The organism is Streptomyces sp. NPDC002499, from assembly GCF_053595415.1.
Genome location: NZ_JBSFXO010000001.1, coordinates 905,249 through 962,919, shown reverse-complemented (window position 1 = coordinate 962,919; position 57,671 = coordinate 905,249). Strand labels below are relative to the sequence as shown.

Genomic DNA, 57,671 nt, shown 5'->3' with positions numbered 1-57,671 from the left:
GAGGTGCTCCCAGGTGTCAGGGGTGAACTGTTCCCAAGGGCCAGCGTGACTCAGGAACCACGTCGGCGCAGGGCGAACGCCATGTGCGGGGGAAGAACGACGGACCCGAGGGCCGACTCTAGATATGCCCTGCCCGCCGCTGTCGGCGCAGCAGCAGCCCCAGGTACAGCCCGCCGACCACCGCCGTGACCACGCCGACCGGCAACTGGGCCGTCTCGTGAATGCGTTGGGAGGCGAAGTCGGCGGTGACCACGAGGAAGGCACCGGTGCAGGTGGCGCCCACGAGGTTGGGGCCGGGGGCGTGGGTGAGGCGGCGGGCCAGTTGGGGTGCGATGAGGGCGACGAAGGGAACCGGTCCCGCGGCGGCCGTCGCCACCGCGCAGGCGGCTGTGGCCAGCACCAGCACCACCAGGCGGGTGCGCTGGACGGGCACGCCGAGACCACCCGCGACGTCGTCGCCCATCTCCAGGATCCGCAGCCGGCTCGCGGTGAGGGCGACCAGTGGCAGCAGCACGAGCAGCCCGAAGGCGGCCGGGCGGGCGTCCTGCCAACCCCGGCCGTTCAGACTGCCGTTGAGCCACACCATCGCCTGCGCGGCCTGCGTGAAACGGGCCTTGGCGAGCAGATAGGCATTCACGCCCTGGAGCAGCGCACTGATCCCGATGCCGACCAGGACCAGCCGGTAGCCGTGGATGCCGTGCCGCCAGGCGAGCAGATACACCAGCAGCGCGGTCGCGAGACCACCGCCCACCGCGCCCAACGCGACCTGCCCGCCGGTGCCGCCGATGACCAGCACGACCAACAGGCCGCCGGTGGCGGAGCCGTAGGTGAAGCCGACGATGTCGGGGCTGCCCAGCGGATTGCGGGTCAGGCTCTGGAACAGCGCCCCGCTCAGCCCGAGCGCCGCGCCGACCAGGACACCGGTCACCAGGCGGGGCAGGCGGAGTTCGTTGACGACGAAGTTCGTCTGCCGGCTGCCGTTGCCGAGCAGGGTGCGGATCACGTCGGCCGGGGAGATGGCGAACTCACCTGTCCCCAGGGCGAGTACACCCACCGCGAAGGTGGCGACCAGCACCAGTGCGCAGACCGTGACCGTACGGACGTCCACGCGCAACGACAGCCCGCGTGAGCGGCTGCGGACGACGTGTGTACGGCGGGGGAGGGTCTTGGTCGTGCCGGGCGGAGCTGTCGTCACGACGACACCACCTTGCCGAGGGAGAAGGCCGCGGTCACGACGACACCACCCGGCGATGCCGGACCAGCGCGATGAACACCGGCGCGCCGATCACCGCCGTCACCACACCCGCGTCGAGTTCGTCGGGCCGGACGACGACCCGGCCCAGGACGTCCGCGTAGAGCAGGAGCGCCGGTGCGAGGAGCATGGACAGCGGCAGCGTCCACCGCTGGTCGGTGCCGGCGATCATGCGGGCCATGTGCGGGACGGCGAGGCCCACGAAGACCAGGGGGCCGACGGCGGAGGTGGCCGCGCCGCACAGCAGGGTGACCGCCAACAGGCCCAGGAACCGCGTCCGGTTGAGGTGGGCGCCCAGGGCGCGGGCCGCGTCGTCGCCGAGGGCGAGCGCGTTGAGCGGGCGGACCAGGGAGAGGGCGAGGACCAGGCCGACCGCGACGAACGGTGTGATGGTCGTCAGCGTCTGATTGTCGGCGCGGGCGAGCGAACCCACGCTCCAGAACCGGAGTTGGTCCAGGGCCTGGGCGTCGAGCAGCATCACCGTCTGGCTCAGGCCGGTGAACACCGCGGCGATCACCGCGCCGCCCAGCGCGAGCCGTTCCGGGGTGGCGCCGCCGCGTCCGCCGGAGGCCAGCGAGTACGCCAGCAGACCGGCGATCACTGCCCCCGCCATGCCGAACCACACCCCGGCCCACAGGCTGGTCAGCCCCAACACCGTGATGGCGAAGACCACTCCGGTGGCCGCGCCCGCGTTGATGCCGAGCAGTCCGGGGTCGGCCAGCGGGTTGCGGGTGAGCGCCTGGATGAGCGCGCCCGCGACGCCCAGCGCGGCTCCGGCGGCGATCCCGGCGAGGGTGCGGGGCACGCGTACGTCCCAGACGACGGAACTCGCGATCGACCCGTCGTCGTGCAGCAGGGCGTGGAACACGGTGGCCGGTGCGAGCGAGCGCGAACCGATCGCCAGGCTGAGCACGATCGCCACGAACAGGAGCACCAACGCGCCCATGACAGCCAGCAGTCGGGTCCGGGCGCGCCGTCGAGGGGGTTGGTCCGCCTGCTCAAGTACGGGCGTGGCGACCTTAGTTGACACCGCCACCCTCCGCGCTGAGCCGTTCGGCGATCCGGCGACCGAGCGCCTTTTTGTCGATCTTACCGACCGAGGTACGGGGGAAGACGTCGACCACCTCCACCCGGTCGGGCAGCTTGTACGCAGCCACCCCGCGGTCGGCGAGGAAGGCGGCGAGTTCGCGCTGGGTCGGGGTGCCGGCCTCGCCGCGCGGGACCAGGTAGGCGCAGGTGCGTTCGCCCATCGTCGCGTCGGGCATGCCTACCACGGCCGCGTCGTGGACCGCGGGGTGGGCCAGGATGTGGTTCTCCAGCTCCTCGGCGGAGATCTTGTCACCGCCCCGGTTGATCTGGTCCTTGGCCCGGCCCTCGACGACCAGGTGTCCGCTGGGCAGGACCCGGACCAGGTCGCCGGTGCGGTAGTAGCCGTCGTCGGTGAAGGTGCGGGCGTTGTGCTCGGGCGCCCGGTAGTAGCCGCGCAGGGTGTAGGGGCCGCGGGTGAGCAACTCGCCGGTCTCGCCCGGGAGTACGTCGTGTCCGTCCTCGTCGACGACCCTGATCTCGTCGTCGGGGGACAGCGGCCGGCCCTGGGTGCCGATGACGAGGTCCGAAGGGTCGTCCAGGCGCGTGTAGTTGAGGAGTCCCTCGGCCATGCCGAAGACCTGCTGGAGGGTGCAGCCGAGGGTCGGCTCGACGCGGGCGGCGGGCTCGGCGCCGAGCTTGGAGCCGCCGACCTGGAGCAGGCTCAGCGAGGACAGGTCGGCCTCCTCCCACTCCACCGCGTCCAGCCACAGCAGGGCGATCGGCGGCACCACGGCCGTCGCGGTGACCTTCTCGCGCTCGATCAGCGCGAACGCGTCGTCCGGGCTGGGCGTGGGGGAGAGGACCACCGTGCCGCCGACCAGCAGCGTGCCGAGGATGCCCGGGCAGGCCAGCGCGAAGTTGTGCGCGGTCGGCAGGACCACCAGGTAGACGGTCGACTCGTCGAAGCCGCAGACCTCCACGCTGGCCCGGACGTTGTACGTGTAGTCGTCGTGGGTGCGCGGAATGAGCTTCGGCTTGCCCGTGGTCCCGCCGGACAGCAGCAGCACGGCCACATCCCCGGGGTCGGGCACGGGCAGCGGCACCGGCTCGGTGTCGAGGTCGTCGAGCGCGGTGAACTCCGCGGGATCGCCGGCCACCAGGACGTGCTCGACCGACGGCACCGCCTTGCGCACCGCGCGCGCCAGCCCACGGTGGTCGAATCCGTCGAGCAGGTCGGGGATCGCGTACGCCGTCGCGCCGGCCGTCTCGGCCACGTGCACGATCTCGCTCTCCCGGTGCGCGGGCAACGTCAACACCGGCACCGCGCCGGCCCGCAGCAGCGCGAAGAACAGCACCACGAAGGCGTCGGTGTTGGGGAGTTGGACGACCACCCGGTCGCCGGGGCCGATACCGAGCCGCCGCAGCCCCGCGGCCGTACGGTCGGCGCGCCGGTCGAGATCGGCGTACGACCACCGACGGCCCCCGGCGTCCACCAGCGCGATCCGCCCGGGGTCGCGCTCGGCCCGGTCCCGCAGCAGCCGGTCCAGCGGCCGGCCCTGCCAGTGACCGGCGTCCCGGTACCTCTGAACGAACGGTTCCGGCCAGGTCACCCACCCGTCGAGCATGCCCAACTCCCGCCGCTGCCTAGCTCCTTTGGTTTAGGAAAGGCTTGCCTAATAAGCGATCTCGGTCAAGCCTGAGGGTGGCTCTGGACGGGCGATCGATCCGGGGGCTAGGGTCGGCATGTAATTAGGTTAGGTTAACCTAAGTTCAGGGAGGTAGCTCGTTGCTGCGTTATCGGAGCGCGGAGACGGATCTGCCGGGTGACCCCCTCCTGTTGACCGCGGCACTGGCGGAGTCGGGCTTGTTCGACCAGTACGTGGTCTACGAACGGGAGGGTGACTTCTGCTTCGCCGGCGGTGTGCTCGGCGAGGTCGTGGTCGCTCGCTCCGGAATCCGCCGCAGATGGCTCGCCGATGAGACCAGGACCCCGATCGGACCGCACCCCCTCCGCCAAGTCCAGGAAAAACTCGCGGACATGGACATCCAGGACTGGAACGCGTACGGCTGGATGGCCTTCGAGTTCTCCCACCTGCACACCGACCGACCCGAGCGGGCCGGTGACGCCGACCTGCTCCATCTGGTCGTACCGCACAGCGAAGTGAGGTTCCGTCAGGGAAGCGTGCTGGTACGCAGCGCGGACCAGGAGACCCTCGACGCCCTGCTCACCCTCCTCGCCGAACCCGTCGACCGCCCGGCCGTCGAGGCCCGCCCGATCGACGTGGCGGACGACGCGGGCGGTTACCCGCGCATCGTGGGCCGGGCCATCGAGGAGATCCGGACGTCGACCGACCTCCAGAAAGTCATCCTCTCCCGCTCGGTCCCCGTGCCCTTCCCGGTCGACTTCGTCGCCACCTATGTGCACGGCCGCTCGCACAACACCCCGGCCCGCTCCTTCCTGGTGAACCTGGGCGGCCGACGCGTCGCCGGCTTCAGCCCCGAGACCGTCGCCGAGGTGAGCGCGGACGGCGAGGTCGTCACCCAGCCGCTCGCCGGCACCCGGGCCCGCGGCCTGGGCGGCGCGGAGGACGAGCGGCTGCGCGCCGAACTCCTCGCCGACCCCAAGGAGATCTCCGAGCACGTCCTGTCCGTGAAACTCGCGGAGGAGGAGATGGCCACCGTCTGCCGTCCGGGCACCGTCTCGGTGCGCGACCTGCTCAGCGTGCGCCAGCGCGGCAGCGTCCAGCACCTGGGCTCCAGCGTGCACGGACTGCTCGCCGACGACGCCACCGCCTGGGACGTCCTGCGCGCCGTCTTCCCGGCCGTCACCGCCTCGGGCATCCCCAAACTCCCGGCCTACGACTGCATCAGCCGACTGGAGAGCGGCCCCCGCGGCATCTACAGCGGGGCGGTCCTGGCGGCGAGCAGCGACGGGGCGCTGGACGCGGCCCTGGTGCTGCGCAGTCTCTTCGAGGAGGACGGCCGCACCTGGCTGCGGGCCGGCGCCGGCATCCTCTCCGGATCCACGCCGGAACGGGAGTTGGAGGAGACCTGCGAGAAACTGCGCAGCGTCGCCCCGTACGTCGTCCCCGCCCAGCCGGCGCCGCTGGCCGTACCGTCACTCCAGGGTTAGGGGCTCGCGTGCGCCTCGGAGAAATGGTCGTCGACGTCGCCCCGCTGCGCTCCAGCAGGGACTTCCGGCTGGTGTTCGCCACCCAGGCGATCTCCATGGTGGGCACCCAGCTCACCTCGGTGGCGGCGAGCCTCCAGATCTACGAGCTGACCGGATCCACCGTCCAGGTCGGCCTGATGAGTCTGGTGCTCGGCATGTCCCTGCTGGTCGGCCTGCTCGCGGGCGGTCTGCTCGCCGACCGGGCCGACCGGCGCCGCGTCGTCCTCGTCACCCGGTCGGTGACAGCGGTCGTGGTCACCGGACTCGCGGTGAACGCGGCCCTGCCCGACCCGCATGTGTGGTTCGTCTTCGTGGCGGCCGTCCTGGCCGGCGGCAGCGCCGGCCTCGGCGGCCCCGCGATGATGGCCGCCACCCCGAACCTGGTGCCCAAGAGCCAACTCGCCGCGGCGGGCGCGCTGACCACCCTCACCGCCCAACTGGGCGGTATGGCGGGCCCGTCGCTCGCCGGCGTGATCGCGGCGGGACCGGGTCTGGCCTGGTGCTTCGGGATCGACGCGGCCGTCTACGTCGTAGGACTCGCGCTCCTCGCACCCCTCCCCGCGATGCCGCCCGAAGGATCGGGCGAGGCCCAACACCCGCTCAAAGCAATGGCGGAGGGCCTGCACTTCCTGCGCGGCAACCAGGTGGTCGCGGGGCTGCTGCTCATCGACGTCTGCGCCATGGTCTTCGCGATGCCGTACGCGCTCTTCCCCGAACTCGGCACCGAGCACTTCGGCGGCGGCCCGTCCACCGTCGGGCTGCTCTACACCGCCCCCGCCGTCGGCTCGTTCTGCGGCGCGCTGGCCAGCGGTTGGACCGGCCGGATCCACCACACCGGGCGGGCACTGATCGGCGCGGTCGCGGTGTGGGGCGTGGCGATCACCTGCTTCGGCCTGAGTCCGAATCTGTGGCTCGGGCTGGCTTTCCTGGCCCTGGCGGGCCTGGGCGACACGGCCTCGGAGATCCTGCGCCGGGCGCTGCTCCAGCACTACACGCCGGACCGCCTCCAGGGCCGGGTCGGCAGCCTGTGGCTCGCCCAGGCCACCGCCGGACCCTCCGTGGGCAACCTCGAAGCCGGCCTGGTCGCACGGGCGTTGGGCTCGTCGGCCGGGGCCGCGGTGGTCGGGGGAGTGGTCTGTCTGGCCGGGGTGGCGGCGGTCGCGCTGGCCGTGCCGGGCCTGCGCAAGGCCACCCTGCACGGCCCTGCCGCCACCGAACCCGCGCCGGCCCCCGAGGTCTCCCCGGCGGCCGACTGACTCAGGAGGGACCCGTGCCGAGCGCGCAGGTCAACGGAATCCGACTCCACTACGACGATGAGGGCCACGGCGAGCCCGTGGTGCTGGTGATGGGCCAGGGCGCCCGCGGCCGGTCCTGGCACCTGCACCAGGTGCCGGACCTGGTGGCGGCGGGACACCGGGTCGTCACCTTCGACAACCGGGGCATCCCGCCCACAGACGAGTGCCCGGAGGGCTTCACGATCGACGACCTGGTGGCCGACACCACCGGACTCGTCGAGCACCTCGACCTCGGCCCGTGCCGGTTCGTCGGTGTTTCCCTGGGGGCGTACGTCGTCCAGGAGTTGCTCCTCGCCCGGCCCGAACTGGCCGTCCAGGGCGTCCTGATGGCCACCCGCGGCCGTACGGACGTCCTGCGCGCCGCCATGCGGGAGGCCGAACGCGCCCTGTACGACGGCGACTCGGAGCTGCCGCCCGTCTACTCGGCCTGGGTGCGGGCGCTGCAGAACCTGTCCCCGGCGACCCTCGACGACGCTCAGCGGATCCAGGACTGGCTGGAGCTCTTCGAGTTCTCTCCGCCCGCCTCGGGCCCCGGCGCCCGGGCCCAGCTCGACCTGACCGTCCCGCCCGGACGGCTCGACGCCTACCGCGCGATCACCACACCCTGCCTGGTCATCGGCTTCGCCGACGACCTCGTCCTGCCCCCGCACCTCGCCCGCGAGGTCGCCGACGCCATCCCCTCCGCCGGCTACCGGGAGATCAAGGACTGCGGCCACTACGGGTACTTGGAGCGCCCGGACGAGGTGAACCGGGTGCTTCTGGACTTCTTCCGCAGTGGTTCTTCCACGCCAGTCGATCTTAAATTAGGTTAGCCTCACCTAAGTATCTACTCCAGGGAGTAACCGGTGCAGCGCACCCTTCTCAATGGAAAGATCCATCGAGCCACCGTGACACAGGCCGATCTGCACTATGTGGGATCCCTGACGATCGATCAGGACCTCATGGAAGCCGCCGACATCGTCGAGGGCGAAGTGGTCCAGGTGGTCGACATCGACAACGGCGCACGGCTCACCACCTACGCCATCACCGGGGAACGCGGCAGCGGCGTCATCGGCATCAACGGGGCCGCAGCCCATCTCGTTCACCCCGGTCACCTCGTGATCATCATGTCCTTCGCCGCGCTCGACGAGCGCGAACGGGCCGCCCACGAACCCCGCGTGGTCCACGTGGACAAGGCCAACCGCATCGTCAAACTCGGCGCCGACCCGGCCGAGCCGGTGCCCGGCGCGCCGGACCAGTTCTCCGGCGCCTTCCCCGCCTCCGCCCCTGCCCCCGCCCCGCACCAGGAGAGGAACTGAGCCATGGCCAACCCGTTCGACGACGAGAACGGCGTCTTCCACGTGCTGGTCAATGACGAGGGCCAATACTCCCTCTGGCCGGACTTCGTGCCCGTCCCGGCCGGCTGGACCGGCGTCCACGGCCCCGACACCAGGGCCGCCTGCCTGGACCACATCGAACAGCACTGGACGGACATGCGCCCGCGCAGCCTGGCCGAGGCCATGAGCCGGACCGAGGCCTGATGGCGGCCCGCCCGGGCGTGGAGGACGTACTCCCCCTGTCGCCGATGCAGGAGGGAATGGTCTTCCACGCGCTCTACGACGATCACGCCCAGGACGTCTACACCGGGCAGCTCACCATCCGCCTCGAAGGCCCCCTGGACCCCGCCCGGATGCGTACCGCCGCCGAGGCGCTGGTCGCCCGGCACGCCAACCTGCGCGCCGCGTTCCGCACCCAGCGCTCCGGCCGTCCGGTCCAGGTGATCCGGAGCGAGGTCCGCGTCCCCTGGGCCGTGACCGACCTCTCCGCCCTGCCGGAACCGGAGCGCGACACGGCCTTCGGTCGGCTCCTGGCCGCGGACCTCGACCAGCGCTTCGACCTGGCCCGCCCGCCCCTGCTGCGGTTCCGCCTGGTCGTGTTCGGCGAGCGGGACCACCGACTGGTCGTCTCCTCGCACCACTTGCTCTGGGACGGCTGGTCGGCGCCTGTCCTGGTACGGGAGTTGTTCCAGCTGTACACCTCGGCAGGCGACCCTGCCGCGCTGCCCCGCGTCCGGCCCTACCGCGACTACCTGGCCTGGCTGGCCCGCCAGGACAGCGAGGCCGCGCGCACGGCATGGGCCGCCGCCCTGACCGGACTTGACGAACCGTCACTCGTCGCACCCGAGGCCCAGGGCAAACCCGCCGGGCAGCCCGACCGGTACGTCCTGGAACTTCCCGAACGGGACACCACGGCACTGACCGCCGCCGCCCGCGCCCACGGGCTCACCGTCAGCAGTGTGCTCCAAGGACTGTGGGCCGTCCTGCTCGCCCGGCTGACCGGCCGCACCGACGTGGTCCTGGGCGCCACCGTCTCCGGCCGCGACGCCGACGTGACCGGCATCGAGTCGATGATCGGCCTCTTCATCAACACCCTGCCGGTACGGGTCCGGCTGCGCCCCGCGGAACCCCTCGCGGACCTGCTTCGCCGGGTCCAGTCCGAGCAGTCCGCCCTGCTGGACCACCGCCACCTCGGCCTCGCGGACATCCAGCGCGCCGCCGGACACACCGTCCTCTTCGACACCCTGCTGGTCTTCGAGAGCTACCCGATTGACGACGACGGCATCGCCCGCGCCCTCGACGGCCTGCGCATGACGGACGTCTCCGTCCGTGACGCCACCCACTACCCCCTGGCCCTCACCGCGCTGCCGGGACCGGGCCTCACCCTCACGTTCAGCCACCAGCCGAGCGTCCTGGACCACACCGCGATCGTGCGCGTGGCCGAGCAACTCCTCCAGCTGCTGGACGACTTCACCCACCACCCCGAGCGGCCCGTCGCCCAGCTCTCCCTGCCGGACCAGGACGACCGGCCCGCCGCGGACACCACCCGCTCCCTGACCCACCCCGCGATCCGCGCCCTCTTCGAGGAACAGGCCGCTCGCACCCCCGACGCACCGGCCGTACTGCACGGCGACACCACCCTCACCTACGCCGAACTCAACGCCCGCGCCGACCGGTTGGCGGCAGCCGTGACCGCCCGCGGCGTCGGCCCCGAGTCCGTCGTCGCCGTCGCGCTGCACCGCGGCCCCGACCTGGTCACTGCACTCCTCGCGGTCCTCAAAGCAGGCGCCGCCTGTATGCCGGTGGACCCGTCCTACCCGGCGGACCGCATCGCCCTGATGCTCGGCGACGCCGGGCCGCGGCTGGTGATCTGCGAGCCGGACACGGCTCAACAGCTCGGTATCGCCCCGGACTTGGTGTGCGCCCCGGACGCGTCGACCGACCTCCGAGGACCGCGTCCGCCGCTGTCGCCCGAGAACCCCGCGTACCTCATCTTCACCTCCGGCTCCACCGGCCGCCCCAAGGGTGTGCTCGGCACCCAGCGCGCGCTCGCCAACAGGCTCGCCTGGGGGAGGGAGTTGCGGGAGGGAGGCGCCCCGGGGGTGCGTCTCGCCAAGAGCCCGATCAGCTTCATCGACGGACTGACCGAGCTGCTGGGCGCATTGGTCATCGGGGACGCCGTGGCGCTCGTCGACGACGACGCGACCGGCGACCCGGCCGCCCTCGCGGCGGTCACCGACCGGCACGGGGCCACCGTCTTCACCGCAGTCCCCAGCCTCTACTCCACCCTGGTCGAATCCGCCCCGACGGACGGCTTCGCCTCCGTCCGCGCCTGGATCGCCAGCGGCGAACCGCTCTCCGCCGAACTCGCCGAATCCATCGTGCGCCGCTGGCCGGCGGCCCGGCTCGTCAACCTGTACGGCTGCTCCGAAGCGGCCGGCGACAGCCTGATGCATGTGTACGAGGGCGGCGACGGACCGGTCCCGCTGGGGCAGTCCATCGCGAACACTCGCGTCCACGTCCTCGACCCGTTCCTGCGCCCCGTCCCGGTCGGCGGCACCGGCGAGCTGTATCTCGCCGGGGACGGACTGGCCCGCGGCTACCTGAACCAACCCGGCCGCACCGCCGAGCGCTTCGTTGCCGACCCCTTCGGCCCACCCGGCAGCCGCCTCTACCGCACCGGCGACCTGGCCCGCCAACAGGCCGACGGCACCGTCGAGTTCCTCGGCCGTGCCGACGACCAGGTCAAGATCAGGGGCTTCCGGGTGGAGCCGGGCGAGATCGAGGCGGCGGCCCGCGCGCTGCCGGGGGTGCGCCGGGCGGCGGTCGTGGCGAGGGAGGACGGGCCGGGGGCGCGGCGGCTGGTCGCGTATGTCGTACCGGGGACGCGCGACGCGGCTTCCGTTCCTTATGCCGATGCCGATGCCGATGCCGATGCCGATGCCGGTGCTGGTGCTGGTGCTGGTGCGGGTGCCGTTCCGGACACGGCTCCCGCGCTCGACGCCTTGGCCTTGCGCCGGGCGCTGGCCGAGCGGCTGCCCGCCCACCTCGTACCGTCCGCCGTCGTCCTGCTCGACGCCCTGCCGCTCACCCCCAGCGGCAAGGTGGACCGCCGGGCCCTGCCCGCCCCCGACTTCACGGGGGTGAGCACCTTCGAACCGCCGCGCACCGAACCGGAGAAGGTCCTGTGCGGACTCTTCGCCGAGGTGCTCGAGCTCGAACGGGTGGGTATCCACGACGACTTCTTCGAACTCGGCGGCGACAGCATCGTCTCGGTCCGACTGGCCGACCGGGCCCGCCGAGCCGGGCTCGGGCTCTCGCCCCGTGATGTGTTCACCCGGCGCACCCCGGCCGGTCTCGCCGAGGCCGTCGGGGACGAATCCGGGCCCCCGCAGGAGGAGTTCACCGCTACCGCCGCACCGCTCGTGAAGCTCAGCGCGACCCAGCTCGACAACGTCAAGGCCAGGTGGAGGAGTCGATGAGCAAGGAGCCCGGGGACGACGGTTCCCTGGTCGAGGACGTCCTGCCGCTGTCCCCGCTCCAGCAGGGACTGCTGTTCCACGCCCTGTTCGACGAGGGCGCCCAGGACGTCTACACGATGCAGACCCTGGTGGAGATCGAGGGACCCCTCCGCCCCGAACTGCTGCGCACCGCCGCCGAGGAGCTCTACGCCCGGCACGCCAACCTGCGCAGCGCCTTCCTCCACGAGGATCTCGACGAACCGGTGCAGGTCGTCCTCAAGCAGGTCGCCGTCGACTGGAAGGAGGTCCGCACCGGCGGACCGTCGTCAGGGTCCGGCGGAGAGTCGGCAGGTGCGAGCGGGGAGGAGGAGGGTGCGAGCCCGGAGGAGGCCGAGGTGGCCCGCCTGGCCACCGCCGACGCCACCGCCCGCTTCGACCTCACGGATCCGCCCCTCCTGCGCCTCACCCTGGTCGACCGCGGCGCCGACCGATGGCTCCTGATCCTCACCAACCACCACCTCCTGCTGGACGGTTGGTCGATCCCGCTGCTGGTCCGCGAACTCCTCCAGCTCTACGCTGCCCAGCTCGCCCCGGGTCGCACAGCACCCCTGCCCGCGGTACGCCCGTACCGCGACTTCCTCGCCTGGCTGGCTTCCAGGGACCGCGACGCGTCGGCGCGCGCCTGGCGCGAGGCCCTCGCCGGGGCCGCACCAACGCTGCTCTCGCCCGCCACCGCAGGCCTGGTGCCGGTCGCGCCCGAGCTGCACACCCTCCGCCTGACCGAGGAAATCACCGGCCAGGTGGCGGAGTTGGCACGGCGCCGGGGCGTCACCGTCAACACCGTCGTACAGGGAATGTGGGCGCTGCTCCTTGCCCGGCTCACTGGCCGGGACGACGTGGTGTTCGGCGCGACCGTGGCGGGGCGGCCCGCCGAACTGGCCGGTGCCGAGTCCATGATCGGACTCTTCATCAACACCGTGCCCGTACGGGTCGCCGTGCCGCCCGGTGAGACGGCGGGCGCGTTCCTGCGCCGACTCCAGGACGAACAGGCCCGGTTGATGGACCATCAGCACCTGGGCCTCACCGAGATCCAGCGCCTGGCCGGCGCGGGCGACCTCTTCGACACGCTGCTCGTCTTCGAGAACTACCCCATCGACCAGAAGGCGGTCGCCGAGGCCGAGGCACAGTCCGGCCTGCGGATCGTCGATGTCAAGGGCGCGGGCGCCACGCACTACCCGCTGACCCTGGCCGTGCTCGCCGAGCAACAGCTGGGTGTCGTCTTCGAGTTCAGGCCCGACTGCTACGAGCGACCGGCGGTCGAGGAACTGGCCGCACGCTTCGAACGACTCCTCCGTACGACCGTCTCGGCGCCCGACACCCCGTTGGCCGCACTGGACGTGCTCGCGCCCGAGGAGCGGGCCGAGCTGTTGGCGGCGGGCATCGGTGAGCGGCTGCCCGCGCCGTACGCCACCATGCCGGAGGCGTTGGAGGCGCAGGCGGCCCGTACGCCCGACGCGGTCGCGGTGGTTGGGGCGGGGGAGCGGCTGACCTTCGCCGAGCTGAACTCCCGGGCCAATCAACTGGCCCGGCTGCTGGTCGAGTCGGGCGCCGGGCCGGAGCGGTTGGTCGCGTTGGCGCTGCCGCCGACGCCGGACACCCTCGTCGCGCTGCTGGCGGTGCAGAAGGCCGGTGCGGCCTATCTGCCGCTCGACCCGGCCTGGCCGGGCGAGCGGATCGCCGGGATGCTCGCGGACTCCCGCCCGGTCGCGCTGCTCGCCACCGAGGACACCGTGCCGGACCGGGACGCCCTCGTCGGCGTGCCGCTGCTCCTCCTCGACGACATCGGTGTCGGGCGGCGCCTCGACGCCACGGACGACACCGACCTCACCGACGCCGAACGGTCGGCGCCGGTGCACCCCGAACACCCCGCCTACGTCATCTACACCTCCGGCTCCACCGGGCGCCCCAAGGCCGTCGTGATCCCGCAGCGGGCCATCGCCAACCTCTTCGCCGCCCACAACGCGGCCCTGCACACCCCGGCCAGCGCGGCCGTCGGCGGCCGGCCGCTGCGGATCGGGCACGCCTGGCCGACCGCCTTCGACGCGTCCTGGCAGCCCATGCTGTGGATGTTCGCCGGACACGAACTGCACCTCGTGCCCGAGGACGTCCGCCGCGACCCCGACGCGCTGCGCGCCTTCCTCGCCGAACACGGCATCGAGTTCATCGAGCTGTCGCCGTCCCTGCTCGCCGAGGTGGTCGCCCAAGGCGGCGACTGGCAGGACGAGTTGAAGGTGCTCGGCGTCGGCGGCGAGGCCGTACCGCCGGACCTGTGGCGCACGCTGCGGGCCACCGAGGGACTGGCCGCCCACAATCTCTACGGCCCCACCGAATGCACCGTCGACTCGGCCGACTGCGACCTCGCCCTCAGCGACCGTCCCGCGATCGGCCGCCCGGTGGCCGGCGGCACCCTGTACGTCCTCGACGGACACCTCAACCCGGTGCCCACCGGAGTCGACGGCGAGCTCTACATCGCCGGCGAGGGACTGGCCCGCGGCTACCTCGGCCGCCCCGGCGCCACCGCGGGGCGCTTCGTAGCCGACCCGTTCACCGACCGGCCCGGCGCCCGCATGTACCGCACCGGTGACATCGCGCGGTGGACCGAGGACGGCCTGGTGGAGTGCCTGGGCCGGGTCGACGACCAGGTGAAGATCAGGGGCTACCGGATCGAGCCCGGCGAGATCGAGGCGGTGCTCCTGGACCACGAGTCGGTGGAGCGGGCCGCGGTGATCGTGCGGGAGGACACGCCGGGGGTACGGCGGCTGGTCGCGTATGTCGTGCCCGCGAGTGCGAGTGCGAGTGCGCGTGCGGGTGCAGGTACGTCGGCTGGTGCCGGCCCTGCGGCCGCGCCGGACGGCTCGGGCGTCGCCCCTGCTGCGGCTCCCGAGGACACGGCCGAGGTGCTGCGCCGGGACGTGGCCGCCGTACTCCCCGACTACATGGTCCCGTCCGCCTTCGTCACGGTCGACGCCTTCCCGCTCACCCTGAACGGGAAGCTGGACACCGCCGCGCTGCCCGCCCCGACCCGGTCGGCCGGGCCTGGGACGCAGCCCCCGCGCACCCCGGTCGAGGAACGGCTCGCCGCGCTCTTCGCCGATGTCCTCGGGCTGGACACGGTCGGCGTGCACGACAGCTTCTTCGTCCTCGGCGGCGACAGCATCGTGTCGATGCGACTGGTCTCCCAGGCCCGCGCCGCCGGTCTGGGCATCTCGCCGAGGGACGTCTTCGAGCAGCCCACGGTCGCGGGACTCGCCGAGCGCGCGGGCAGCAACGGCACCCGGGAGCGGACCGTCGACCCCGACGCCGGGACCGGCGAGATCCCGCTGACCCCGATGCTGACGTGGCTCGTCGAGCAGGGCGGCCCGTTCCGCGCGCTCAGCCAGGCCCGGTTCCTGCGGACGCCGGCCGGCATGGACCTCGACGGACTGCACCGCACCGTCCAGACCGTCCTGGACCGGCACGACCTCCTGCGCGCGTCCTTCGCCCAGGCCGACGACGGGACGTGGAGCTTCCGTGCCGGGCCCGTCGGTACGGCCCGCGCCGCGGACTGCGTACGCCGGATCGACGCCGAGCACCTCGACCACACGGCCGTCGGGACGCTGGTCCCCGACGCGTTCGATGAACTGGTCGCCGAACTCGACCCGGCGGCCGGGGCGGTGGCCCGCTTCCTGTGGTTCGACCCCGGAGAGGGCCGCGAGGGACGGCTGTTGGTCGTGCTGCACCACCTGGTCACCGATGCCGCCTCTTGGGGCGTCCTGGTGGCCGAACTCGCCGCGGCCTGGGACGGATCACCGGTCGCGCCACCCGGTACGTCCTTCAAGGAGTGGGCCGAGGCTCTGCGGACCGAGGCACGGTCGCCCCGCCGCACGGCCGAACTCCCGCTGTGGCAAGGCATCTTGAACCGTCCCGAGCCGTCCCTCGGCTCCTCCCCGCTGAACCCCGCCCAGGACACCAGAGCGACGATCCAGCGGCTGTGGACCACCCTCGGCCCCGACGTCACCACCCCGCTGACCGCCGCCCCCGTCCAGGAAGCGCTGCTGACCGCGCTGGCGCTCGCCGTCCCGGACTGGCGGCGCGCCCTCGGCCGCCCGACACCGGACGGGGACACCTCGCTCCTGATCGCCCTGGAGGGCCACGGCCGGGAGGAACAACTCCTGCCCGACGCCGACCTGTCCGGCACCCTCGGCTGGTTCACCAGCGTCTTCCCCGTCCGACTGGACCCGGGCGACGGTTCCGGCCCGGACCAGGTCCGGCGCATCGGCGACCAGCTCACCGCGCTCCCCGACAAGGGGATCGGATACGGCCTGCTGCACCACCTCAACCCGGACACGGCCGCCGTGCTTGCCGAACTCCCGCAGCCCCAGATCGAGTTCAACTACCTGGGCCGGATGACCATGGGTGAACGCAGGGACAGCGATGTGTTCACCAGCGCTCCCGAGACCGGCGCCATGGGCAGTGGAGCCGACCCGAACATGCCGGCCCCGTACCCGCTGGTCGTCGACGCGGTGATCACCGGCGAGGAACTGAGCGTCTGCTGGCAGTGGCCGGACCGGCTCTTCGCCGAGCCGGAGATCCAGCGGCTGGCCGATGCGTGGGCGACTGCACTCGAACAGCTGCTGAGGACGCCCTCAGGAGACCAGCGGCTGACAACGCCCGCCCCCGACCAGCTGCCGACGACGACCCCACCCGACCAGCGGCTGACAACGCCCGCCCCCGACCAGCTGCCGACGACGACCCCACCCGACCAGCGGCTGACAGCGACCCCACTCGACGAGCCGCTGAAAGGCGGAGACCTGTGACGGAGACCCCCACGGCCGCCCCCGGCGACCTCGCCGCACGCAAGCGTGAACTGCTGCGCCGCAGGCTGGAGAACGCCGGCCTGGCCGACGCCCCCGCGCGCTCGGAGAGGATCCCGCGCCGCCCTGCCGACGCCGGCCGCCTCCCCCTGTCGTACGCCCAGTCCCGGATGTGGCTGCTCCAGCAGCTCGACCCGACCAGCCCCGCCTACAACGTGTGCCTGGCCATCCGGCTGCGCGGCCCGCTCGACGCGACCGCCCTGCGGACCGCTCTCCAGGGGTTGGTCGACCGGCACGAGGTGCTGCGCACCCGCTACCCGGCGTCGGGCGACGGCACGCCGGAGCAGGTGGTCGACGCGGGGGCGGAGGTGGCTTTCGAGACCGCCGACCTGAGCGGACTGTCCGAGGAGGAACAGGATCGCCGGGCCGAGGTGCTCGCGCGGACGGCTTCGGCGACCTCGTTCGACCTCGCCGCCGACCACCCCATGCGTACGCTGCTCGTCCGCCGCGGCGAACAGGACCACACGCTCGTCCTGACGGTCCATCACATCGCCTGGGACGGTGGCACGTTCAACGCCCTCTCCCGTGATCTCAGCGCGCTGTACCGAGCGGCAGCGAGCGGTGAGGCGGCCGATCTCGAACCTCTGCCCGTCCAGTACGCCGACTTCGCGCACTGGCAGCGCGACACCTGGACCGACGAGCGACTGGCCGACCACCTCGACCACTGGCGCACGGCACTCGTCCCGCCGCCCGCCCCGCTCGCCCTGCCCACCGATGCCGCCCGCACCGCCCTGCCCACCGCACAGGGTGACCGTCGCTTCCACACCTTCGCGCCCGACGTCACCGACCGGCTCACCGTCTTCGCCCGCAACGCCGGCGCGACCCCCTTCATGGTCCTCCTCGCCGGACTCACCGCCCTGCTGCACCGCACCACCGGCGCCACCGACATCCCGGTCGGCTCGGCCGTGATGAGCCGCGACCTGCCAGGGCTGGAGAAGCTGATCGGCAACTTCGGTAACACCCTGGCCCTCCGCGCCGACCTCGACGGCGACCCGGGCTTCGCCGAACTCGTCGAGCGCGTAAGGCAGTTGTGCACCGACGGCTACGCCCACCAGGACATGCCGTTCGATCTGCTGGTGGAGCGGCTGCGCCCGGAACGGCACCCCGACCGCGCCGTCTACTTCGACGTCATGCTGCTCTTCCTGACCCAAGGACTCGAAGGGCCGCGCCTGCCCGGAGTGACGGCCGAGTGGGAGACCGTCCACAACGACACCACACAGTTCGATCTCTCCCTTGAGGCGTTCCACACCGCGGGACGGCTGCGCGTCGAGGCCACCTACCGCAGCTCCCTCTTCACCCCGGAGACCGTCGACCGCCTGCTGCGGCAACTGGAGACGCTCCTTGCGGCCGCGCTCGCCGAACCCGAACTCGCCCTCTCCCGGCTGCCCTTGATGACAGCGGCCGAGGAAGCGCGGGTGCTGGCGGACTGGAACGCGACCACGCATCCCGTCCCCGCCACCACCCTCGCCGCCCTCCTCGACCGACAGGCGTACGCGGCCCCGGATGCCCTGGCCCTGATCGCGGAAGCCACCGAACTCGACCACGCCGAACTCCACGCCCGCGCCAACCGCCTCGCGCGCCTCCTCATCGCCCAAGGCGTGGGCCCCGAGCGGCTGGTCGGGGTCGCCCTGGACCGGGGCCCGGACCTGGTGGTCGCGCTCCTCGCCGTGCTGAAGGCGGGCGGCGCCTACGTCCCCCTGGACACCGGCTATCCCGCCGAACGACTGGCGTTCATGATCCAGGACGCCATGCCCGCACTCGTGGTCACCGCCGGCGACACCCTGCCGCCGCACACGGCACCGACCCTGCGGCTGGACGATCCCGACGTGCAGGCCCGGCTCACCGCCCTGGACCCCGCCCAACTCGCCGACGAGGAACGGCTGGAGCCCCTGCGCCCCGCCCACCCTGCCTACGTCATCTACACCTCCGGCTCCACCGGCCGCCCCAAGGGTGCGGTCGTCGCGCACGCCGCGATCGTCAACCGGCTGCTGTGGATGCAGGACACGTACGGACTGTGCCCCGAGGACCGGGTGCTGCAGAAGACCCCGGCCAGCTTCGACGTGTCCGTGTGGGAGTTCTTCTGGCCGCTGATCACCGGCGCGGCCCTGGTGCTCGCCCGCCCCGGTGGCCACCGTGACCCGGCCTACCTCGCCGAGCTGATCAGCCAACAACGGGTCACCACAGCCCACTTCGTCCCCTCGATGCTGCGCGTCTTCCTCGACGACCCCGCGGCGGAGCGCACGCGCGGCACCCTGCGCCGAGTGGTGTGCAGCGGCGAGGCCCTCCCGACCGAACTGGCCGACCGCTTCGCCCAACTCCTCGACGGCACCGAACTGCACAACCTCTACGGTCCGACCGAGGCCGCCGTGGACGTCACCGCTTGGCCGTGCGTCGAGGGCACCGGGTCCGCCGCCGGATCCGTACCGATCGGCCGACCGGTGTGGAACACCCGCACCCTGGTCCTGGACCCCACCCTGCGCCCGGTCCCGCCCGGCATCCCAGGCGAGCTGTATCTCGGCGGCAGCCAACTGGCCCGCGGCTACCTCGACCGCCCCGGCCTGACCGCCACCCGCTTCGTCGCCGACCCCTACGGCCCACCGGGTGCCCTCCTGTACCGCACCGGCGACCTGGTGCGCTGGACCGCGCAAGGGGCGTTGGAGTTCCTCGGCCGGGGCGACGACCAGGTCAAGATCCGGGGCTTCCGGGTCGAGCCCGGCGAGACAGAGGCCGCGACGGCCGCCCTGCCCGGCGTGTCCCAGGCCGCGGTGACCGTACGTCAGGATGTGCCCGGCGAACCGAGGTTGGTGGCGTACGTCGTCCCGCGTCCCGGCGTCCGACTGGACCCCCTCCAGGTCAGGCAGGACCTCAAGGCGACGCTGCCGGACCAGTCGCTGCCCGCGGTGGTCGTCGTCCTGGACGAGCTGCCGCTCACCCCCAACGGGAAGCTCGACCGCGCCGCCCTGCCCGCCCCCGACCTCGCGGCCCTCACCACGGCGACCGCGCCCCGCACCGAGGCGGAGGAGCAACTCTGCTCCCTCCTCGCCGAGTTGCTCGGACTGCCGACGGTCGGTGTCCACGACGACTTCTTCGCCCTCGGCGGCCACTCCGTCCTGGCTACCCGACTGGTCGCCCGGATCCGGGCCGACCTCGGCGCGGTCGTCCCGCTGCGCGCCGTCTTCGACACCCCGACGGTCGCCGAACTCGCCACGCTCCTCACGCCCGTCCTCGGCACCCCGGCCGAGCGCAGCCCCGCACTGCGTCCGACCCGGCGCCCCGACCCGGTCCCGCTGTCCTCCGCCCAGGCCAGGCTCTGGTTCCTGTACCGGCTTGAGGGCCCGAGCCCGACGTACAACATCCACACGGCCATCCAGCTGTCCGGTCCGCTCGACCCCACCGCGCTCCGGACCGCGCTGAACGACGTCGTGGCCCGCCACGAGTCCCTGCGCACGGTCTTCCCCGACGACGACGGCACTCCCCGACAGGTCGTGCTGCCGGCGCGGGACGCGGAGGTGCCCTTCAGCGTGCGGGCCGCCAGTGCGGCGGAACTCGACGCCCTCCTGCGCGAGGAGGCCGCGTACGCCTTCGCGCTGGACACCGAAATCCCCGTCCGCGCCACGCTGTTCGCCCTCGCGCCCGACGAGCACGTCCTGCTGCTGCTCGTCCACCACATCGCCACCGACGGCTGGTCGGCGGACCCGCTGCTCCGGGATCTGGAGACCGCCTACTCCGCGCGACTGGCCGACGCCGGCACCGCCCCGGACTGGCCGCCGCTCGCGGTGCAGTACGCCGACTACACGCTCTGGCAGCGGTCGCTCGGCGGGCAGGACGCCCAACTGGACTACTGGCGACAGGCGCTGGAGGGGCTCCCGGAGGAACTCCAGCTGCCCGTCGACCGGCCGCGCCCCGCCGTTCCCGGCTATCAGGCAGGCGCCATCGACTTCACCCTCGACGCCGACGTGCACACCGCGCTGCGCGACCTGGCCGCCGAGACCGGCGGCACCGTCTTCATGGCCCTCCAGTCCGCCCTCGCGGTCCTGCTCGGCCGGCTCGGCGCGGGTGACGACATCCCGCTCGGCACGCCGGTCGCCGGACGGGGTGACGCCGCACTCGACGACCTCGTCGGCCTCTTCGTCAACACGCTGGTGCTGCGCACCGACCTCTCCGGCGACCCGACGTTCCGTGCGCTCCTCGCCCGGGTGCGCGAGGCCGATGTGGACGCCTACGCCCATCAGGACCTGCCGTTCGAGCAGTTGGTGGACGCGCTCGCCCCGACCCGCTCGATGGGCCGCCACCCGCTCTTCCAGGTGATGCTCGCCCATCAGCAAGCGGCCGACGAGACAAGGGACTTCGCCGGACTGACCCTGCGGGAGCGGCGGGTCGACTTCTACACCGCGAAGACCGACCTCGCCTTCCACCTCTTCGAGCGCGCGAAGGCGGGCGGGATCAGCGGGGCGCTGGTCTTCAGCCGCGACCTCTACGACCTCGAGTCGGCGCGGGCCCTGGTGGAACGGTTTGTGCGGCTGGTGGGCGAGCTGTCCCGGCAGCCGGACCGCCCGGTGGGCGAGGCGGACGTACTCACCCCGAACGAGCGGTCGTTGCTGCTGGGGGAGTGGAACGACACCGCACGCCCCATGCCGTCCACCACCCTGACGGCCCTGTTCGAGGAGCAGGCCGCGGCGACGCCCGACCTCATGGCCGTGGAGTACGGCACCGAGGACGGGCCGTCGCTCACCTACGCGCATCTCAGTGCCCGCGCCAACGCCCTTGCGGTGAGGCTCATTTCCCTCGGCGTCGGTCCCGAGCACCGGGTCGGCATCCATCTCGAACGCTCGGTGGAGATGGTGGTCGCACTGGTCGCCGTCCTCAAGGCGGGCGGCGCCTTCGTGCCGCTGGAGCCGTCCTGGCCGGCCCGCCGGATCGAGGAGGTGTCGCGCAACGCGGGGCTCACGGCGGTACTGGGGCGCGTCGGTGACACGGCAACTCCCGGTGGGCCACCCCTGGTCGAGGTCGACCTGAGCGGTCCGGTTCCGGACGCGGCGGCCCCCGATGTCGTCGTCGATCCCGAGGGGCTCGCCTACGTCATTTACACCTCGGGCTCCACCGGCGTACCGAAGGGGGCGATGATCCGGCACCGGGCCATCGCGCACCGGCTGTTGTGGCAACGCGCCCTGCTCGACTTCGACACCGACGACGCCTCCTTGTTCAAGGCACCGCTCGGCTTCGATATCTCCATCAACGAGATCTTCCTCCCGCTGGTGCACGGCGGACGCGTGGTGATCGCCGAGCCCGGCGGCGAACGGGACGTCGACTATCTGCTGGAGACCGTCGAACGACACCGGGTGACCTTCACCTATCTGGTCTCCTCGATGCTCGATCTCCTTCTGGAACAGGACGGGTTCGCCCGACGAGCCGTGTCGCTGAAGCACGTGTGGTGCGGTGGCGAGGTGCTCACACCCGAGCTGTTCGCCCGCTTCAGGGCCGCGAGCCCGGCGATCATGTACCACGGGTACGGACCGGCCGAGGCGACCATCGGCGTCAGCCACGTCGTCTACCGCACGGGTGCGATGCGCAGCGCCGTCTCCATCGGCCGGCCCAACGGCAACACCCGTCTGTACGTGCTCGACGACCGGCTCCGGCCCACACCGGTCGGCGTCCCCGGCGAGCTGTACGCCGGTGGCGTCTACCTCGGCCGCGGCTATGTGAACGACCCGCGCCGCACCGCCGACCACTGGGTGGCCGACCCCTTCGGCCCGCCCGGCGAACGGCTCTACCGCACCGGTGACCTGGTGCGCTGGCAGCGTGACGGCACGCTGGAGTTCCTCGGCCGGGCCGACAACCAGGTCAAGATCCGCGGTATGCGGGTGGAGTTGGAGGAGATCGAGGCGGTCCTGGAGCAGCACCCGGCCGTGCGGCGCGCGGTCGTGGTGATCCGCGAGGACGCGCCGGGCGTCAAGCAACTCGCCGGATACTGCCTGGCAGTTGGTGACGTGGGTACCGAGGTGCGCAACTGGCTGCTGGAGCGGCTGCCCGAGCACATGGTCCCGCGCACGCTCACCGTTCTGGACGCCTTCCCGCTGCTTCCCTCCGGCAAGGTGAACCGCACCGGCCTGCCCGCCCCCGAGACCACGGCGACCACCGCGACCCGGGCACCCGCGAACGAACGCGAGGAGCAGCTCACCGAGTTGTTCGCGAGTGTCCTCGGGCTGGCGAGCGTCGACGTGGACGACAACTTCTTCGAGCTGGGCGGCGACAGCATCGTCTCCATCCGGCTGGTCACCCTCGCCCGCAAGGCAGGCCTCAACCTCAGTCCCCGGCAGGTCTTCCAGTCGCCGACCCCCGCCGGTCTGGCCACGGCGGCAGGCAACGCGGTCCGCTCCGAATCCGGCCCCGCCGACGAGCCGGTGGGCGAGCTGGACCTCACCCCGGTCATGCACTGGACGGCCGGCCCCGACGGCTCATACGGCGGCCTCGCCCAGGCGGTCCTGCTCACCACCCCGCCCGACCTCACCGACGAGGCGCTGATCGCCGTACTCCAAGCCGTCGTGGACCGCCACGACATGCTGCGGGCCCAACTGACGGACGCGCGGCGGCTGGTGGTGCCGCCGGAAGGGGCGGTACGGGCCGAGGACCTGCTGACCCGTGCGACCGGCGAAGACCTCGACGCGCAGCTCGCCGCGGCAGCCGCCCGCCTCGACCCGCGCGCCGGGCGCATGCTGCAAGCCGTCCGGTTCGAGGCGGCCGACGGCGGGCCCGGCCGACTGCTCCTCGTCGCCCACCACTTGGTCGTGGACGGCGTGTCCTGGCGGATCATCGGCACCGAACTGGCCGAGGCATGGGAGGCGGTGCGTGCCGGGACGGTCCCGCGGCCCCGGCGTACCGGCACTTCCTTCCGTACCTGGAGCGTCCTGCTCGCCGAGGAGGCCCGCAAGCCCGAGCGGCTGCGTGAACTGCCCTGGTGGCTCGAGGCGTTGGAGGGTGCGCGGCCCCTGCTGGAGCGCACGCTCGACCCGGACCGCGACACCGCGCGGACGGTACGGGAGCGGACCCTCGTCCTCCCCGAGGACATCACCGCGTCCCTCCTCACGTCCGTTCCCGCCGCCTACCACGCGGCCGTTCCCGACGTACTGCTCACCGCCCTCGCCCTGGCCACGGCGGCCTGGCGCGAGGAGCGCGGGGACCTGACGGGGCGGTCGCTGCTCGTCGGTGTGGAGGGGCACGGGCGCGAGGAGGACATCGCCGACGGTGTGGACCTGTCGACCACGGTGGGCTGGTTCACGACCTTCCACCCGGTCGGCATCGACCCGGGCCCACTCGACCTCGACGATGCCCTGGCCGGTGGTCCCGCCGTGGGTACGGCTCTCAAGCGCGTCAAGGAGCAGGTGCGCGCGGTACCCGAGCACGGCCTCGGCTTCGGCCTGTTGCGCCACCTCAACCCCGACACCGGGCCCGAACTGGAGAAACTGCCCCAGCCGCAGCTCGTCTTCAACTACCTGGGCAGGTTCAGCGCGGCCGAGTCGGCGGAAGTGGCCTGGGAGTTGGCGCCCGAGGCCCCGATGCTGCGCGTCCCGCCGGACCCCGACCGGCCCGCGGCCTTCGGTCTGGAGCTGAACGCGGTCGCCGTCGAGGAGGCGGGCGGCACCCGGCTGCACATCTCCGCCGCTTGGCCGGAGGCCTTCCTGACCGCCGACGAGTCGGACTCCCTGCTCGCCTTCTGGGAACGCGCCTTGCGCGGTCTCGCCCGGCACGCCGACGGCTCGCCCGCCGGTGGGCTCACCCCGTCCGACCTCCCCCTGGTCGAACTGACCCAGGAAGACATCGACGACTTCGAGAACGACGAGTTCTGAGAGACCCCGAGATGACACCCCAGACGCCCGTACGACCCCCGCAGCGGAGGAACCGGTGACCCAGCAGCCCCCGACACCCGACGAGTTGCTCCGCTCGGTCACCGACGCACTGAGCTCGGAGGAACCGCCGCCCGGTGAGGACGACAGTCTCATCGGGTTCGGACTGGACTCGATCACCCTGATGAAGATCGCCGGCGGCTGGCGCAAGCAGGGCGTCCGGATCGGCTTCTCCGACCTGGCCAAGGAACCGACCCTGCGCGCCTGGCGGGACCTGCTGGCGGCCGCCGTACCGGAGCCGGCCGTCCCGCCGACCCCACCGCCGCCGGTCGTGGCGACCGTCCCCGACGAGCCGTTCCCGCTCGCGGTCATGCAGCACGCCTACTGGATCGGCCGCGGCGACGACACCAACCTCGGCTCCGTCGCCGCGCATCTCTACGTCGAGTTCGACGGCGCGGACGTGGACCCGGAACGGCTCGACACCGCCGTACGGGCCCTCGTGGCGCGGCACGCGATGCTGCGGGCCCGGTTCACCGACGACGGACGGCAGGAGATCCTGCCCCAAGTCACCCGTCCGGTCACGGTCGTCGACGACCTGCGGGCCCTGGACGCGGAGGCCGTTTCCGCCGCGCTGGAGGAGACCCGGCACTCCTCCTCGCACGCCCGGCTGGACGTGGCCGCCGGTGAAGTGTTCCTCGTCCGGCTCTCCTTGCTGCCCGGCGGCCGGACCCGGCTGCATGTCGACGTCGACATGCTCGCCGCGGACGCGCTGAGCTACCGCGTGCTGCTCTCCGACCTCGCCGCGCTGTACGCGAAGCCCGATGTGGCGCTGCCCGCGATCCGCACCAGCTATCCGGAGTACCTCGCCGAGCGTGCGGAGGTGCGGCGGCTGAGCCGTGAGCAGTCGCAGGAGTGGTGGCTGCGGCGGGTGCCCGATCTGCCCACCGCGCCCGAACTCCCGCTCGTGCCCGAGGCGGAGCGCACCGACCCCACCCGGGTGACCCGCCGCCACCACTGGCTGCCGCCCGAGGAGAAGCAGCGCCTGACCAGGCGGGCCCACCGGCACGGGCTGACCCCCGCCATGGCCGTGGCGACCGCCTTCGCCGAGGTGCTCGCGGCCTGGAGCGGACAGCCGCGTTTCCTGCTCAACGTGCCGATGTTCGACCGCCGTGGTTCCCATCCCGATGTCGACCTGCTGGTCGGCGACTTCACCAGCTCGGTGCTGCTGGACGTCGACGTCGCCGAGCCCACGTCGTTCACCGACCACGCGCGGCGCCTCCAGGACCGTATGCACACCGATGCCGCACACGCCGACTACTCCGGTGTCGAGGTACTGCGGGACCTGACCCGGCACAACGGCGAACAGGTCCTGGCGCCGGTCGTGTTCACCAGCGCGCTCAACCTGGGGGAGCTGTTCGACTCCGGTGTCACGCACTCCTTCGGGAAGCCGGTCTGGATCATCTCCCAGGGGCCGCAGGTCCTGTTGGACGCCCAGGTGACCGAGGTCGACGGCGGTCTGCTCGTCAACTGGGACGTCCGCGAGGACGCGTTCCCCGCCGGGCTGATCGACGCGATGTTCGCCGCCTTCCACGGCCTGGTCACCCGGCTCGGCACCGACGACACCATCTGGGAGCAGCCGGTCCCGGCGCTGCTGCCCGCCGCACAGTCGGCCGTGCGTGCCGCCGCGAACGCGACCGACGGACCGCGCAGCCATCGCCTCCTGCACCAGGGGTTCTTCGAGCGGGCGGCCGAGCAGCCGGACGCACCCGCCGTGCTGTGGGGCGAGGGAAACGCCCTGTCCTATGGCGAGTTGGCGGACCGGGTGCTGCGCACCGCCGCCGCCCTGGTCGAGCGCGGCACCCGCCCCGGGGACACGGTCGCGGTCAGCCTGCCCAAGGGGCCCGAGCAGATCGTCGCCGCCCTGGGTGTGCTGGCGGCCGGCGCCGCTTACGTGCCGATCGGCATCGAGCAGCCCGCCGCCCGCCGCGACCGCATCCGCGCGACGGCCGGCTTCCGGCTCGCCCTGACCGACGGACGCCCGGTGGAGGGACTCGACACCCTCGCGGTCGCCGACGCCCTGTCGACCGAGCCGCTGTCGGAGCCGGTGCAGGTGGACGAGGAGCAGGCGGCCTATGTCCTGTTCACCTCGGGTTCCACCGGCGAGCCCAAGGGCGTCGAGGTGCCCCACCGGGCGGCCATGAACACGATCGACGACCTCAACGACCGCTTCTCGGTGGGCCCTTCCGACCGCTGCCTGGCCGTATCCGCCCTCGACTTCGACCTCTCCGTCTACGACCTGTTCGGGCTGCTGAGCGCGGGCGGGGCCGTGGTCCTGGTCGACGAGGCAGACCGGCTCGAAGCACGGCAGTGGGCGGAACTCGTCCGCACCCACCGGGTCACCCTCCTCAACTGCGCGCCCCCGCTGCTCGACATGCTCCTGCTGGCCACCGGACCCGGTGAACTGGCCGGACTGTGCACGGTGTTGCTCGGTGGCGACTGGGTCGGCACCGATCTGCCCGGGCGGCTCGCCGAACGGGCGCCGGGCTGCCGGTTCATCGGTCTGGGCGGGACCACCGAGACCGCGATCCACTCCACCGTCTGCGAGGTGACGGACGCTCAGGTCCCCGCGCACTGGCGGGCGGTGCCCTACGGGACCCCGCTGCGCAATGTGCGCTGCCGGGTGGTCGACGCCCAGGGCCGGGACTGCCCGGACTGGGTGCCGGGGGAGCTGTGGATCGGCGGGGACGGAGTGGCGCTCGGCTACCGGCGCGATCCGGAGCGCACCGCCGAGAAGTTCCCCGAGGGCGACGGCATCCGCTGGTACCGGACCGGCGACCTCGCCCGGTACTGGCCCGATGGGACGCTGGAGTTCCTGGGCCGCCGCGACCACCAGGTGAAACTGCGCGGCTTCCGGATCGAGTTGGGTGAGGTGGAGGCGGCGCTCGCCGGTCATCCGGCGGTACGGCGTGCGGTGGCCGGGGTGACCCGGGCGCAGGGCGCCCAGCTCGCCGCCACGGTGGCCGCCGAGGACGTGACCGAGGACGACCTGCGGGAGTGGGCGCGTACGGTGCTGCCCCCGCACATGGTCCCGGCCCGGATCGTCGTCGTACGAGAGCTGTCCCTCACCTCCAACGGGAAGCTGGACCGGCGGACGGTGGCGCAACTCTGGGAGTCCGCTGAAGAGTTGGAGCACCGGGCGCCCGGCACCGCCCTGGAGAACGTCGTCGCGCGGATCTGGGGAGACGTCCTCGGCACCGGGCGCGTCGGTCTCGACGACGGGTTCTTCGCGCTCGGCGGGGACTCGGTGCTCGCCACCGTGATCGTGAGCCGGCTGCGGGAGGCGCTGGACACCTCCGAGGTGTCCGTCCGCGCCCTGTTCGCGACCCTCACGGCCGGCGGGATGGCCAAGCGGCTGTCCGCCGAGGAGGAGACGGCAGGGCGGCTCGAACAGGTCGCCGCCATCCACCTGGAGATCGAGGGGATGTCGGCGGCGGAGATCGACTCGGCGCTGCGGGACGCGTGACACAGTGAAGCGGCGGGGTGCCTGAGGCGCCCCGCCGCTTCACCGTCTGTGCCGTGGCCCAAGTGGCCGCCCGGCGTGCCTACTTGTCGAGCTTGGCGAAGCCCGCGTCCAGGTTGTTGAGCGCCCAGGGGATGCCCAGCGCCGAGGGGCTGCGCAGCTGGCTGATGGTCTCGACGTCGGTGACGAAGTAGTTGCCCTTCTTCACCGCCGACATGTTCTTCACCAGCGTGCTGGCCTCGAACGCCTTCTGCAGGTCCTTCGTCGTGAACGCGATGACCACGAGGTCGGCGTCCAGCTTGTCGAGTTGCTCGAAGGACAGCTCGCCCGTGGGGCTGCCGCTGACCGTCTTGATGTTCTTGATCGACGGAGTCAGACCCAGCCCGAGTTCGCTCATCAGCTTCGCGGCGAAGTCCGTCTCGGAGGCGATGGTGTAGATCTTCGCCGGGGTGTTGCCGATGGACAGGCTGTAGGTCTTGCCGTCCAGGCCGGGGTGGGCCGCCTTCACCTTGGCTACGGCCGCCTCGGTGTCCTTGACGACCTGCTCGGCCTGCGCCTCCTTGCCGACGGCCTTGCCGACCACCTCGACGTGCTGCTGCCAGGTCTGCTGGCCCCACGCCGTCTCGTAGCCGATGGTCGGGGCCACCGCGGACAGCTTCTTGTAGTCCTTGTCGAGGGTGAAGTCCGAGGTGGCGAGGATCAGATCGGGCTGGAGCGCCGCGACCGCCTCGAAGTCGACGCCGTTGACGGTGTCGAGGAGCTTGGTCTTCTTGGTGTCGAGCTTGCCCTTCAGCCACGGGTAGACGCCGTCGGAGGCGAAGGTGTCCTTCGACACGGCGATCGGGGTGACGCCCAGTGCGTAGAGCGCGTCGATGTCGTCGGTTCCGCCGTTGCCGATCACCACGACCCGCTTGGGCGCCGAGGGAATCTTCGTGTCCCCGAACTTGTGCTTGATGGTCACCGGGAACGCGGCGGAGGAGGCTTCCGCCTTCGCCGCGTCCGTCGAGGAGCTGCTGTCGTCGTCCTTGACCGAGCCGCAGGCTGCCAGCCCGGCGATCAGGGTGACGCTGAGCAGGGTGGTCCGGAGCGATCTAGACATGGCGGTGCTTCCCTTTTCGCCGGGCGTGGGCAGAGTCATAAGGCCGCCAGTAAAGCAAGGTTAGGCTTGCCTTAGCAATGGATTCAGGCCGTTTGCCTCGCCTGACCTGGTGTCATATGTCTTCGTGCATACGGGTGTTGGGACACACCGGAGGGGGCGCCGCCGACGGCGACGCCCCGGCTCGCGGGAGTTGAGGTCAGGGGCGTGCCGTGAGATACCCGCCCATCGTGCGGAAGTACTCCGTGGCGGCCAACTCCGTGCCGTCCTCGGTGCGTACGCGCCGCACGAGCAGTCCGCGGCAGCGGCCGTTGTGCGCCTCGGCGCCCGCCACGATGACCACGCCGTCGCCCTCGCGGATGAAGATCCGGCCCGGTGTGCCGCCGTAGCACGCCTCGGACACGCCCGCCGACACGATCCGGATCCGCTGTCCGCGGTGGAAGGTGTACGCGTTCGGATACGGGTCCGACTGGGCGCGTATGAGCCGCTCCAGACGGTCCGCCGGCCAGCTCCAGTCGATGCGGCTGTCCTCGGCCGACCGCTTGTGGAAGAAGCTCGCCCGGCTGCGGTCCTGCGGCTGCCACTGGCCCGTGTCCTGGCCGGACGCGATCAGATCGAGCGACTCGCGCACGAGGGGGCTGATCAGGTCCACCGTGCGGTGGAACAGGTCGGTCGCGGTGTCGGTCGGACCGACCGCCACCGAGCGCTGCATCAGGATGTCCCCGGCGTCGAGTTCGCCGTTCATGCGGTGCGCGGTGACGCCGACCCGGGGCTCGTCGTTGATGAGGGCCCAGATGATCGGCGAGAAGCCGGCGTACGACGGCAGCAGCGAGTCGTGGATGTTGAGCGTGCCGTGCGGTGGCAGGTCGAACAGTTCCGGGGGCAGCCAGGTGCGCCAGTTGTTGGCCACGATGATGTCCGGCGCCGCCTCGCGCAGGGCGGCGAGGAGTTCGGGGTCGTCCGGGCGGTTGCGCAGCAGGACAGGGACGTCGTTCTTCTCGGCTAGTTCGGCGACGCTGTCGTCCCAGATCTTCTCGTAGGCGTGGTCGCTCTTGGGGTGGGTGACCACGAGAACGACCTCGTGATCGGAGTCCAGCAAGGCCTGGAGGGTGCGGTGGCCCCAGGTCTGGTAGCCGAACATGGCGACGCGCATGCGGTTCTCCCGTCCAACGGCTCCATTGCAAGGTAAGGCTAACCTTATCTAACATGTGGCTGCCTGAGGGAGGCGATGCCACGGTGAAGTCACCGCTCAAGGGATCCGACACCCGCTACGACGTCATCGGAATCGGTTTCGGACCGTCAAATCTGGCTCTCGCCATAGCGATCGAGGAGCACAATGCGGGACTTCCACCGCAGGAACGGCTCAACGCCCTGTTCCTGGAACGCCAGCCGGGCTTCGGCTGGCACCGGGGGATGCTGATCGACGACGCGACCATGCAGGTGTCCTTCCTCAAGGACCTGGTCACCCTGCGCAATCCGACCAGCGACTACAGCTTCCTGTGCTTCCTGCGGGAGCGCGGCCGGCTGATCGACTTCCTGAACCAGAAGACTCTGTTCCCGCTGCGGGTCGAGTTCCACGAGTACTTCGCGTGGGCCGCGGAGCGGGTACGGCACATGGTGGCGTACGAGCATGTCGTCACCGCGGTCGAACCGGTCCGCGACGAGGCGGGCACCGTGACCCACTTCGACGTGGTGTGCCGGGACCCGGAGCGCCCCGGCCGGACGGTCACCTACCAGGCCCGGGACCTCAGCGTGGCGGTCGGCCTGGAACCCCATGTGCCGCCCGGCGTGGAGCTGTCCGAGCGGATCTGGCACAACAGCCAGTTGCTGCCCCGGGTGACCGAACTCGCCGCCGAGGGCACGACGGTGAACCGTGCCGTCGTGCTGGGCGCCGGGCAGAGCGCGGCCGAGACGGTCGACTATCTGCACCGCTCCTTCCCGGACGCCGAGGTCTGCGCGGTCTTCGCCAAATACGGCTACACCCCGGCAGACGACAGCCCGTTCGCCAACCGCATCTTCGACCCGGAGGCCGTCGACGTGTACTTCGGCGCGCCCTCCGAGGTGAAGCAGTCCCTCTTCGACTACCACCGCTCGACCAACTACTCGGTGGTCGACATGGAGTTGATCGAGGCGCTGTACGCCACCGCGTACCAGGAGAAGGTGAGCGGGCGGGAGCGGCTGCGGTTCCTCAATGTCTCGCGCATCCGTGACGTGGTGAACCGGGACGACGGATCGCTCGACATCGCCGTCGAGTTCCTGCCCACCGGCGAACAACAGATCCTCTCGGCGGACGTGTTGGTGCACGCCACCGGCTACCGTCCGCGCGATCTGACCTCGCTGCTCGGCGAGGCCGCGAAGATCTGTCTGCGCGACGACGAGGACGCGCTGCGGGTGAGCCGGGACCATCGGGTGGAGACGGTCTCGGGCGTCACCGCGGGGATCTATCTGCAGGGCGGCACCGAGCACACGCACGGCCTGACCTCGACGCTGCTGTCGACGACCGCGATCCGGGCGGGGGAGATCCACCGCTCACTGGTGTCTCGGCGCGTGGCGAACGTCTGAGCCGACCGGGCCGGCCACACCGGCGAGGTGGTGCGGAGGCGGTCGGTCAGACCGCCTCCGCCTCCGTCACCGAGTGCCGGGTGCCGAACGCCGCCACCACCCGGTCCGTCGCCGTCACCGCCCCGCACGTGTCCGCCACCCACTCCAGGGCGAACTCATGGCTCCCGGGCGTCATGTCGGCGACCGCGTCGGCCACGACGAACGCCTCCAGATCCTGCGCCCAGGCGTCACCGGCGGTCATCAGCACGCCGGCCCGGGCGTACAGCCCGAGGATCACCACCTGGTCGCGCTCCAACTCCCGCAGCCGGCCGTCCAGTCGGGTCCGGGCGAACGCGCTGTACTTCCGGGCGGTCAGCACGGTGTCCCCGGCCAGCGGCTCGACCTGCGGGACGAACGCCTCCGCCGCCGCGCCCGCCGAAAAACCGGTGAGCTTCGCGTACGGGACGGGACCCCGGCCCGAGGCACGCCGGTCGCCGGCCGGCACCGAGTGGATCACGGGCACTCCGGCGGCCCGGGCGCGGTCGACCAATTGGCGTGCGTTCGCGAGGAGTTCGGTGGCCGGGGCGGCCTCCCGCTCCAGCGCCCGGACGAACCGGTTCTGGAGGTTGAGCACCAGCAGCGCGGCCCGGGCCGGGTCGAGGGTCCAGCCCGTCTGGTCGGCGGGCAGCATCGCGGGGGTCGGCATGACGTAGGGGAACATCGGAGGAGCCATCTCGGTGTGCCCTTCGGGAGTGTGCGGACGGGGCCGTCGGCCGTGCGTCGCCGGGACGGGGCGGGTGGTGCGCCCGGCCACGACCGGACCGCCTGAGGACGTCTCCGGCCCCCGCTCGACGACCAGGTGATCCGTGTCGGTCACCCGCGCGATCGCCCCGGTGCGGTGGAAGCCGTCGGCGGTGAGGAATCCGGCGTCGTGCTCGGGCGAGCGCCAGTAGCCGCGGATCGTGGACGGGCCACGGGTGAGCAGGTGACCACTCGTGCCGTCGAGGACCTCACGGCCCGAGTCGTCGACGATCCGCACCTCGTCCGTCGTCGACACCGGACGCCCCCGGCCGGTCAGACAGGCCTCCGGGCCGTCGTCCGGCCGGGTCCAGGAGACCAGGCCCTCCGCCGTCCCGAACACCTGGCGCAGCGAGCAGCCGAGCGCGGGCCGCACCCGCCGGGCCAGCCGCTCGTCCAGGGCGGCGCCACTGGCCACCAGGGTCTCCAGACTGCCGAGGTCGTAGGAGGTGACCGCGGCGGCCTGGGTCCACTGCGCGACCAGGTGTGCGGGGAGGACGGTGTGGGTCACCTCCTCGCGCACGACCACCGGGAAGGCGGTGTCCGGATCGGTGGCCCCGGGGCCGAGGATCACCCGGCCGCCCGCCCACAGCACCGCCAGCCAGTCCTGCAACCCCGGTACCCCGACAGGCAGTTCGGGCAGCGCGGCGAGATGGACCGTGTCCTCGCCGACGCCCAGTACGGTCGCCCGGTCCTCGACCGAGCGCGTCAACTGCCGGTCGCCGAGCGGCACCAGCCGGGGGACGCCCACTCCGTCGCCGGTGAGCTGGAGGAGGGCGAGGCCGTCGGGCCCGGACCCCTCGGCGGACGCCGTGAACCGGCTCACCGCCCGCGTCACCGACCCGCGTACCCCGGGCGGCACGACAACGGGTACGGATCCGATCCGCCGCAGCGCGAAAAACTCCGTGAACAGGTCGAGGGAGCCCGGGAGTTGGACGACGACCCGGTCACCGGGACCGGTCCGGCGGGCGGTCAGCTCGGCCGCGCGCCACCGTACGTGGTCGTCCAGTTGGCGGTAGGTCCACGTCCGTCGGTCCTCCGTCACCTCGACGAGCGCCACCCGCTCGGGATGCAGCTCCGCGCGCCCGTGGAGCACATCGTCGAGCGTGGTGTGCAGGGATGCGTCGCTGCTCACAGATCGTTTCCCCTCGCGGTCACGGGCCCGGGGCGTACGGGGGCCGTCGGCGCGCGGGTGGCGAGTGGCAGGACTCGTCCACGGCACGGCCTCCCGGTCGGGCGTAGAAGCTTAGGTTAGCCTCACCTAAGCTTCCTTGTCGCCTCTATTGGACCCGAAGGCCGATCCCGTGTCGGCGGGCTCGGACGGGACCCCGGCGCGAGGGGTCGTCCGAGCCTTCGCCGGCGGCGGAGGGCGTCAGGAGGGACCGTGCGTCCAGCGCCCGCCGAGCATCGTCGCGTGCACCCTCATCTCCCGCAGCGTGTCCGCGTCCGCCTCCAGCGGATCCACGTCCACGACCACCAGATCGGCCTCGTCGCCGACCCGGATCAGCGACCGCCCGAGCGCCGACGCGGCCAGCGCCGCCCGTACCGGGACCCGCTGCTCCGGATGCCAGGCGGGCCGCTCGTCGCTCGTCCGGCTGACGGCCGAGGCGATGCCCAGCCACGGGTCGAGCGGCGAGACGGGGGCGTCCGAACCGAACTCCAGCCGGGCCCCCGACGCCAGCAGGTCGGCGTAGGCGAACGCCCGCCCGGTGCGCCCCGCCCAGTACACGTCCGCCACATCGCGGTCGTCTGGGGCATGCGCGGGCTGCACCCCCGCCGTCACCCCCAGCTCCGCGAACCGAGGCACGTCGGAGGCCGACAGCAACTGGGCGTGCTCGATGCGCCCACGGCAGCGGACCGCCTCGAACGCGTCCAGGGCAAGGGTGTTGGCCCGGTCGCCGATCGCGTGGACGGCCGGCTCGATCCCGTGCGCGGAGGCCCGCCGCATCAGCCGGACCAGCTCCTCGTACGGCGTCTCCTCGATGCCGTACGCCTCCTCGCTGCCCTCCATGCCGGGGTACGGGTCGCAGCACAGCGCGGTCCTGGTGTTGAGGGAGCCGTCGGTGAAGAGCTTCAGGGGCCCGACCTGGACCAGGCCACCGGTCCTGGGCAGCACGTCACCGGTCCGCAGCCCGCGCTCGATCGCCGCCTCCAGGTGCGCGGGGTAGACGGCGGCCCGTACCCGCACCGGAAGCGGCGAACTCGCGGCCCGGCGGCTCCAGTCGGCGAGATTGTCGGAGAAGTGGAAGTCGATGAACCCCGTGACACCGCGCGCCGCCGCGTCCCGGCAGGCCTCCGCCACCCAGCGGTCCAGGACCGCCTCGGGCACCTCGGGCAGCGCGGTGACCGCCTCGAAGCACTCGTGCTCCCGCAGGACGCCCGTGGCATGGTCGCCGCGCCCGACCAGCGCCAGACAGGGCGAGTTGAGCCACGCGGCATGCAGGTCCGCGCTGATCAGTGCCACCGGCCGGTCCGGGCACACCGCGTCGAGCAGCGACTTGTGCGGCAGGTCGGGCCACAGCCCGTCCCGGAACCCCTGCCCCAACAGGATGTCCGCGCCGGGCAGTTCGGCCGCGGCCGCCCGTACGGCATCCGCCACCGCTCGCGCGGACCCCAGCCCGGACAGGTCCACCCGATGCCGGTTGCCCGCCCACTGGGCCGCATGCACATGGGCGTCCCACAGACCCGGCAGCACGGTACGCCCGTCGAGATCGACCACCGGGCCGTCCCCGAGGTCGCCCTCCGCGACCCCTTCCGCTGCTACCTCCGTGATCGTGACGATCCTGCCGCCCTCGATCCGCAGGCTGCGCAGCGGCCCGCCCGCCCCCAAGCGCGCCCGCGTGAGCGTCAGCGCGGGCGGCGGGTCGTCGAGAGCGTCCGCAAGGGGGCCGGAGATGCCGTCGAGGCTCGTCATAAGGGCTCCAGTGGTGTGATCACGTGCGGTGGGGCGGGACCGAGGCTACGTGGCGACCACCGGGTGCCGACAGAACCGGCCACTGTGAACAATCTCGTCGCACATATTGCTCACAGGATGCCGCCCGAACTACCGTCGCAGAACGTGCCGTTCCGCCCCTCACGCCCCTCGAAGCGCAGCGCCTGCCAGCCCGCACGCAGAGAGCAGGAGCCAGGAGAGCGATCACCGTCCCGCGCGGCAGAGCCCGCGCCGTCCTGACCACCCTGAGTCTCCTGGGCCTGGGCATCGCAGCCCCTGTAGCGGCCCACACCACGCAGACCGGAACCCAGGAACGCCCGGTCTCGACCACCGTCCAGACCACCGCGGGAAAGGTCCGGGGCGCCCAACGCACCGGCTACGACGCGTGGTTGGGCATTCCCTACGCGGCCGACGCCGCCGGCGCGAACCGCTGGAGGCCCCCGCAGCCGGTCACCCCGTGGTCCGGCGTGCGCGACGCCGGGGCCTTCAGCGACCGGTGCGCGCAGAACAGCGGCTGGGACCCCGGCTACGAGCAGACGACCACCACCGAGGACTGCCTCGCCCTCAACGTCTACGTCCCGGACGACGCCCGGGCGCGGACCCCCGTGCTGGTCTGGATCCACGGCGGCGGCTTCACCGGTGGCGCGGGCCAGGACACCAACCCGCGCAAGTTCGTCGAGCAGACCGGCGCGGTCGTCGTCACCGTCAACTACCGCCTGGGCGTGCTCGGTACGCTCAACCTGCCCCAGCTGCGGGCCGAGAACAAGGACGGCCCCGGCAACTACGGCCTCCTGGATCAGCAGGCGGCCCTGCGCTGGGTGCACACCAACATCTCCCGCTTCGGCGGCGATCCGAAGAACGTGACCATCGCCGGCCAGTCCGCCGGCGCCGGTTCGGTCTGCGACCATCTCGCCTCGCCCACCGCCAAGGGCCTGTTCGCGCGCGCCGGCATCCTCAGCGGCGGCTGCAACCTGCAATCCGCGGCCTCCGGGCAGGCGCAGAGCGAAGCCTTCGTGAAGGCCGTCGGCTGCGCCGGCGCCCCGGACCAACTCGCCTGTCTGCGCGGCAAGTCCGCCGCCGACCTGCTCACCGCACAGAAACAGGCCGGCGTCGCCCCGTCCCTCGGCGGCTCCGCCTTCCCGGTCAACCCCGGCACCGCTGTCCAGACCGGCGCCTTCAACCGCGTACCCGTGATGCTCGGCCAGACCAACAGCGAGCGCGGCCTGTTCACCTTCCAGAACTACGACTACCTCGGTACGCCGATGACGGCCGCGCAGTACGAGGCCGCCGTGCGTTCCGCCTACGGGGCCAACGCCGGCAAGGTGCTCGCCGAGTACCCGCTCAGCGCCTACCCGACGCCGGGCCAGGCCTGGACCGCCGTCCAGAACGGCTCGACCTCCTACACCCGCCAACAGCTCATCGCCACGCTGTCGAAGTGGGTGCCCACCTATGCCTACGAGTTCGCCGAGAGCGACACCCCGCACTTCACCTCGATCTTCCTCATCCAGCAGAAGAGCGAGACCGCGCGGGACTTCCCGTTCGGCGGCGCGATCCACGTCGACGACCTCGGCTACCTCTGGGACTACCTCGGTCAGACCCTGCCCTACGACGACGACCAACTGGAGCTGTCCCACCAGATGATCACCTACTGGGGGCGCTTCGCCGCCGCCGGTGATCCCAACGGACCCCGCACCCCCGCCTGGCCCAAGTACCGGGCCAGGACAGGGGAGTTGATGTCCCTGGTCGCCTGCGACACCGCTCCGTCGAGCGACCGGCCCCCGGCGGCCTGCTCCAAGGCCACCCGGGACTTCGGCAAGGAGCACAACCTCGGCTTCTGGGCGGGCCTGCCGTCCTGACCGGAGTACTGCCCCGACCGGGTCCTCAGCCGAGGGCCCGGTCCAGGTTGAACGCCGCGCTGATCAGTGCGAGATGTGTGAACGCCTGCGGGAAGTTGCCCTGTTGCTCACCGGTCTGGCTGATCTCCTCGGCGTACAGGCCCAGATGGTTGGCGTACGTGAGCATCTTCTCGAAGGCGAGGCGCGCCTCGTCGATCCGGCCGGCGTGGACCATGGCCTCGACGTACCAGAACGAGCATATGGAGAAGGTGCCTTCGTCGCCGCGCAGCCCGTCGGGGCTGGCCAGCGGGTCGTAGCGGTAGACCAGCGAGTCCGAGACCAGGTCGTGGGTGAGGGCGTCAAGGGTGGACAGCCACTTGGGGTCGGTGGGCGCGATGAACTTCGTCAGCGGCATCATCAGCACGGACGCGTCCAGGACTTCGCTGCCCTCGTACTGCACGAAGGCCTGGCGGGACTCGGACCAGCCCTTGCTCATGATCCGCCGGTAGATCGTGTCCCGGCAGTCGCGCCAGCGCAGCAGGTCGGCCGGCAGACCGCGGCGGTTGGCCATCCGGATCGCGCGCTCGATCGCCACCCAGCACATCAGCCGCGAGTACAGGAAGGGCTTGCGGCCGCCGCGCGTCTCCCAGATGCCCTCGTCGGGCTGGTCCCAGTTGTCGCACACCCAGTCCACCAGCGCGCACACGTCGTCCCACTGGGCGCTGGAGACGGGCTTGGCCCATTTGTCGAAGAGGTAGATCGAGTCGATGAGCGCGCCGTAGATGTCGAGTTGGAGCTGCTCGGCGGCGCCGTTGCCGATCCGTACCGGCGCGGAGCCCTGATGCCCTTCCAGGTGGTCGAGTTCGATCTCGGGGAGGTCGGCGCGGCCGTCGATGCCGTACATGATCTGGAGCGGACCCGAGGGCTTGCCGTCGCCCGGACTGATGTGCCGGGTCACGAACTTCATGAACGCCTCGGCCTCGCCGGTGAACCCGAGCCGCAGAAGCGCGTAGACACAGAAGGCCGCGTCGCGCACCCACACGTACCGGTAGTCCCAGTTGCGCTCGCCGCCGAGCTGCTCGGGCAGGCTCGTCGTCGGGGCGGCGACGATCGCGCCGGTGGGCGCGTAGGTGAGGAGCTTCAGGGTGAGGGCGGAGCGGTGCACCATCTCCCGCCAGCGGCCCCGGTACTTGGAGGCGGACAGCCAGCGCCGCCAGTAGTCCACCGTCGTGGCGAACTGCGCCTCGGCCTCCGCCTTCGCGCACCGGCGCGGCTCCACGTCACGGCCGACTTGGTCAAGCGCGAAGACGGCCTCCTCGCCCTCGGCGAGCTTGAACTCGGCCCGCACGTCCGGTCCGTCGGCCTCCAGTGGCACGGTTGCGGTCAGTGCGAGCGAGATCTCGTCGGTGTCGAAGACGGCCGCCTCGCCGGCCATGCGCACGGTGTGCGGCCGGGAGCCGTAGTCGAAGCGCGGGGCCACCCGGGCGCGGAACGGAATGGAGCCGCGTACGCACACGACCCGGCGGATCAGCCGATGCCGATCGGCGTCGACGTCGTCGCCGTCGATGGGCATGAAGTCCTGCACCTCACCGACGCCCTCCTCGGTGAAGAACCGGGTGATGAGGACGTTGGTGTCCGGGAAGTAGAACTGCTTCGTCTTCGCCGGCACGGCCGCCGCGAGCTCGAAGGAGCCGCCGCGCTCCGCGTCCAGGATCGCCGCGAAGACGCTCGGCGCGTCGAAGGCCGGGCAGCAGTACCAGTCGATGGTGCCGTCGGTCCCGACCAGGGCCACACTGCGCAGATCGCCGATCAGCCCGTGCTCGGCGATCGGCAGATAGCGGCGATCGCCCCCGGGGGTGTCCTGGTCGTTCTCCGTCGCGCCCATCGCCGCCTCCCGATCCCCGACCCACAGTGCGCTCTCAGCCTAGGTGGAAACGGTCTTGCGGGCGCGAGGATCGAGGTGGCCGGAAGAGACTGTGGCCAGTCGCACGGCGAGGACGGCGTGGCCGGTCACACGACGAGGACGCCGATCCCCGCCTCCTCGAAGCGCCGTACCGTGTCCGCGCCCGCCGCCGTGTCCGTGACGAGCGTGTCCACCGCCTCGGCCGCGCAGATCCGGGCGAACGCGCGCCGACCGAGCTTGCTGGAGTCGGCGGCCACGACCACGCGCTCGGCGCGCTCGCACAGCGTCCGGTTGATCGCGGCCTCCGCCTCGTCGTGCGCGGCGGCCCCGTGCGTGACGTCGAAGGCGACGACACCGAGCACGGCCACGTCGAGGGTGATCTGCCCGAGCACCCCGTCGGCGAGCGGCCCGATCAACTCGTACGACTGCGGACGGGCGACCCCGCCGGTCACCACGATCTTGAACTGGGGGCGTACGGCCAGCTCGTTGGCGATGTTGAGCGCGTTGGTGACGACGGTGAGCGCGGGGGAGCCGGAGCCGAGATCGCCGCGTACGGCCAGGGCGCGCGCGACCTCGGTGGTCGTCGTCCCGCCGGTCAGGCCGACGGCCTCGCCGGGTGCGACGAGATCCGCGACCGCCTTCGCGATGCGCTGCTTCTCGGAGGCGTGCCGGGCCGTCTTGTAGCGCAGCGGCAGCTCGTACGACACGCCGTGCACGACCGCGCCCCCGCGGGTGCGGACCAGCATCTGCTGCTCGGCGAGCTGGTCGAAGTCGCGCCGGATCGTCGCGGCCGAGACCGCCAGCTCGACGGCCACCTCCTCGACGTCCAGCCGGCCCCGCTCGACGAGCAGCTCCAGCAGCGTCTGCCAGCGGGCGTCGCGCGACATCCGACCCCTCCGTTCCCCGTCCGATGCTCGATCTCCGGCGACCCTAGCGCACCTGAAGTGCGCTCGAATGCTTGATTATGCTTGGAAACTCGCTATATCTTGCAAGAACAATCATATCCGGGGAGGGGTAGGGCCATGACCCACGTCGAGGACGAGCTGACCAGCCAGCCCGAGTGCTGGACCCGTGCCGCCGCGGAGGCGCCCCGGTACGGCGGGGTGCTGCCGGCGCCGGGGGAGCGGGTCGCGATCGTCGGCTGCGGCACCTCGTACTTCATGGCGCAGGCCGTCGCGGCCCTGCGTGAGGGCGCGGGCCAGGGCGAGACGGACGCCTTCGCTGCCTCCGAGTACCCGCGCAGGCGTTCGTACGACCGTGTCGTGGCCCTCACCCGGTCCGGCACGACCACCGAAGTCCTCGAACTGCTCGGTGAGTTGAAGGGCCGCACCCGCACCACCGCGATCACGGCCGACCCGGAGACGCCGGTCATGACGGCCGCCGACGACGTCGTCGTCCTCGACTACGCGGACGAACGCTCCGTCGTGCAGACCCGGTTCGCGACCACCGCGCTGACCCTGCTCCGCGCCCACCTCGGCCTGCACCCCGACACCGCCGTCGCCGACGCCCGTACCGCGCTGGAGACACCGCTGCCCGAAGGGCTGGTCGCCTGCACGCAGTTCACCTTCCTGGGCCGCGGCTGGACGGTGGGACTCGCCAACGAGGCCGGCCTGAAGATGCGCGAGGCATCTCTCGCCTGGACCGAGGCCTACCCCGCGATGGAGTACCGGCACGGCCCCATCAGCATCACCACCCGGGGCACCGCGACCTGGATGCTCGGCGAGGCGCCCGAAGGACTCGCCGAACAGGTCAGCGCCACCGGCGCGTTGTGGGTGGCCGGCACCCTCGACCCGCTCGCCGAACTGGTCCGTGCCCAACGCCTCGCGGTCGCCGTTGCCGCGGCCAGGGGCCTCGATCCGGACGCCCCGCGCCACCTCACCCGCTCGGTGATTCTCGCCCCCTGACCCGACCCCGCTCAAAAAGAAGCAGGGAGAGGAGAAGCCGTGCCCCTCGTCACCACCGCAGAGCTCGTCACCCGCGCCGCCGCTGCACACTCCGCCGTCCCCTCCTTCAACGTCATCACGTTGGAACACGTCGAGGCCGTCGTCGCCGGCGCCGAGGCCGCGCAGGCGCCCGTCGTCCTCCAAGTCAGCGAGAACGCCGTCAAGTTCCGTTACGGCCGCCTCCTCCCGCTCGCCCGCGCGGCCGTCGCCGCCGCCGAACGTGCCTGCGTGCCCGTCGCGTTGCACCTCGACCACGTCCAGAGCGACGACCTGCTGCGCCAGGCGGCGACCGCCGGCTTCAGCTCGGTGATGTACGACGCGGCCCGCCTTCCCTACCTCGACAACCTCGCCGCGACCCGGGCCGCCGCCGACTGGGCGCACTCCCAAGGGCTTTGGATCGAGGCCGAGTTGGGCCAGGTCGGCGGCAAGACCGGCGAGCCGCAGCTGGACGCCCACGCGCCCGGCGCCCGTACCGACCCGGTGGAGGCGGGAGCCTTCGTTGCGGACTCCGGCGTGGACGCCCTGGCCGTCGCCGTCGGCAGCACGCACGCGATGACCACCCGCACCGCGACCCTCGACCATGCCCTGATCAAACGCCTCTCCGCCGCCGTGGACGTCCCCCTCGTCCTGCACGGCTCCTCCGGAGTGCCGGACGACGAACTCACCGCCGCGATCGCGGGCGGCATCGCCAAGGTCAACGTCGGCACCGCCCTCAATGTCGCCATGACCGGCGCCGTCCGCGACTTCCTCGCCGCGCACCCCGAGGCGGTCGACTCGCGCAAGTACCTGAGCGTGGGCCGGGAGGCGATGGCGGAGGAGGCCCGACGGATCATCCAGGTGCTGGGCGGGGAGGCCTGACCGGGTCCGTCCTGGGCGGCCCGCTCACCGGACCGCAGCCATTCGGTGGCGGCCCACTCACCGGACCGCAGCCATTTTGCCGCAGCTCAGGCCTCCCTAGGGTCCTTCCCATGAGCGTTCCTGGCGACATGAGCAGCGACAGCGGCCCCCTGCGGATCGGGGTGCGGATCCCGCCGTGCGACCGGGCCGACCGGGTGGCGCGGACCGCACGGCGGGCCGAGGAGCTCGGGTTCGACCAAGTGTGGTTCCCCGACTCGCAGTTGCTGTGGCGGGACGTGTTCACCACACTCACGGCGACGGCCCTGGCCACCGAGCGGATCGGCCTCGGCACCGCCGTCACCAACCTGGCGACCCGGCACCCGTCCGTCGTCGCCTCGGCCGCCCGCAGTGTCGCCGAACTCGCGCTCGGCAGGTTCGCCCTCGGCCTCGGCGTGGGCAACAGCTCCGTCGGACCCGTCGGCCTTCGCCAGAGCACCTCGGCCGAACTGCGCGAGGGGCTCAGCATGCTGCGGGCCCTGCTGGACGGCCGGGAATGGGACTTCGAGGGCAAGGTCCGCTCCCGGCTGCGCGATCCCCAGCCCACGGTCCCGCTCCATCTGGCGGCGAGCGGACCTCGTAACCTCCGCCTCGCCGGTGAGATCGCCGACGGTGTCATCCTGCTCAGCGGTGTCTCACCACGGACCCTGGCCGCTGCCACCGCGCGGGTACAGGAGGGCGCGGAGGCGGCAGGCCGGAGCGCCGAGGCGCTGCCGGTGACCGTGTCCGCGTTCTGCGCGGTGACCGACGACGTCGAGGCCGAGGCCCGCCTGATCAAACCGATCTGCGCCTCGATCGCCCAGAACGGCGGCGCGTCCTTCCTCGCCCTCGCGGGCATCGACGTGGACGTCCCGGCGACGGTGGAGGGCGTCTACCCGGATCTCGTGCACGCCGAGGACTGGGACGCGGCCGTCCGGATCTGCTCGGCCTGGATCAGCGACGAGGCGGCCGTCCGGTTCGCCGAGGAGTTCTGCCTGTTCGGCACGGCCGCACAGATCACGGAACGGCTGCGGACCCTGCGCGCGTCGGGAGTGACCGACGTGTTCCTCCAGCACGTCGGCTCCTACGACCCGCCCACCGAACTGATCGAGACCGTCGGCGCCTCGGTCCTGCCGGCCCTGCGCTCCGCGGCCCCGCACGCGTGAGAACGTCAGCGCGGTCCCGCCACGGGCAGCAGATCCTTGCGTACGACACCGTCCTGGACGACACACACGATGTTGCCGGGGTCGCCGAGCACCCCGATGTCCGCGAGCGGGTCGCCGTCGCACAGGACGAGGTCGGCGGTCTTGCCCGCGGCCAGGGTGCCGAGGCGTTCGGACAGGCCCAGGAGCTCGGCGGAGGTACGGGTGCCGGCGACGATCGCGGCCATCGGGTCCATGCCCAGCTCCACGAGGAAGCCGAGCTCCAGCAGGTTCTGGCCGTGCGGGCAGACCGCGGCGTCCGTACCGAGGGCGATGCGGGCGCCCTGGTCGATGGCGCGCGCGATGTTCTCCTTGGTGATGCCCGACCAGCGGATCTTCTTCTGGTAGTGGTGCCCGGGCATCAAATCCCTGTCGATGCCCGCGAACACGGTGGACAGGGTCGGCACGACGAAGGTCCCCCGCTCGTTCGCCAGGTCCAGCGCCCGCTCGTCCAGGCCGTAGCCGTGCTCGATGCTGGTGACACCACCGCGGATGGCGGTGAGGATGCCCGCGGTGCCCTGGGCGTGCGCGGCGACCGGCTTGCCGCCGTGCCGCCGGCACTCGTCCACGACGGCCCGGATCTCCTCCTCCAGGAGGCCCTCGTCCTCGGGCTGGTCGTAGGGGCTGGCCATGCCGCCGGTGGCGCAGATCTTGATGACGTCGGCGCCCGCGCGGATCATCCTGCGCACCGCGAGCCGGGACTCGTCCACGGTGTCGGCCAGCTCGGCCATCTCGCCGCCGCTGAGGTCGGTGCCGTCGAGCAGGCGGAAGTCGGCGTGGCCGCCGGTGTGGCTGATGATCCGGACGGCGGTGTGCAGACGGGGGCCGACGATCCGGCCGGTCTCGACGGCGGTACGGAACCCGGTGGACAGTCCGCCCAGGTCACGGGCGGTGGTGATGCCGGCGTCCAGGGTCTGCCGCAACCGGGCCGCGGTGTCGTAGGTGACCAGGACCGGGTCGAGCTCGCCCCGGCGGCCGGGCGGCGAGCCCTGCGCGTACGCGAGGTGGGTGTGGCAGTCGAAGAACCCGGGGAGAACCGTCCGGCCGCCGGCGTCGATGATCCGGACCGCGTCAGGGTCGCCGGGGACGGGCGGGGCCCCGGCGGCCGGGCCGGCGTAGGTGAGGTTTCCCGTCGCGTCCGAGACGATGACGGCATCGTCCACCGGGAGCGCACCGGTACCGTCGATGAGGCGGGCGTTCTCGAATCGCAGCGCGGTCCTCAAGGTCTCTTGCGTCATGGCATCCGTCATGGTGAGGCCGAATCACTCCTCGGAATCAGGAACCTCGGTGGTCGACCGCGGTTGTCGGGATCAGGCGAAAGGGAGTCTGCAATGGACGAGAGAACCCCGCGCTACGGTGCAGCTTCCGATCGTGATTTCACTTCGGCACGCAGAAATGCGCCGCCCCAGGAGACGCAGGATTTCGCTGTCGCGGAACTCGACGAACTCGACCGCGGTGTCGTCCACGCGCTCCAGATCCACCCCCGGGCTCCGTGGACGCTCGTGGGTGATGTCCTCGGCGTCAATCCGGTGACCGTGGCCCGGCGCTGGCAGCGGCTGGAGGAGGCGGGGCTCGCCTGGGTGACCGCCTATCCACGGCTGTCCGACTTCCGGATCGTGGTGACGGGCATTGTGGAGGTCGACACCGAACCGGGGGTCGCCGAGGACGTGGCGCACGCCCTGGCCGGGCAGCACGAGGTGGCCAACGTCAAGATCACCGCCGGTGGCCGCGACGTCGTGGCCGCCGTGCAGACCAGGGACCTGGACGAACTGGCCCACCTCACCACGCTGCTCTTCCAGCGCACACCCGGCGTGCGGGCGACGCGCACCCACGTCTCCACCGGCGTCCCCACCGAGGGCAGCCGCTGGCGGCTGCGCAGCCTCGACGCGGCCCAGTGCGCGCGGATCGAGGCCAGCCACGCCTCGGACGTCCCGCCGGATCAGGGCACGGGTACCCAGCCGCCCTGGGACGCCCTGGACGCGCAGATCCTGGAGCTGCTCAGCTCCGACGGCCGCATGTCGATCCGCGCCCTGGCCACCGCCACCGGGGTCGGCCTCACGACGGTCCGCCGTCGACTCCAGTCGCTGCTGGCCTCGCGGATCAACCTGCGCTGCGACCTCGCCAGGCCCCTGTCCGGGTGGCCCCTGTCGGCGGTGTACTTCGCGTCCGTGCCCGCCCAGTACCTGGAGGAGACCAGCCGCGTACTGTCCAAGGTGCGAGAGGTCCGGTCGTGCGCGATCACCGCGGGCCCCCACAACCTCGTGATCGACGTGTGGCTGCGCGCACTGGCCGATGTGCACACCTTCGAGGCACATCTGTCGCGGCGGCTGCCCCGCCTCGTGATCGACGACCGTTCCGTGGTGCTGCGCACCGTGAAGCACATGGGCCGGCTGCTGGACCGGGACGGCCGCTGCGTCGGCGTCGTACCGCTGCGCGAACCGCAGGGCACCCACCCCCCGGCGGCGGACCCCGTCGTACCGGCCGACAAGACCTCCTGGCGCTGAGGAGCACCGGTGCGATCCACGTACATCCCCTCGGCCGGCGGGCACCTGCGCTGGCTCGACATCCCGGGCGAAGGCCCCGCGCGGGTGTACCTGCACGGGCTGGGGTGCGCCGGCTCCGCAGACTTCGCCGGGATCGTCGCGCATCCCGGCCTCTACGGCGGACGCGCCCTCGTCGTCGACCTGCTCGGCCACGGTTTCAGCGACCGCCCGGCGGCCTTCGCGGGCACGTTGGAGGCCCATGCCGCATCGGTCGCCGCCGTTCTGGACGACTGCGGGATCCAGGACGCCGTCGTCGTCGGGCACTCGATGGGCGGCGCCGTCGCGATCCTCCTCGCCGCGACCCGCCCGGACCTGGCCTCCCGGGTCGTGGTGGCCGAGCCGAACCTGCGCGCGGGCGGCGGGCTGTACAGCAAGGCCATCGCCGCCTACCGCGAGGAGGACTTCGTCAGCCATGGATTCCGCGCCGTGCTGGCGGAGTTGGAGCCCGACTACGCGGCCCGGGTGCGGGCGGCGGACCCCGCGATCCTGCACCGCAGCGCGGTGAGCCTGGTCGCCGGGACGACTCCGGGAACCGCGGAACTCCTCTACGGCCTGCCGCAGCCGCGGGTGATGCTGATCGGCGCCCGCAGCCGCCCCTACGAGGACGAGCACGCCGTCCGGCAGGCCGGCATCCCCGTCGTCGAAGTCCCCGACGCGGGCCACCACATGATGCGCGACAACCCCGAGGGGTTCGTGGCGGCCCTGGTCGAGGCCGGTGCGAAGCCCGCCCCGCGCACGGGAGTTGTCAGCGCGGGACGCGATGCGACTCATAGCGGGCGAGTCGGGCCGTGATGACGCCCGAGGCCTCGGTGAGGGCCGCGAGCAGCCGGGGCAGCCTGCTGCCCGCCGTGGGGGAGATGACGGACAGCGCCCCCAGGTAGGCACCGCCGGAGTCGCGTACGGGCACCGCGACGGCGAGGTAGCCGATGCGTTTCTCCTCGACCTCCACGGCATAGCCCTTCGCCCTGATCCGGTCGAGTTCGCCGGGCAGTTGGGCGGGCGTGAGGGTGTGCGGAGTGCGGCGGGTCATCCCGGGCAGGACCTGCGCGAGCGGGTAGCGCTCGGGGAGCAGGGCGAGGGTGAGCTTTCCCGCGGCGGTGCTGTGCAGCTCCAGACGCCGGCCGTCGGCGGTGGAGCCGGCGTGGTTGCGGTGCGTGCCGAGGTTCTCGACGCACAGCAGGTCGCCGTGGTCGGGTATCGCCAGGATGACGGCGTTGTCGAGGCCCTGGGCCAGGCTCTCGACGACGGGCCTGGCCGCTTCCCGCAGGGTGCGCTGACGGGGTGAGCGCAGGCCCATCGTGTAAAGCCGTACACCCAGGCGGTAGTTGCAGCCGTCCCGCTCCAGGAAGTCCGTGGCGACGAGTTCCTGGCAGAGCCGGTGGACGGTCGCCTTGGCTATCCCGGTACGAGACCTCAGCTCGGCGAGACCGAGCGAGAAGTCGTCGTCACCGAAGGCCGACAGGATGAGACTCACCTTGCCGAGCACCGAGTTGGGCCGCTCGCCCGTCTCTGGGATCTCGCCGGCGTGGGTCACCGCTTCGCCGGTGGTGGTCACCGCTCCGCTCGCGGTGGTCACCGCGCCGCCGCCCATTCGAGGACGTGCTTGGAGAACTCCTCGGGGAGCTGCTCCGGCAGGGGTACGTGTCCGCCGTCGATGACCTGTGTCTCGCAGCCCGCGGCGGCGAACTTCTCCAGTCCCGGCAGGGAGTAGTGGTCGCCGGAGGCGCAGACGGCGAGGATGCGGGCGGTGATCAGAGGCAGACGCTGGTCCATCATCGAGCCGCGTACCGCCACGTGTCCCTCCTCGACGCGGTCCAGCACGGTCAACGCGTCGATCATGAACCGGTTGAGGGCGGCCTCCTCGCCGGGCCGGTAGAACTCGCGCCGGTGGTTCCACAGTTCGAGCAGATGCGAGCCGTCGGGCCGCGGGACGACGTGGTCGACGGGCTTGCGCTCGCCCGCCGTGCGGCGCTTCTCCTCGTCGATGAAGGGCGTGGCGGACAGCAGCAGACTCGCGACCCGGTCCTGGTGGCGGGCGGCGAGTTCCACCGCGATCACCCCGCCGGTGTGGTGCCCCACCAGGTGGAAGCGCTCCAGGCCGAGTTCCTCGATCAACGCGTCGGCCGCGTCGGCCCACCGCTCGATCGTGTGGGGTTCGTCGGGTTTCGCGGAGGCTCCGAAACCCAGAGTGTCCATGGCGATGGCCCGGTGCGTGACCCCGACCCGCGGCAGCACCTCCAGGTACTCGGTCCAGGACCGCGGGGTCTGATGGAGCATCAGAACCGGTTCGCCCGTACCGCATTCGACATAGTGCAACTGACCGAAACGGCTCGGCACATAGCCGCGGCGCAGTGTGTCCGTCATGAGTGACCTCCTGGTTTGTGGCAAGCCGTCAGATGGCCGGGTGTCCGTTCGGTGAGCGCGGGGCGTTCGCTGCGGCAGTGGTCGTCGGCCAGCCAGCAGCGGGAGGAGAACGGGCAGCCGGTCGGGACGTCCGCCGGCGAGGGCAGCTCGCCCTTGAGGACGATCCGTTCGCCGGGGTCGGTGTCGCCCGCCGTGGCGGCCCCCGGTTCCAGGACGGAGGAGAGCAACGCCATGGAGTAGGGGTGCTGCGGATCGGCGAACAGTTGCTGAGCCGGGGCGATCTCGACGATCGACCCGAGGTACATCACGGCCACCCGCTCGCTGAGGTGGCGGACCACACCGAGGTTGTGCGAGATGAACAAGTAGGCGATGCGGTCACGCTGTTGGATCTCCTGGAGCAGGTTGAGGATCTGCGCCTGGATGGAGACGTCCAGCGCCGACGTCGGCTCGTCGAGGACGATGACGGACGGCTGCGGGGCCAACGCGCGGGCGAGCGCGAGGCGTTGGCGCTGACCACCGGAGAACTCGTGCGGGTAGCGCACGGCGGCCGCCGCGTCGAGGCCGACCTCCGCCAGGACCTCGGCCAGGCGGGTGCGCCGGTCGGCCCGTGCCACTCCCCGGGCGCGCAGCGGTTCCTCGATGCTGGAGCCGACGGGCAGCCGGGGGTTGAGCGAGCCGTTGGGATCCTGGAACACCATCTGCACCGCACGCCGGAACGCCCTCAGGTCGGCGCCCTTCGGCTGGTGCGTCATGTCCCGGCCCTCGAAGCGCACTTCACCACGGGTGGGCCGGTACAGCCTGGTCGCGATCCGGCCCAGCGTGCTCTTGCCGCATCCGGACTCGCCGACCAGACCGACCGTCTCCCCGGGGTTCAGGGTCAGCGAGATGGCGTCCACGGCCCGGACACCGGAACGGCCCGGGCGGCGGCCGAACTCGTGGCCGATGCCGGAGAGTTCGAGGAGCGGCGGCCCGGTGTCCGCCGCGAGGGGCCGGGCCGTCGGTTCGGCCACGGTCAGGGCCGGCTGGGATTCACTCATCTGTTCCTCCGGCTGTCGTCGGCGCGTCCTCCAGGTCACGCCAGCAGCGCGACACCCACCCCGCACCGACAGGTCGCAGCGGCTGCGGCGCGGCACACGCGTCGGCGGCGCTCGGGCAGCGCGGCGCGAAGCGGCAACCGGGCAACCGGCGCGCGTCGTCGGTGAGTTGGCCGCGGATCGCGGTCAGCGGAGTGCCGTCGCTCTCCCTCATCCGGGGCACCGCCGCGAGCAGCGCCCGCGTGTAGGGGTGCTTGGGCGCGGTCAGCACCTGGTCGACCGTGCCGGACTCCACCGCCTGACCGGCGTACATCACCTGCACCCGGCTGCACATCGCCGTGATGACACCGAGGTCGTGCGAGATGAGCAGCATCCCCATGCCGTGCTCCTGCTGGAGCGAGCGCAGCAGTTGGAGGATCTCGGCCTGCACGGTGACGTCCAGCGCGGTCGTCGGCTCGTCGGCCAGCAGCAGCCGCGGATTGCCCGCCATGGCGATGGCGATGACGACGCGCTGCCGCATACCGCCGGACAGCTCGTGCGGGAACTGCCGGGCCCGGCGCTCGGGCGAGGGGATCTCCACAAGCCGCAGCAGGTCCACGGCCCGCTCCTGCGCCTCCTTCCGGCCGGCCTTCCCGTGGATCCGCAGCACCTCCGCGACCTGCGCGCCGACCCGCATGCACGGGTTGAGCGAGGTCATCGGCTCCTGGAAGACCATCGCGACCCGGTCGCCGCGCAGGCTCTCCAGCTCGGCCGCGTCACTGCCCAGCAGATTCGTGCCGCAGGCCTCCAGCCGGTCGGCCCGGACGTCGGCGCCGGAGCCCAGCAGCCCCATGGCCGCGAGGGCGACGCTCGACTTGCCGCAGCCGCTCTCGCCGATCAGACCGACCACCTCGCCCTGTTCGACGCGGAGATCCACCCCGGAGACCACGTCCGAGCCGCCGAATCCGATCCGCAGTCCCGAGACGTCGAGGACCGGGCCCGTGCCACCGGTCCCGGTGGCGGCACGGGCGGGTGTCAGGGTGTCGGCACTCACTGGGACAGCCATGCGTTCTTGAGGTTGAGACGGGTCGCCGTGGCATCGGGCTGGTAGCCGTGCAGTTTGTCGCTCCACGCCTCGCCGCGCACGGCCTTGGCGTAGGGCACCAGCAGGTAGGCCTCGTCGGCGATGTACTGGGCGAGCTGGTGGTAGAGCGTGATCCGCTTGTCGTTGTTCTCCTCGCTCTTCGCGGCCGCCATCAGGTCCCACAGGTGCTGGTCCTTGACCTTGGTCCCCGGGCTGCCCTTGGCGAACCACAGGTCGAGGTACTGACTCGGGTCGGCGTTGAGCACGCTCGTCATCATCACCATGTCGGTGTACTCGCCGGCCAGCACCTTCGGCACGACCGTCGTGAACGGCACGAGCTTGAGGTTGAGGGTGATGCCGACCTTGGCCAGCTGCGCCTTCATCAGCTCCATGGCGGAGATGTCGGGCCCGTAGGCGGGGTCGCTCGGCGCGAGCAGCTCGATGCTGACCCGGCTCTTGCCGGCCGCCTTGAGCAGCGCCTTGGCCTTCGACTGGTTCGGCGTGTACATCGGGTCGGCGGTCGTGGGCGTGGTGCCGTACGGGTCCTGTGGCGGGATGACGTAGCCGAAGGTCGCCGAGCCGCTGCCGAGCGTCTTGATCAGCGTCTTGCGGTCGATGGCGAGGTTGAACGCCTGCCGCACCCGCTTGTCGGCGAGCGGGCCGCTGAGGGTGTTCATGTTGAGCCAGATGCTGGAGACCAGCGGCCCGTTCGCCTCGGTGACACCGCTCGTGGACTTGACGTCGTCGACCATGCGCAGGTCGCGGAAGGACAGCAGCTGTACGGAGTTGGAGCGCAGCGAGGCCACGCGCGAGGTCTCGTCGGGGATGAGCCGGTAGATCACCGTGTCGAGGTACGGCTTCGGACTGTCCCAGTAGCCCTTGTAGCCGGAGAGCTGGATGGAGATGCCCTTCGACCACTTCTTCAGGGAGAAGGGTCCGGTGCCGTTCTCCGACTGCTTGAGCTCGTTCGCGGTGCGGGACGTCGTCCACTTCTTGCTCATGATGGCCCCGCTCCACGGCCGGGCGAGGAAGTTGTAGAGCGACGGCTGGGGCGCGCTGAGCTTGATCTCCACGGTCCTGGCGTCCACGGCCGTGACCGTCTTGATCTTGTACTGCTGGGTGTACGGCGACTTGATCGCGGGATCCATCAGCCGCTCCAGGCTGAAGATCACGTCGTCGGTGGTGAGCTTGCTGCCGTCGTGGAAGGTGACCCCGTCGCGGAGCGTGAACCGGTGGGTGGTGGCGTCCACCTGCTGGTAGCTCTTGGCCAGGCCGGGCTTGATCTGGCCCTTGCTGTCCAGGCTCAGCAGACCCTCGTAGAACTGCGCGACGATCTGCTGGTCGAAGTAGGCCTGGGCCACCTGCGGGTCGAAGCCGACCGTGGGCTCCCCGTCGAGCCCGATGGTGAGGGTGCCGCCGCTGACCGGCTTCCCGGAGACCTTGCCGGCCGTGGTGGCCGTACCGCCGCAGCCCGCGAGCAGCAGACCGGCGAGCGTGGTGCCGCCGAGCGCCAGCGCGTTTCTGCGCGTGTAGGTGTGGTTCGTCATCGTGACCGCCTGTTTCTCAAGAACGTGAGGGTGAAGTGACGTGGTGCGAGGGCCCGTTCAGGACGTACGGCGCTTGCCGCGCGGGTTGAGCTGTTCCTGGAGGCCGTCGGAGATGAGGCCGAAGGCCGCGGTGGCGATGGCCAGGGTGATGCCGGGGACGATCACCAGCAGGGGGTCGTCCTTCATGTAGCGCTGCCCCTCGAAGATCATCCGGCCCCAACTCGGCGTCGGCGGCTGGATGCCGAGGCCGAGATAGCTCAGGGACGCCTCGACCAGCACGCAGGTCGCCGCCGTGTTGGCGTACTGGACGAGCGCGGAGGACAGCACGTTCGGCAGCACATGGCGGCCGATGACCACAGGGGTGCGCACGCCGGCGATGCGGGCCGCCGAGACGAAGTCGCGCTCGCGCACGGTGAGCGCCGGAGCCCGCACGATCCGTGCGAAGTAGGGCACGAAGATCAGCCCCATGCCCCCGATGAGGACCCACATGCCCGGGCTGAAGATCGACACCAGGACGAGTGCCAGCAGCACCGAGGGGATCGACATCGCGGTGTCCATCGCCGCCATCAGCACCGAGTCCAGGCGCCGGGCGTTGTAGCCCGCGACCAGACCGATCGGGACGCCGATCAGGGCGGCGACCGTGGTCGCCCCGAAGGCCACCAGGAGCGACTGCCGGGCCGCGACGAAGGTCCGGGTGAACAGGTCGCGGCCGAGGTTGTCGGTGCCCAGCCAGTGGCTGCCCGAGGGACCGGTGAGCAGGGAGTCGCTGACGTCGGTCGCCGCGTAGCGGCCGAAGGCGCCGATGAGCAGGGCCGACACCACGATCGCGCCGAGGATGCAGACACCCGTGGTCAGCGTCGGGTTCCAGCCGAGCCGGGGCCTGCGGCGCGGTGCCGCGGTCACGGTGACGGCGGGCGCGGGGGATTCAACCGTCACGGCGTGCTCCTGTCGTGCGGATACGGGGGTCGATGAGGGGATAGACCAGGTCGGTCAGCAGGTTGATCAGCACGTAGGAGGCGCCGAGCGCGAGGATCGAGCCCTGGATCACCGTGAAGTCGTGCTGGGTGATGGAGTTGACGATCAGCGAGCCGAGGCCCGGGAGGGCGAAGACCTGCTCGACGATGACGGTGCCGCCGACCAGCACTCCGAGTTGGAGACCGCCGGCGGTGACCACCGGCACCAGCGCGTTGCGCAGCGCGTGCCGCAGCATCAGCCGTCGTCGCCCCGCGCCCTTCGCCGCCGCCGTCCGCATGAAGTCCTGGCCCTCGACGTCGAGGACGGCGGCCCGCATGTACCGGCAGAGCGTCGCGCCGAACGGGATGCCCAGCGCCACCGCCGGGAGCAGCAGGACCTGGAGGTTGAGCAGCGGGTCCTCGGAGAACGGCACGAAGGAGAAGAGCGGCCAGGCCGGTGCCAGCGTGCTCACCAGGAGGACCATGACCGTGCCGACCACGAACGGCGGGACGGCGAGCCCCATGAACGCCGCGCTGTTGACCATCCGGTCCCTGGCGCGCCCCTGGTGCATGGCCGACCAGATCCCCGCCGGAATGCCCCACAGGACCGCGATCACCGCCGCGTACACGGCGAGTTCCAGACTCACCGGCAGCCGGTCGGCGACCTGCGCGCCGACGCTCTGCCCGTCCAGCAGCGACGAGCCCAGATCGCCTCGCACGGCGTGCCCGATCCAGCTCAGGTACTGCGACCACACGGGCTGGTCGAGTCCCAGCTGGTGGGTGATCTGGGCGCGCAGCTCGGGCGTGGAGTTCTCGCCGGCGATCAGGGCCGCCGGGTCACCGGGGACCAGATGGGACAGCGCGAACACGATGGCGCTGAGGCAGAGGACCACCGCGAGCGAGCGGACCACACGGATCGACAGATAGCGCAGCACTGGATCTCTCCCCTATATCGCGGCGGCCGACGCCGACGCCCGGGGCGTCGAACGGGTCGGATCGAAGGGACGGCGCCGCGCGGCCAGCGCGGTGGGCACGGACTCGGCCGCGTTCGGGTCCACCGCCCGGCCCTCGCGGAACACCGTGCTGAGGCGCCGCCGGTCACCGAGCACGCTCAGATCGGCGAGCGGATCACCGTCGACCAGCAGCAGGTCCGCCCACCTTCCCGGAGCGACCGTCCCCGTCCTGGCGCCGAGCCCGAGGGCGTCGGCGGCGGCCGAGGTCGCCGCGACCAGCACCTCGGCGGGCGTCATGCCGATCTGCTCGTGCAGCAGCTCCAGTTCGCGGGCGTGGTTGCCGAAGCGCATCGTGTTGGACGAGTCGCTGCCGGCGATGATCCGCACTCCGGCCCGGTAGGCCAGGCGTACGGACGTGAGCCGCCGCTCGCGCAGCACCTCCGCCTTCTCCAACTGCTCTGTGGCCAGGCCCCGTTGGTCCCCGTGCTCCAGCATGAACTCACTGAGCGACAGGGTTGGGCACAGGAACGTGCCCTGTTCGAGCATCAGCTCCACGAGGTCCTCGTCGAGGTCGGAGCCGTGCTCCAGGGTGTCCACCCCGGCGGTGAGCGCCGAGGTGATCCCGGCCCGGGTGTGCGCGTGGGCCGCCACCCGCAGGTCCAGGGCGTGTGCCTCGTCGACGATCGCGTCGATCTCGGCGTCCGTGTAGTTGCGCCACCCGGTCTTGTCGCCGAGCGAGAGCGTGCCGCCGCTCGTGCAGATCTTGATCAGGTCCACGCCCATCCGGGCGTACTGCCTGACCCGCTTGCGGCACTCGTCGACGCCGTCCGCCGGCGGCCACATCCGCTTCTCGTCGAGCGTCGCCGGACAGAACATGTCGCCGTGCCCCGCGGTCATGCCCACGAGCCCGGAGGCGACGACCCGCGCCCCGTCGAGGACGTGCTCGTCGATCACGTGCTTGACGGCCACCTCGGGCAGTGATCCCGCGGTGTCGCGGACGGTGGTGAAACCGGACCGCAGCGCCTCACGGGCGTTGGCCGCGGCGTGCAGGGTCTGCTCCTCCGTCGAGGTCAGCATGTTCCACAGGTGGACGTCGTGCGGCCGGGTGCTCGCGTTGGACCGCAGATGCACATGGCAGTCGATGAGGCCGGGCAGCAGGGTCAGACCCCGCAGGTCGTACACGGTGTCCCCGGGAGCCGTCGCCACCGTGTCCGCGGCACCCACCTCGGCGATCACGGCGCCGTCGATCACGACGGTCGCGTCCGACCGCGCGGCGCGGCCGGTGCCGTCGATCAGGGTCACCCCCGACAGAACCGTTCGTTCGGTCATACGGGGCTCCTGTGGGCGCTGGTTCCAGATGTGGCGGGAATCGTCATGAGGCCGGATTCACTCCCCTTCGCGGGAACTGGTAAGGGGGAGTGTGGGGCGACGATGGTGTGGCTGTGTTGCGGTGCAGTTTTCACTTGGAGTTCGCTCGGGGCGCGCAGGAATGCGCCGCCCATGGAGGCGCAGTTTTCCGCCACCCGCGGTGGATCTCCGGGCCCGTCAGGAGCCCTCGGGAAGGGAGCCGACGAAGGCAGTGTCGGCGCCCACCGGGCCCAGGGCGGTCGCTCCGCCAGGGGCGCCCAGGGGAGTCGTACGACCTTCCAGGGGCTCCTCGAAGAAGCGGCGGTTGTCGGCGCGGAACTCCGGGTCGGCGAGGCGGTCGACGGTGATCGCCTGCTCGGGGCAGGCCGTCTCGCAGGCGCCGCAGTCGATGCACTCGACCGGGTTGATGTAGAGCTTGCGCTCGCCCTCGTAGATGCAGTCGACCGGGCACTCCTCCATGCAGGAGCGGTCCATGATGTCGACGCAGGCCGATCCGATGACGTAGGCCATGTCAGTTCTCCTTCTCGGTGGAATGGCCGGGGAACAGTGCCGCCTCGGGGTCGATGACGGTGGCCGCGTTGTTCACGGCGGTGGCGACCTCGCCGAAGCCGACGGAGATCAGCCGGACCTTGCCCGGGTAGTCGGTGATGTCGCCGGCCGCGAACACACGGGGCAGGTTGGTGGCCATGCGGGTGTCGACGGCGATCCGCCGGGCCTGGAGTTCGAGCCCCCAGGTCTGGAGCGGCCCCAGGTCGGCGATGAAGCCGAGGGCGGCGACGACGGTACGGGCGGGCAGCAGCCGGGTGGTCTTCTCGACACGGTGCCGGACCTCGACCCGCTCGACTCCCAAGTCGCCGTGCAGCGCGCTGACTTCGGAGTCGGTGATCAGCTCGATGCCGAGGGCGCGCACCTTCTCCACGCTCGCCGCGTGCGCCCGGAACCGCGCGCTGCGATGGACGAGGGTGACGGACCGGGCGATGGGGGAGAGCAGCGCCGCCCAGTCGAAGGCACTGTCACCGCCACCGACCACGACCACGTCGTGACCGGTGTGGGCGGCCGGGTCCGGCACGAAGTACACCTGCCCGCGCCCGAGATAGTCCTCGCCCGCGGGAAGCGGCCTGGGGGTGAACGTCCCCACCCCGCCCGTGATCACAACCGCCCCCGCCCGTACGACGGTTCCCCCGTCGGTACGCACCAAGGGGAGGCCGTCGGTCCCGTGGGCCAGGTCCACCGCCCGCTGCCCGAGGAGGTAGCGGACGCCGTACGGCGCCGCCTGGGCGACCAGGTTGTCGACCAGGTCGCGACCGCGCACCGACGGGAATCCGGCGATGTCGAAGATGGGCTTCTCGGGGTACATCGCGCTGATCTGGCCGCCGCACTGCGGCAGTACGTCCATGACGGTGACGCGCAGTCCGCGGAAGCCGGCGTAGTAGGCGCCGTAGAGGCCGGACGGGCCGGCGCCGATGATCAGGATGTCGGTCTCGATCACCGACGACTCGTCAGGGGCGACCTGAACAGGAGGAACGCTCATGTCCAGGAGCGTAGGAACGGGCGGCTCTCCGCCCAACGGAACCGGTCCGGCTGACGGGACGCCCCTCAGACGAGGGCGAGTTCGACGCTCCCCGTCACGCACGCGGTCCCGTCGGCCTTGACGACGGCCACGTCCAGGGACACCCGCGCGCCCTCCACCGCCCGCACGGTCGCGGTCCAGGTGAGCGGCTCATCGGCCACCGCGGTCGTCCGGTTGCGCCAACTCACCGTCTCCAGGCGGGAGTCAGGCCCGGCCCACGCCAACGCGTACCGGGTGAGGGTCTCGCCGTGCAGCGTGGAATGCACGACGACGTCCGGGAAGCCCTCCGAGGCAGCGAACCCGGCGTCGTAGTGGATGCGATGGGAGTTCCAGGACACGGCACCGAAGCGGAAGAGCTGGACTCTGCTGTGCGTGTATTCCTGAGCCGGGCAGATGTCGCCGACGGCGGGCCTGTTCATGGGGTTCCAGGGGAGTCGATTGCTTCCATCACGACGATCGTCTCGTCCACGGCCGTCAGTTCGGTCCCGTCCGCCGAGGTGAAGCGGGTGCTGAGACCGAGCAGGACGAAGGGACCGGAGCGGCCCTGCTTGCGTTCGGCGGAGACGACGGCACGGGAAGCGGTGATACGGCTGCCCGCGACCGGAGCACGAGCCGGCCGTACGGTCTGGCCGCCGTGCACCTGGCGGACCGGGAGGCCCTGGGTGCACGGCGACTCCCGGGCGGCCAGTCCGTCCGGGCGCAGATCCTGTTCGACCGGCCCGTCCTCCCAGCTCATGGTGGCCGCGAGGAAGAGCACGGGAGCCTCGACCGGCGCGCCCGCCGCCTCCCGTTCCCGGGCCCGGACGAGGTAGTCGGCGTCGTTGAGCGCGGCGGCGTACCGGCAGAAGTCCTTCACGGTCACCGTCCCGCAGTCCTCGTCCTCCCACCGGCCGACGAGACTCCGGGCCCGGGCCAGCACCTCGTCCAGCGTGCTCACAGGGCCGACCGCAGCGCCCGGCCGATGCCCAGACCCGCGGTGCGCAGCGCGCTCGCGTGTGCGGCCGCGTCCACGCGGTAGGTCGGCGCGGTGATCGACAGGGCACCGGCGAGGGTGTCCTGGCGGCCGAAGACCGGCACGGCCATGCTCATGTAGCCGAGCCTGACCTCCTCGGCCTCGGTCGCGAGGCCCTCCTCCCGGATCCGCTCCACCTGCCCGCGCAGCCGCCCCGGAGAGGTGATCGTGTGCCGGGTGAAGGGTTTCAGCCCGTTCCTGATCACCTCGCCGAACAGGGAGGCGGGGGAGAAGGCCAGGATCGCCTTGCCGGTGGCGGTGCAGTAGAGAGGCAGCCGCCCCGCCACCCGGGACTCCTCGCTCAGGCCCCGGTGGGGCAGGATCTTCTCCAGATAGACGACG

Annotated in this window: 39 protein-coding genes (1 of these 39 cut by a window edge); 16 read left to right on the top strand and 23 right to left on the bottom strand. The window is 71.7% G+C overall.

Annotation, left to right across the window (positions count from 1 at the left end; all coding sequences use genetic code 11):
* Positions 1–118 precede the first annotated feature (118 nt).
* The 3 genes from ACWD5F_RS04305 to ACWD5F_RS04295 are packed head-to-tail and all read right to left on the bottom strand — an operon-like array spanning position 119 to position 3,906.
* Positions 119–1,195 (bottom strand): FecCD family ABC transporter permease, encoded by a 1,077-nt coding sequence (locus ACWD5F_RS04305; RefSeq protein ID WP_451250878.1) that lies wholly within the window; start codon positions 1,193–1,195, stop codon positions 119–121.
* Positions 1,196–1,229: 34 nt separating this feature from the next.
* On the bottom strand, positions 1,230–2,282 hold the full coding sequence (locus ACWD5F_RS04300) for a FecCD family ABC transporter permease (protein WP_451250876.1): 1,053 nt from the start codon (positions 2,280–2,282) through the stop codon (positions 1,230–1,232).
* Positions 2,272–3,906 (bottom strand): (2,3-dihydroxybenzoyl)adenylate synthase, encoded by a 1,635-nt coding sequence (locus tag ACWD5F_RS04295; protein WP_451250874.1) that lies wholly within the window; start codon positions 3,904–3,906, stop codon positions 2,272–2,274. The genes ACWD5F_RS04300 and ACWD5F_RS04295 overlap by 11 nt, the downstream gene beginning before the upstream one ends.
* Positions 3,907–4,067: 161 nt before the next feature.
* On the opposite strand from ACWD5F_RS04295, the gene ACWD5F_RS04290 reads away from it, so the two are divergent.
* Genes ACWD5F_RS04290 through ACWD5F_RS04250 form a run of 9 tightly spaced genes read left to right on the top strand, consistent with a single transcriptional unit; the run spans position 4,068 to position 27,802 of the window.
* Positions 4,068–5,414 carry a salicylate synthase gene (locus tag ACWD5F_RS04290; protein ID WP_451250872.1) on the top strand — a complete coding sequence of 449 codons (1,347 nt, stop codon included), beginning with the start codon at positions 4,068–4,070 and terminating at the stop codon, positions 5,412–5,414.
* A gap of 8 nt (positions 5,415–5,422) precedes the next feature.
* Entirely contained in the window at positions 5,423–6,709 is a 1,287-nt protein-coding gene (entS, locus tag ACWD5F_RS04285; RefSeq protein WP_451250870.1) for an enterobactin transporter EntS, read from the top strand.
* Positions 6,710–6,723: 14 nt separating this feature from the next.
* The gene (locus ACWD5F_RS04280) at positions 6,724–7,560 is read left to right on the top strand and encodes an alpha/beta fold hydrolase (protein WP_451250869.1); all 837 of its coding nucleotides are present in this window, start codon (positions 6,724–6,726) and stop codon (positions 7,558–7,560) included.
* Positions 7,561–7,593: 33 nt separating this feature from the next.
* Positions 7,594–8,046 carry an aspartate 1-decarboxylase gene (panD, locus tag ACWD5F_RS04275; RefSeq protein WP_451250867.1) on the top strand — a complete coding sequence of 151 codons (453 nt, stop codon included), beginning with the start codon at positions 7,594–7,596 and terminating at the stop codon, positions 8,044–8,046.
* A gap of 3 nt (positions 8,047–8,049) precedes the next feature.
* Positions 8,050–8,268 (top strand): MbtH family protein, encoded by a 219-nt coding sequence (locus tag ACWD5F_RS04270; RefSeq protein ID WP_402354389.1) that lies wholly within the window; start codon positions 8,050–8,052, stop codon positions 8,266–8,268.
* On the top strand, positions 8,268–11,546 hold the full coding sequence (locus ACWD5F_RS04265) for an amino acid adenylation domain-containing protein (protein ID WP_451250865.1): 3,279 nt from the start codon (positions 8,268–8,270) through the stop codon (positions 11,544–11,546). The genes ACWD5F_RS04270 and ACWD5F_RS04265 overlap by 1 nt, the downstream gene beginning before the upstream one ends.
* The gene (locus tag ACWD5F_RS04260; RefSeq protein ID WP_451250864.1) at positions 11,543–16,381 is read left to right on the top strand and encodes an amino acid adenylation domain-containing protein; all 4,839 of its coding nucleotides are present in this window, start codon (positions 11,543–11,545) and stop codon (positions 16,379–16,381) included. The genes ACWD5F_RS04265 and ACWD5F_RS04260 overlap by 4 nt, the downstream gene beginning before the upstream one ends.
* Positions 16,378–24,282: an amino acid adenylation domain-containing protein gene (locus ACWD5F_RS04255; RefSeq protein WP_451250862.1), complete on the top strand. Its 7,905-nt coding sequence runs from the start codon at positions 16,378–16,380 to the stop codon at positions 24,280–24,282. Before ACWD5F_RS04260 ends, ACWD5F_RS04255 begins: the two co-directional genes overlap by 4 nt.
* A gap of 55 nt (positions 24,283–24,337) precedes the next feature.
* Positions 24,338–27,802 carry an amino acid adenylation domain-containing protein gene (locus tag ACWD5F_RS04250; protein ID WP_451250860.1) on the top strand — a complete coding sequence of 1,155 codons (3,465 nt, stop codon included), beginning with the start codon at positions 24,338–24,340 and terminating at the stop codon, positions 27,800–27,802.
* A 79-nt stretch (positions 27,803–27,881) separates the two neighbouring features.
* Here ACWD5F_RS04250 and ACWD5F_RS04245 read toward each other — a convergent pair whose 3' ends face one another.
* Together ACWD5F_RS04245 and ACWD5F_RS04240 are read right to left on the bottom strand one after the other, a co-directional pair.
* The gene (locus ACWD5F_RS04245) at positions 27,882–28,898 is read right to left on the bottom strand and encodes an iron-siderophore ABC transporter substrate-binding protein (protein WP_451250858.1); all 1,017 of its coding nucleotides are present in this window, start codon (positions 28,896–28,898) and stop codon (positions 27,882–27,884) included.
* Between the two features lie 196 nt (positions 28,899–29,094).
* Entirely contained in the window at positions 29,095–30,048 is a 954-nt protein-coding gene (locus ACWD5F_RS04240) for a methionyl-tRNA formyltransferase (RefSeq protein ID WP_451250856.1), read from the bottom strand.
* A 53-nt stretch (positions 30,049–30,101) separates the two neighbouring features.
* Between ACWD5F_RS04240 and ACWD5F_RS04235 the strand changes: the two genes are divergently transcribed.
* Complete coding sequence (locus tag ACWD5F_RS04235) at positions 30,102–31,457, top strand: lysine N(6)-hydroxylase/L-ornithine N(5)-oxygenase family protein (protein WP_401728502.1); 1,356 nt, start codon at positions 30,102–30,104, stop codon at positions 31,455–31,457.
* 46 nt (positions 31,458–31,503) lie between these two features.
* Here the strand turns inward: ACWD5F_RS04235 and ACWD5F_RS04230 are convergent, their stop codons facing one another.
* Positions 31,504–33,369, bottom strand: a complete 1,866-nt coding sequence (locus ACWD5F_RS04230; protein ID WP_451250854.1) for an isochorismatase family protein — start codon at positions 33,367–33,369, stop codon at positions 31,504–31,506.
* A 237-nt stretch (positions 33,370–33,606) separates the two neighbouring features.
* The gene (locus tag ACWD5F_RS04225; protein ID WP_451250852.1) at positions 33,607–35,148 is read right to left on the bottom strand and encodes an amidohydrolase; all 1,542 of its coding nucleotides are present in this window, start codon (positions 35,146–35,148) and stop codon (positions 33,607–33,609) included.
* Positions 35,149–35,330: 182 nt separating this feature from the next.
* Between ACWD5F_RS04225 and ACWD5F_RS04220 the strand changes: the two genes are divergently transcribed.
* Entirely contained in the window at positions 35,331–37,022 is a 1,692-nt protein-coding gene (locus tag ACWD5F_RS04220; protein WP_451251043.1) for a carboxylesterase/lipase family protein, read from the top strand.
* 25 nt (positions 37,023–37,047) lie between these two features.
* Here the strand turns inward: ACWD5F_RS04220 and ACWD5F_RS04215 are convergent, their stop codons facing one another.
* Positions 37,048–38,886: a glycoside hydrolase family 15 protein gene (locus ACWD5F_RS04215; RefSeq protein WP_451250850.1), complete on the bottom strand. Its 1,839-nt coding sequence runs from the start codon at positions 38,884–38,886 to the stop codon at positions 37,048–37,050.
* A gap of 125 nt (positions 38,887–39,011) precedes the next feature.
* Complete coding sequence (locus tag ACWD5F_RS04210; protein WP_401728508.1) at positions 39,012–39,791, bottom strand: DeoR/GlpR family DNA-binding transcription regulator; 780 nt, start codon at positions 39,789–39,791, stop codon at positions 39,012–39,014.
* 135 nt (positions 39,792–39,926) lie between these two features.
* On the opposite strand from ACWD5F_RS04210, the gene ACWD5F_RS04205 reads away from it, so the two are divergent.
* From ACWD5F_RS04205 to ACWD5F_RS04195, 3 genes are all read left to right on the top strand, one after another.
* On the top strand, positions 39,927–40,808 hold the full coding sequence (locus ACWD5F_RS04205) for an SIS domain-containing protein (protein ID WP_451250848.1): 882 nt from the start codon (positions 39,927–39,929) through the stop codon (positions 40,806–40,808).
* Between the two features lie 39 nt (positions 40,809–40,847).
* The gene (locus ACWD5F_RS04200) at positions 40,848–41,705 is read left to right on the top strand and encodes a class II fructose-bisphosphate aldolase (protein WP_451250846.1); all 858 of its coding nucleotides are present in this window, start codon (positions 40,848–40,850) and stop codon (positions 41,703–41,705) included.
* Positions 41,706–41,815: 110 nt separating this feature from the next.
* The gene (locus ACWD5F_RS04195) at positions 41,816–42,886 is read left to right on the top strand and encodes an LLM class flavin-dependent oxidoreductase (protein WP_451250844.1); all 1,071 of its coding nucleotides are present in this window, start codon (positions 41,816–41,818) and stop codon (positions 42,884–42,886) included.
* Between the two features lie 5 nt (positions 42,887–42,891).
* Here ACWD5F_RS04195 and ACWD5F_RS04190 read toward each other — a convergent pair whose 3' ends face one another.
* The gene (locus ACWD5F_RS04190) at positions 42,892–44,172 is read right to left on the bottom strand and encodes an amidohydrolase family protein (protein ID WP_451250842.1); all 1,281 of its coding nucleotides are present in this window, start codon (positions 44,170–44,172) and stop codon (positions 42,892–42,894) included.
* Between the two features lie 81 nt (positions 44,173–44,253).
* Between ACWD5F_RS04190 and ACWD5F_RS04185 the strand changes: the two genes are divergently transcribed.
* Together ACWD5F_RS04185 and ACWD5F_RS04180 are read left to right on the top strand one after the other, a co-directional pair.
* Positions 44,254–45,426, top strand: coding sequence for an Lrp/AsnC family transcriptional regulator (locus tag ACWD5F_RS04185; RefSeq protein WP_451250840.1), 1,173 nt, complete (start codon positions 44,254–44,256; stop codon positions 45,424–45,426).
* Between the two features lie 9 nt (positions 45,427–45,435).
* Positions 45,436–46,257, top strand: coding sequence for an alpha/beta fold hydrolase (locus ACWD5F_RS04180; RefSeq protein ID WP_451250838.1), 822 nt, complete (start codon positions 45,436–45,438; stop codon positions 46,255–46,257).
* On the opposite strand, the gene ACWD5F_RS04175 is transcribed toward ACWD5F_RS04180, so the two are convergent.
* The 13 genes from ACWD5F_RS04175 to ACWD5F_RS04115 form a co-directional block, all read right to left on the bottom strand.
* Positions 46,211–47,041, bottom strand: coding sequence for an IclR family transcriptional regulator (locus ACWD5F_RS04175; protein WP_451250836.1), 831 nt, complete (start codon positions 47,039–47,041; stop codon positions 46,211–46,213). The two genes, ACWD5F_RS04180 and ACWD5F_RS04175, sit on opposite strands and share 47 nt — an antisense overlap.
* Complete coding sequence (locus ACWD5F_RS04170; RefSeq protein WP_451250834.1) at positions 47,038–47,829, bottom strand: alpha/beta fold hydrolase; 792 nt, start codon at positions 47,827–47,829, stop codon at positions 47,038–47,040. The genes ACWD5F_RS04175 and ACWD5F_RS04170 overlap by 4 nt, the downstream gene beginning before the upstream one ends.
* A complete protein-coding gene (locus ACWD5F_RS04165) occupies positions 47,826–48,866 on the bottom strand; it encodes an ABC transporter ATP-binding protein (RefSeq protein WP_451250832.1) in 1,041 nt (346 codons plus the stop codon). The genes ACWD5F_RS04170 and ACWD5F_RS04165 overlap by 4 nt, the downstream gene beginning before the upstream one ends.
* A complete protein-coding gene (locus ACWD5F_RS04160; RefSeq protein WP_451250830.1) occupies positions 48,859–49,908 on the bottom strand; it encodes an ABC transporter ATP-binding protein in 1,050 nt (349 codons plus the stop codon). Before ACWD5F_RS04160 ends, ACWD5F_RS04165 begins: the two co-directional genes overlap by 8 nt.
* Positions 49,893–51,473: an ABC transporter substrate-binding protein gene (locus ACWD5F_RS04155; RefSeq protein ID WP_451250828.1), complete on the bottom strand. Its 1,581-nt coding sequence runs from the start codon at positions 51,471–51,473 to the stop codon at positions 49,893–49,895. The genes ACWD5F_RS04160 and ACWD5F_RS04155 overlap by 16 nt, the downstream gene beginning before the upstream one ends.
* Before the next feature lie 57 nt (positions 51,474–51,530).
* A complete protein-coding gene (locus tag ACWD5F_RS04150) occupies positions 51,531–52,409 on the bottom strand; it encodes an ABC transporter permease (protein ID WP_451250826.1) in 879 nt (292 codons plus the stop codon).
* A complete protein-coding gene (locus ACWD5F_RS04145) occupies positions 52,399–53,361 on the bottom strand; it encodes an ABC transporter permease (protein WP_451250824.1) in 963 nt (320 codons plus the stop codon). Before ACWD5F_RS04145 ends, ACWD5F_RS04150 begins: the two co-directional genes overlap by 11 nt.
* 12 nt (positions 53,362–53,373) lie before the next feature.
* On the bottom strand, positions 53,374–54,708 hold the full coding sequence (locus tag ACWD5F_RS04140) for an amidohydrolase family protein (RefSeq protein WP_451250822.1): 1,335 nt from the start codon (positions 54,706–54,708) through the stop codon (positions 53,374–53,376).
* A gap of 216 nt (positions 54,709–54,924) precedes the next feature.
* Positions 54,925–55,257: a ferredoxin gene (fdxA, locus tag ACWD5F_RS04135; RefSeq protein ID WP_451250820.1), complete on the bottom strand. Its 333-nt coding sequence runs from the start codon at positions 55,255–55,257 to the stop codon at positions 54,925–54,927.
* Position 55,258: 1 nt separating this feature from the next.
* Positions 55,259–56,278, bottom strand: coding sequence for an NAD(P)/FAD-dependent oxidoreductase (locus ACWD5F_RS04130; RefSeq protein WP_451250818.1), 1,020 nt, complete (start codon positions 56,276–56,278; stop codon positions 55,259–55,261).
* Between the two features lie 65 nt (positions 56,279–56,343).
* The gene (locus ACWD5F_RS04125; protein ID WP_451250816.1) at positions 56,344–56,736 is read right to left on the bottom strand and encodes an acyl dehydratase; all 393 of its coding nucleotides are present in this window, start codon (positions 56,734–56,736) and stop codon (positions 56,344–56,346) included.
* Positions 56,733–57,254, bottom strand: a complete 522-nt coding sequence (locus ACWD5F_RS04120) for an FAS1-like dehydratase domain-containing protein (protein ID WP_451250814.1) — start codon at positions 57,252–57,254, stop codon at positions 56,733–56,735. The genes ACWD5F_RS04125 and ACWD5F_RS04120 overlap by 4 nt, the downstream gene beginning before the upstream one ends.
* Positions 57,251–57,671, bottom strand: the 3' portion of a protein-coding gene (locus ACWD5F_RS04115; RefSeq protein ID WP_451250812.1) for an IclR family transcriptional regulator. It continues 395 nt past the right edge of the window; 421 of the gene's 816 nt are visible here — the last part of the coding sequence; its start codon lies off the right edge, out of view — the gene reads right to left on this strand; its stop codon occupies positions 57,251–57,253. Before ACWD5F_RS04115 ends, ACWD5F_RS04120 begins: the two co-directional genes overlap by 4 nt.

Coding starts and splice junctions, on each gene's coding strand:
- ACWD5F_RS04265 (WP_451250865.1), top strand. CDS start 8,268: ATGGCGGCCCGCCCGGGCGTGGAGGACGTACTCCCCCTGTCGCCGATG.
- ACWD5F_RS04225 (WP_451250852.1), bottom strand. CDS start 35,148: ATGACGAGCCTCGACGGCATCTCCGGCCCCCTTGCGGACGCTCTCGAC.
- ACWD5F_RS04295 (WP_451250874.1), bottom strand. CDS start 3,906: ATGCTCGACGGGTGGGTGACCTGGCCGGAACCGTTCGTTCAGAGGTAC.
- ACWD5F_RS04260 (WP_451250864.1), top strand. CDS start 11,543: ATGAGCAAGGAGCCCGGGGACGACGGTTCCCTGGTCGAGGACGTCCTG.
- ACWD5F_RS04235 (WP_401728502.1), top strand. CDS start 30,102: ATGTGGCTGCCTGAGGGAGGCGATGCCACGGTGAAGTCACCGCTCAAG.
- ACWD5F_RS04125 (WP_451250816.1), bottom strand. CDS start 56,736: ATGAACAGGCCCGCCGTCGGCGACATCTGCCCGGCTCAGGAATACACG.
- ACWD5F_RS04240 (WP_451250856.1), bottom strand. CDS start 30,048: ATGCGCGTCGCCATGTTCGGCTACCAGACCTGGGGCCACCGCACCCTC.
- ACWD5F_RS04140 (WP_451250822.1), bottom strand. CDS start 54,708: ATGACCGAACGAACGGTTCTGTCGGGGGTGACCCTGATCGACGGCACC.
- ACWD5F_RS04205 (WP_451250848.1), top strand. CDS start 39,927: ATGACCCACGTCGAGGACGAGCTGACCAGCCAGCCCGAGTGCTGGACC.
- ACWD5F_RS04195 (WP_451250844.1), top strand. CDS start 41,816: ATGAGCGTTCCTGGCGACATGAGCAGCGACAGCGGCCCCCTGCGGATC.
- ACWD5F_RS04170 (WP_451250834.1), bottom strand. CDS start 47,829: ATGACGGACACACTGCGCCGCGGCTATGTGCCGAGCCGTTTCGGTCAG.
- ACWD5F_RS04270 (WP_402354389.1), top strand. CDS start 8,050: ATGGCCAACCCGTTCGACGACGAGAACGGCGTCTTCCACGTGCTGGTC.
- ACWD5F_RS04210 (WP_401728508.1), bottom strand. CDS start 39,791: ATGTCGCGCGACGCCCGCTGGCAGACGCTGCTGGAGCTGCTCGTCGAG.
- ACWD5F_RS04215 (WP_451250850.1), bottom strand. CDS start 38,886: ATGGGCGCGACGGAGAACGACCAGGACACCCCCGGGGGCGATCGCCGC.
- ACWD5F_RS04160 (WP_451250830.1), bottom strand. CDS start 49,908: ATGGCTGTCCCAGTGAGTGCCGACACCCTGACACCCGCCCGTGCCGCC.
- ACWD5F_RS04245 (WP_451250858.1), bottom strand. CDS start 28,898: ATGTCTAGATCGCTCCGGACCACCCTGCTCAGCGTCACCCTGATCGCC.
- ACWD5F_RS04155 (WP_451250828.1), bottom strand. CDS start 51,473: ATGACGAACCACACCTACACGCGCAGAAACGCGCTGGCGCTCGGCGGC.
- ACWD5F_RS04190 (WP_451250842.1), bottom strand. CDS start 44,172: ATGACGGATGCCATGACGCAAGAGACCTTGAGGACCGCGCTGCGATTC.
- ACWD5F_RS04185 (WP_451250840.1), top strand. CDS start 44,254: ATGGACGAGAGAACCCCGCGCTACGGTGCAGCTTCCGATCGTGATTTC.
- fdxA (WP_451250820.1), bottom strand. CDS start 55,257: ATGGCCTACGTCATCGGATCGGCCTGCGTCGACATCATGGACCGCTCC.
- ACWD5F_RS04165 (WP_451250832.1), bottom strand. CDS start 48,866: ATGAGTGAATCCCAGCCGGCCCTGACCGTGGCCGAACCGACGGCCCGG.
- ACWD5F_RS04130 (WP_451250818.1), bottom strand. CDS start 56,278: ATGAGCGTTCCTCCTGTTCAGGTCGCCCCTGACGAGTCGTCGGTGATC.